This window comes from Microbacterium sp. ARD32 (assembly GCF_031844385.1).
In the GTDB taxonomy this organism is placed as follows: domain Bacteria; phylum Actinomycetota; class Actinomycetes; order Actinomycetales; family Microbacteriaceae; genus Microbacterium.
Genome location: NZ_JAUZVD010000002.1, coordinates 55,962 through 112,194, shown reverse-complemented (window position 1 = coordinate 112,194; position 56,233 = coordinate 55,962). Strand labels below are relative to the sequence as shown.

The 56,233-nt window shown below is 69.8% G+C and carries 53 protein-coding genes (2 of these 53 only partly in view); 34 read left to right on the top strand and 19 right to left on the bottom strand.

What is annotated here, in order from left to right:
* From Q9R19_RS08755 to Q9R19_RS08725, 7 genes are all read left to right on the top strand, one after another.
* Positions 1-354, top strand: partial view of an adenylosuccinate synthase gene (locus tag Q9R19_RS08755; RefSeq protein ID WP_311256005.1) — the final stretch only. 933 nt of this gene lie to the left of the window's left edge; 354 of the gene's 1,287 nt are visible here — the last part of the coding sequence; its start codon lies beyond the left edge, outside the window; the stop codon is at positions 352-354.
* A 61-nt stretch (positions 355-415) separates the two neighbouring features.
* Entirely contained in the window at positions 416-1,516 is a 1,101-nt protein-coding gene (locus tag Q9R19_RS08750; protein ID WP_311256004.1) for a beta-propeller fold lactonase family protein, read from the top strand.
* A 180-nt stretch (positions 1,517-1,696) separates the two neighbouring features.
* Positions 1,697-3,106: an NAD(P)/FAD-dependent oxidoreductase gene (locus Q9R19_RS08745; RefSeq protein WP_311256003.1), complete on the top strand. Its 1,410-nt coding sequence runs from the start codon at positions 1,697-1,699 to the stop codon at positions 3,104-3,106.
* 139 nt (positions 3,107-3,245) lie between these two features.
* The gene (locus tag Q9R19_RS08740) at positions 3,246-4,163 is read left to right on the top strand and encodes an ATP-binding cassette domain-containing protein (RefSeq protein ID WP_311256002.1); all 918 of its coding nucleotides are present in this window, start codon (positions 3,246-3,248) and stop codon (positions 4,161-4,163) included.
* The gene (locus tag Q9R19_RS08735) at positions 4,160-4,894 is read left to right on the top strand and encodes an ABC transporter permease (protein WP_311256001.1); all 735 of its coding nucleotides are present in this window, start codon (positions 4,160-4,162) and stop codon (positions 4,892-4,894) included. The genes Q9R19_RS08740 and Q9R19_RS08735 overlap by 4 nt, the downstream gene beginning before the upstream one ends.
* A complete protein-coding gene (locus tag Q9R19_RS08730) occupies positions 4,891-5,622 on the top strand; it encodes an ABC transporter permease subunit (protein ID WP_311256000.1) in 732 nt (243 codons plus the stop codon). Before Q9R19_RS08735 ends, Q9R19_RS08730 begins: the two co-directional genes overlap by 4 nt.
* 23 nt (positions 5,623-5,645) lie before the next feature.
* Positions 5,646-6,563, top strand: coding sequence for an ABC transporter substrate-binding protein (locus tag Q9R19_RS08725; RefSeq protein WP_311255999.1), 918 nt, complete (start codon positions 5,646-5,648; stop codon positions 6,561-6,563).
* A gap of 132 nt (positions 6,564-6,695) precedes the next feature.
* Here the strand turns inward: Q9R19_RS08725 and Q9R19_RS08720 are convergent, their stop codons facing one another.
* A complete protein-coding gene (locus Q9R19_RS08720) occupies positions 6,696-7,859 on the bottom strand; it encodes an AI-2E family transporter (RefSeq protein ID WP_311255998.1) in 1,164 nt (387 codons plus the stop codon).
* A 115-nt stretch (positions 7,860-7,974) separates the two neighbouring features.
* On the opposite strand from Q9R19_RS08720, the gene Q9R19_RS08715 reads away from it, so the two are divergent.
* The 6 genes from Q9R19_RS08715 (at position 7,975) to Q9R19_RS08690 (ending at position 13,280) form a co-directional block, all read left to right on the top strand.
* On the top strand, positions 7,975-8,271 hold the full coding sequence (locus tag Q9R19_RS08715) for a chorismate mutase (protein ID WP_311255997.1): 297 nt from the start codon (positions 7,975-7,977) through the stop codon (positions 8,269-8,271).
* Between the two features lie 190 nt (positions 8,272-8,461).
* Positions 8,462-9,361 (top strand): SIS domain-containing protein, encoded by a 900-nt coding sequence (locus tag Q9R19_RS08710; protein WP_311255996.1) that lies wholly within the window; start codon positions 8,462-8,464, stop codon positions 9,359-9,361.
* A gap of 8 nt (positions 9,362-9,369) precedes the next feature.
* Entirely contained in the window at positions 9,370-10,356 is a 987-nt protein-coding gene (locus tag Q9R19_RS08705; RefSeq protein WP_311255995.1) for an ROK family protein, read from the top strand.
* Between the two features lie 121 nt (positions 10,357-10,477).
* Complete coding sequence (locus Q9R19_RS08700) at positions 10,478-11,638, top strand: PfkB family carbohydrate kinase (RefSeq protein ID WP_311255994.1); 1,161 nt, start codon at positions 10,478-10,480, stop codon at positions 11,636-11,638.
* Entirely contained in the window at positions 11,635-12,507 is an 873-nt protein-coding gene (locus Q9R19_RS08695; protein ID WP_311255993.1) for a class II fructose-bisphosphate aldolase, read from the top strand. The genes Q9R19_RS08700 and Q9R19_RS08695 overlap by 4 nt, the downstream gene beginning before the upstream one ends.
* The gene (locus Q9R19_RS08690) at positions 12,504-13,280 is read left to right on the top strand and encodes a DeoR/GlpR family DNA-binding transcription regulator (RefSeq protein WP_311255992.1); all 777 of its coding nucleotides are present in this window, start codon (positions 12,504-12,506) and stop codon (positions 13,278-13,280) included. The genes Q9R19_RS08695 and Q9R19_RS08690 overlap by 4 nt, the downstream gene beginning before the upstream one ends.
* Positions 13,281-13,497: 217 nt before the next feature.
* On the opposite strand, the gene Q9R19_RS08685 is transcribed toward Q9R19_RS08690, so the two are convergent.
* Complete coding sequence (locus Q9R19_RS08685) at positions 13,498-13,998, bottom strand: Lrp/AsnC family transcriptional regulator (RefSeq protein ID WP_311255991.1); 501 nt, start codon at positions 13,996-13,998, stop codon at positions 13,498-13,500.
* Between the two features lie 155 nt (positions 13,999-14,153).
* On the opposite strand from Q9R19_RS08685, the gene Q9R19_RS08680 reads away from it, so the two are divergent.
* The gene (locus Q9R19_RS08680) at positions 14,154-15,377 is read left to right on the top strand and encodes an FAD-binding oxidoreductase (RefSeq protein ID WP_311255990.1); all 1,224 of its coding nucleotides are present in this window, start codon (positions 14,154-14,156) and stop codon (positions 15,375-15,377) included.
* A 158-nt stretch (positions 15,378-15,535) separates the two neighbouring features.
* Here the strand turns inward: Q9R19_RS08680 and Q9R19_RS08675 are convergent, their stop codons facing one another.
* The 5 genes from Q9R19_RS08675 to Q9R19_RS08655 all read right to left on the bottom strand — a co-directional run bounded on the left by Q9R19_RS08675 (position 15,536) and on the right by Q9R19_RS08655 (position 19,616).
* On the bottom strand, positions 15,536-16,804 hold the full coding sequence (locus Q9R19_RS08675) for an RNA polymerase sigma factor (RefSeq protein WP_396653469.1): 1,269 nt from the start codon (positions 16,802-16,804) through the stop codon (positions 15,536-15,538).
* Positions 16,768-17,091 carry a YciI family protein gene (locus tag Q9R19_RS08670; RefSeq protein WP_311255988.1) on the bottom strand — a complete coding sequence of 108 codons (324 nt, stop codon included), beginning with the start codon at positions 17,089-17,091 and terminating at the stop codon, positions 16,768-16,770. The genes Q9R19_RS08675 and Q9R19_RS08670 overlap by 37 nt, the downstream gene beginning before the upstream one ends.
* 20 nt (positions 17,092-17,111) lie before the next feature.
* On the bottom strand, positions 17,112-17,474 hold the full coding sequence (locus Q9R19_RS08665) for a nuclear transport factor 2 family protein (RefSeq protein ID WP_311255987.1): 363 nt from the start codon (positions 17,472-17,474) through the stop codon (positions 17,112-17,114).
* Positions 17,475-17,486: 12 nt separating this feature from the next.
* A complete protein-coding gene (locus Q9R19_RS08660) occupies positions 17,487-18,098 on the bottom strand; it encodes a dihydrofolate reductase family protein (protein WP_311255986.1) in 612 nt (203 codons plus the stop codon).
* A 174-nt stretch (positions 18,099-18,272) separates the two neighbouring features.
* The gene (locus Q9R19_RS08655) at positions 18,273-19,616 is read right to left on the bottom strand and encodes an MFS transporter (RefSeq protein WP_311255985.1); all 1,344 of its coding nucleotides are present in this window, start codon (positions 19,614-19,616) and stop codon (positions 18,273-18,275) included.
* Positions 19,617-19,689: 73 nt separating this feature from the next.
* Between Q9R19_RS08655 and Q9R19_RS08650 the strand changes: the two genes are divergently transcribed.
* On the top strand, positions 19,690-20,250 hold the full coding sequence (locus Q9R19_RS08650) for a helix-turn-helix domain-containing protein (protein WP_311255984.1): 561 nt from the start codon (positions 19,690-19,692) through the stop codon (positions 20,248-20,250).
* A 290-nt stretch (positions 20,251-20,540) separates the two neighbouring features.
* Here Q9R19_RS08650 and Q9R19_RS08645 read toward each other — a convergent pair whose 3' ends face one another.
* Entirely contained in the window at positions 20,541-21,845 is a 1,305-nt protein-coding gene (locus Q9R19_RS08645; RefSeq protein WP_311255983.1) for an MFS transporter, read from the bottom strand.
* Positions 21,846-21,920: 75 nt separating this feature from the next.
* On the opposite strand from Q9R19_RS08645, the gene Q9R19_RS08640 reads away from it, so the two are divergent.
* Positions 21,921-22,535, top strand: coding sequence for a winged helix-turn-helix domain-containing protein (locus Q9R19_RS08640; protein ID WP_311255982.1), 615 nt, complete (start codon positions 21,921-21,923; stop codon positions 22,533-22,535).
* A gap of 103 nt (positions 22,536-22,638) precedes the next feature.
* Here Q9R19_RS08640 and Q9R19_RS08635 read toward each other — a convergent pair whose 3' ends face one another.
* From Q9R19_RS08635 to Q9R19_RS08625, 3 genes are read right to left on the bottom strand one after another with little or no spacing between them, the layout of a single operon-like run.
* Complete coding sequence (locus tag Q9R19_RS08635) at positions 22,639-23,433, bottom strand: ABC transporter permease subunit (RefSeq protein WP_311255981.1); 795 nt, start codon at positions 23,431-23,433, stop codon at positions 22,639-22,641.
* Between the two features lie 5 nt (positions 23,434-23,438).
* On the bottom strand, positions 23,439-24,383 hold the full coding sequence (locus tag Q9R19_RS08630; protein ID WP_311255980.1) for an ABC transporter ATP-binding protein: 945 nt from the start codon (positions 24,381-24,383) through the stop codon (positions 23,439-23,441).
* Positions 24,380-25,060 (bottom strand): TetR/AcrR family transcriptional regulator, encoded by a 681-nt coding sequence (locus Q9R19_RS08625; protein WP_311255979.1) that lies wholly within the window; start codon positions 25,058-25,060, stop codon positions 24,380-24,382. The genes Q9R19_RS08630 and Q9R19_RS08625 overlap by 4 nt, the downstream gene beginning before the upstream one ends.
* 67 nt (positions 25,061-25,127) lie before the next feature.
* Between Q9R19_RS08625 and Q9R19_RS08620 the strand changes: the two genes are divergently transcribed.
* From Q9R19_RS08620 to Q9R19_RS08600, 5 genes are all read left to right on the top strand, one after another.
* The gene (locus tag Q9R19_RS08620; RefSeq protein ID WP_311255978.1) at positions 25,128-26,363 is read left to right on the top strand and encodes a methyltransferase; all 1,236 of its coding nucleotides are present in this window, start codon (positions 25,128-25,130) and stop codon (positions 26,361-26,363) included.
* A gap of 384 nt (positions 26,364-26,747) precedes the next feature.
* Complete coding sequence (locus Q9R19_RS08615) at positions 26,748-28,115, top strand: glycine betaine/L-proline ABC transporter ATP-binding protein (protein ID WP_311255977.1); 1,368 nt, start codon at positions 26,748-26,750, stop codon at positions 28,113-28,115.
* Complete coding sequence (locus tag Q9R19_RS08610) at positions 28,115-29,074, top strand: proline/glycine betaine ABC transporter permease (RefSeq protein WP_311255976.1); 960 nt, start codon at positions 28,115-28,117, stop codon at positions 29,072-29,074. Before Q9R19_RS08615 ends, Q9R19_RS08610 begins: the two co-directional genes overlap by 1 nt.
* 79 nt (positions 29,075-29,153) lie before the next feature.
* On the top strand, positions 29,154-30,062 hold the full coding sequence (locus tag Q9R19_RS08605) for a glycine betaine ABC transporter substrate-binding protein (protein WP_311255975.1): 909 nt from the start codon (positions 29,154-29,156) through the stop codon (positions 30,060-30,062).
* A 165-nt stretch (positions 30,063-30,227) separates the two neighbouring features.
* Complete coding sequence (locus Q9R19_RS08600) at positions 30,228-31,754, top strand: lipase maturation factor family protein (RefSeq protein WP_311255974.1); 1,527 nt, start codon at positions 30,228-30,230, stop codon at positions 31,752-31,754.
* A 76-nt stretch (positions 31,755-31,830) separates the two neighbouring features.
* Here Q9R19_RS08600 and Q9R19_RS08595 read toward each other — a convergent pair whose 3' ends face one another.
* Both Q9R19_RS08595 and Q9R19_RS08590 read right to left on the bottom strand, forming a co-directional pair.
* Positions 31,831-32,763, bottom strand: coding sequence for a Gfo/Idh/MocA family oxidoreductase (locus Q9R19_RS08595; protein WP_311255973.1), 933 nt, complete (start codon positions 32,761-32,763; stop codon positions 31,831-31,833).
* A gap of 58 nt (positions 32,764-32,821) precedes the next feature.
* A complete protein-coding gene (locus Q9R19_RS08590; protein ID WP_311255972.1) occupies positions 32,822-33,637 on the bottom strand; it encodes a hypothetical protein in 816 nt (271 codons plus the stop codon).
* Between the two features lie 141 nt (positions 33,638-33,778).
* On the opposite strand from Q9R19_RS08590, the gene Q9R19_RS08585 reads away from it, so the two are divergent.
* From Q9R19_RS08585 to Q9R19_RS08565, 5 genes are all read left to right on the top strand, one after another.
* The gene (locus Q9R19_RS08585) at positions 33,779-35,983 is read left to right on the top strand and encodes an MMPL family transporter (RefSeq protein WP_311255971.1); all 2,205 of its coding nucleotides are present in this window, start codon (positions 33,779-33,781) and stop codon (positions 35,981-35,983) included.
* Positions 35,949-37,277, top strand: coding sequence for a sensor histidine kinase (locus Q9R19_RS08580; RefSeq protein WP_311255970.1), 1,329 nt, complete (start codon positions 35,949-35,951; stop codon positions 37,275-37,277). Before Q9R19_RS08585 ends, Q9R19_RS08580 begins: the two co-directional genes overlap by 35 nt.
* On the top strand, positions 37,274-37,891 hold the full coding sequence (locus Q9R19_RS08575) for a response regulator transcription factor (protein ID WP_311255969.1): 618 nt from the start codon (positions 37,274-37,276) through the stop codon (positions 37,889-37,891). The genes Q9R19_RS08580 and Q9R19_RS08575 overlap by 4 nt, the downstream gene beginning before the upstream one ends.
* Before the next feature lie 29 nt (positions 37,892-37,920).
* On the top strand, positions 37,921-39,561 hold the full coding sequence (locus Q9R19_RS08570; protein ID WP_311255968.1) for an MFS transporter: 1,641 nt from the start codon (positions 37,921-37,923) through the stop codon (positions 39,559-39,561).
* Positions 39,562-39,751: 190 nt separating this feature from the next.
* Positions 39,752-40,681, top strand: coding sequence for a helix-turn-helix domain-containing protein (locus tag Q9R19_RS08565; RefSeq protein ID WP_311255967.1), 930 nt, complete (start codon positions 39,752-39,754; stop codon positions 40,679-40,681).
* Between the two features lie 127 nt (positions 40,682-40,808).
* Here the strand turns inward: Q9R19_RS08565 and Q9R19_RS08560 are convergent, their stop codons facing one another.
* The 3 genes from Q9R19_RS08560 to Q9R19_RS08550 are packed head-to-tail and all read right to left on the bottom strand — an operon-like array spanning position 40,809 to position 44,077.
* Positions 40,809-41,429, bottom strand: coding sequence for an NAD(P)-binding domain-containing protein (locus Q9R19_RS08560; protein WP_311255966.1), 621 nt, complete (start codon positions 41,427-41,429; stop codon positions 40,809-40,811).
* Positions 41,426-42,643, bottom strand: coding sequence for an FAD-dependent monooxygenase (locus Q9R19_RS08555; RefSeq protein ID WP_311255965.1), 1,218 nt, complete (start codon positions 42,641-42,643; stop codon positions 41,426-41,428). The genes Q9R19_RS08560 and Q9R19_RS08555 overlap by 4 nt, the downstream gene beginning before the upstream one ends.
* 42 nt (positions 42,644-42,685) lie before the next feature.
* A complete protein-coding gene (locus Q9R19_RS08550; protein WP_311255964.1) occupies positions 42,686-44,077 on the bottom strand; it encodes an MFS transporter in 1,392 nt (463 codons plus the stop codon).
* Positions 44,078-44,231: 154 nt separating this feature from the next.
* Between Q9R19_RS08550 and Q9R19_RS08545 the strand changes: the two genes are divergently transcribed.
* A complete protein-coding gene (locus Q9R19_RS08545; protein ID WP_311255963.1) occupies positions 44,232-45,239 on the top strand; it encodes a LysR family transcriptional regulator in 1,008 nt (335 codons plus the stop codon).
* A gap of 7 nt (positions 45,240-45,246) precedes the next feature.
* On the opposite strand, the gene Q9R19_RS08540 is transcribed toward Q9R19_RS08545, so the two are convergent.
* The 3 genes from Q9R19_RS08540 to Q9R19_RS08530 form a co-directional block, all read right to left on the bottom strand.
* Positions 45,247-45,951, bottom strand: coding sequence for an SGNH/GDSL hydrolase family protein (locus Q9R19_RS08540; RefSeq protein WP_311255962.1), 705 nt, complete (start codon positions 45,949-45,951; stop codon positions 45,247-45,249).
* Between the two features lie 129 nt (positions 45,952-46,080).
* Complete coding sequence (locus Q9R19_RS08535; RefSeq protein WP_311255961.1) at positions 46,081-47,739, bottom strand: hypothetical protein; 1,659 nt, start codon at positions 47,737-47,739, stop codon at positions 46,081-46,083.
* Positions 47,740-47,852: 113 nt separating this feature from the next.
* Positions 47,853-49,010 (bottom strand): enolase C-terminal domain-like protein, encoded by a 1,158-nt coding sequence (locus tag Q9R19_RS08530; RefSeq protein WP_311255960.1) that lies wholly within the window; start codon positions 49,008-49,010, stop codon positions 47,853-47,855.
* A gap of 162 nt (positions 49,011-49,172) precedes the next feature.
* Here Q9R19_RS08530 and Q9R19_RS08525 point away from each other — a divergent pair, with 162 nt between their 5' ends.
* The 7 genes in view from Q9R19_RS08525 to Q9R19_RS08495 are tightly spaced (at most 39 nt apart) and all read left to right on the top strand, a layout consistent with a single transcriptional unit that may run on beyond the window.
* Positions 49,173-50,252 (top strand): GntR family transcriptional regulator, encoded by a 1,080-nt coding sequence (locus tag Q9R19_RS08525; protein WP_311255959.1) that lies wholly within the window; start codon positions 49,173-49,175, stop codon positions 50,250-50,252.
* A gap of 39 nt (positions 50,253-50,291) precedes the next feature.
* Positions 50,292-51,608, top strand: a complete 1,317-nt coding sequence (locus Q9R19_RS08520; RefSeq protein WP_311255958.1) for a sugar ABC transporter substrate-binding protein — start codon at positions 50,292-50,294, stop codon at positions 51,606-51,608.
* 3 nt (positions 51,609-51,611) lie between these two features.
* Positions 51,612-52,565 (top strand): sugar ABC transporter permease, encoded by a 954-nt coding sequence (locus tag Q9R19_RS08515; RefSeq protein ID WP_311255957.1) that lies wholly within the window; start codon positions 51,612-51,614, stop codon positions 52,563-52,565.
* Complete coding sequence (locus Q9R19_RS08510) at positions 52,558-53,427, top strand: carbohydrate ABC transporter permease (protein WP_311255956.1); 870 nt, start codon at positions 52,558-52,560, stop codon at positions 53,425-53,427. Before Q9R19_RS08515 ends, Q9R19_RS08510 begins: the two co-directional genes overlap by 8 nt.
* Before the next feature lie 30 nt (positions 53,428-53,457).
* Positions 53,458-54,462: a Gfo/Idh/MocA family oxidoreductase gene (locus Q9R19_RS08505; protein WP_311255955.1), complete on the top strand. Its 1,005-nt coding sequence runs from the start codon at positions 53,458-53,460 to the stop codon at positions 54,460-54,462.
* Complete coding sequence (locus Q9R19_RS08500; RefSeq protein ID WP_311255954.1) at positions 54,459-55,241, top strand: TIM barrel protein; 783 nt, start codon at positions 54,459-54,461, stop codon at positions 55,239-55,241. Before Q9R19_RS08505 ends, Q9R19_RS08500 begins: the two co-directional genes overlap by 4 nt.
* Positions 55,238-56,233, top strand: partial view of a family 20 glycosylhydrolase gene (locus tag Q9R19_RS08495; protein ID WP_311255953.1) — the 5' portion only. The gene runs 351 nt beyond the window's last position; 996 of the gene's 1,347 nt are visible here — the first part of the coding sequence; the start codon lies at positions 55,238-55,240; its stop codon lies beyond the right edge, outside the window. Before Q9R19_RS08500 ends, Q9R19_RS08495 begins: the two co-directional genes overlap by 4 nt.

The following is a 56,233-nucleotide window of genomic DNA, read 5'->3' as shown; positions in this document are numbered from 1 at the left end:
CCCATCACCCGCTACGCGACCCGGGTGAACGGCATCACCGACCTGGTGCTCACCAAGCTCGACGTGCTCACGGGGCTGGAGCAGATCCCGGTGTGCGTGGCGTACGACGTCGACGGCGTGCGCTTCGACGACGTGCCGGTCAACCAGACCGACTTCCACCACGCCAAGCCCATCTACGAGTACTTCCCCGGCTGGACCGAGGACATCTCGACCGCGCGCACGTTCGAGGACCTGCCGCAGACCGCGCAGGACTACGTGCTCACCCTGGAGCGGATGAGCAACACCCGCATCTCGGTGATCGGCGTCGGCCCCGAGCGCGAGCAGGTCATCGTCCGCCACGATCTGGTCGACTGACCCGCACGCGCCCCGAGGCGGGCATCGGCGCGGTCAGGCGGGTATTCGTGGAGGGAGCAGCATGACGCGGTTCTGGGTCGGCGGGTACGGCGACGACATGGAGGGGGATGCCGAGGGCATCGGCTTCCTCTCGGTGGATGACGGGGCGGGGCCCTCCTCGCTGCGCTATCGCGGCACGGCGGCCGCCGTGGCATCGCCGTCGTGGCTGGTGCGGCATCCGACCCTCGACGTCGTCTACGCGGCGCTGGAGGGCGAAGGGGCCGTGCAGGCATTCGCGCGGTCGGGCGAGACGGCATTGCGGCCGCTCGGGCCGGCCGTCGATGCCGGGAGGTACGTCTGCCACCTGGCGGTCTCGCGGGACGGGCGGATGCTGATCGCCAGCTGCTACGGCGACGGACGCGTCATCCGGTACGGACTGGGCGACGACGGCGCCATCGTGCCGGGCGGGCCCGACAAGGCGGCGGCTCTTCGCGCCGCGCTGTTCGGCGAACCGGATGTTCGCGACACTCTCGATTCGCATCCGGCGAAAGACCCGTATCCGACGCCGTTCGGCGAGCAGCCGCGGGTCTCGCACGCGCATGCCGCGACGTTCCTGCCGGACGGGCGCATCGCCACCACCGACCTGGGCTTCGACCTGGTGCGGATCTGGCGACCCTCCGGTGCCGGTCTGGCTCCCGACCACGAGGTCGTGCTGCCGCGCGGCACCGGCCCCAGGCACATGGTGCTGCACCCCAGCGGACACCTGCACGTGGTCACCGAGTACTCCTGCGAGGTGTTCACCCTGGCATCCGCCCGCGACGGCCGGTGGGGACTGGTATCCGCGACCACCGCTTCGCCGATCGCGCGCGTGGGTTTCGACTTCCCCGCCGAACTGGCCGTCTCGCGGGATGGCGGCACGCTCTACACCGCGCTGCGCGGCAGCAGCACGATCTCGGCGCTGCGCGTGAAGGGCGGCGGCGAATCCGTCGAGCCGTTCGCGCTCGCCGACTCGGGTGTGGACTGGCCGCGCCACCACCTCGTGCACGAGGGAGTGCTGCTGGTGGCCGGACAGCGCTCGAGCACGATCAGCGCGATCGACCTCGATGAGCGCACCGGCGCTCCGCGCGAGGAGCGGCACACTACACCCGCCCCCACGCCGACGGCGATTCTGCCCGCGCGCTGAATCAGCGGCACCCGCTCGCGCGCCGGCGAGATGCAGAACGTCGGTTCCGGCGCCCTCGCGCCGACGTTTTCCATCTGGCCCGGGCTGTGGTGGATGGAAAGCGCGGGTTCCGGGGCCCTCGCGCCGACGTTTTCCATCTGGCCCGGTGACACGGGACGGATGCCGCGCAAGACTGGATGCATGAGCGACGAATACGACCTGATCGTGCTGGGCGGCGGGCCGGTCGGCGAGAACGTGGCCGACAGAGCCGTGCAGAGCGGGCTGACCGCCGTGATCGTGGAGAGCGAGCTGGTCGGCGGCGAGTGCTCGTACTGGGCGTGCATGCCCTCGAAGGCACTGCTGCGGCCGGCTCAGGCGCTGCGTGCCGCGCAGCACGTGAAGGGCGTCACCGGCGGCGAGCTGCTGCCCGCGGACGTGCTCGCCCGGCGTGATTCGTTCACCTCGCACTGGTCCGATGGCGGCCAGGTCGACTGGCTGCGCGGTGCCGGGATCGATCTGGTGCGCGGGCACGGCCGCCTCAGCGGCGACCGCGAGGTGACCGTCACCACCGACGACGGCGAGCGGATGCTGCGCGCCCGCCAGGCGGTCGCGATCGCCACCGGCTCGGATGCCGTCATCCCCGGCATCCCTGGTCTGGCCGACGCCGCGCCCTGGACGAGCCGCGAGGCGACCTCGGCCGAGCACGTGCCGGAGTCGCTCGCGATCATCGGCGGCGGGGTGGTGGGCGTCGAGATGGCCACCGCCTATGCGGGCCTGGGGTCGGCGGTGACGCTGATCTCCCGAAGCGGGCTCCTGGGCGGTATGGAGCCGTTCGCCGGCGAACGCGTCGCCGATGGCCTGCGCGGCCTGGGGGTGGACGTGCGCCTGAACACGCCGACGACGGCCGTGCGCCGGGATGGTGAGCAGGTGGTGCTCACCGTCGGCGACGGGGAGCGGATCACGGCATCCGAGGTGCTGGTCGCCACCGGGCGCAGACCTCGCAGCGGCGATATCGGACTCGACACGGTCGGCCTGGAGCCCGGGAAGCCGATCGAGGTGGATGACACCCTGCGCGTGCCCGGCGTCGACTGGCTGTACGCGGTCGGCGACGTGAACGACCGCGCGCCCCTCACGCACCAGGGCAAGTACCAGGCGCGCGCGGCGGGCGACGTGATCGCGGCGCGCTCGCGCGACGAGGTGATCGCCGACCAGCCGTGGGGCCGGCACGTCGCCACGGCCGACCATGCCGCCGTGCCCCAGGTGGTGTTCTCCGAGCCGGAGGTGGCATCGGTCGGTCTCACAGCGGATGCCGCGCGTGCGGCCGGTCACGAGGTCGAGGTGGTCGACCACGACCTCGGCGCAGTCGCCGGAGCGAGCCTGCATGCGGACGGGTACGCCGGTCGGGCGCGCATGGTCGTGGATGCCGAGCGCGAGGTGCTGCTGGGCGTCACCTTCGTCGGTGCGGATGTCGCCGAGATGCTGCAGGCGGCGACCATCGCCGTCGTCGGCGAGGTGCCGATCAGCCGGCTGTGGCACGCGGTGCCGGCCTACCCGACCATGAGCGAGATCTGGCTGCGGCTGCTGGAGCGGTACGGACGGCAATCCGCTTGACCCGCTGCTCCGAAAAGCCAGTGGAACCGCCCGCAGCGTCGGAGGGTTCCCCTACGCTCTAAGAGACGCCAGGAGGTACGTGCATGAGAGCTGTACTCGCAGGAACACCGTCCACCGCGACCCAAGGGGCCGCGAATCGATGATCGAATTCACCTCGGTATCGAAGCGGTTCCCCGACGGGACCCTCGCGGTCGACGATTTCAGCCTGGTGCTGCCATCGCGAAAGACCACGGTCTTCGTCGGGTCGTCCGGATGCGGGAAGACCACCCTGCTGCGGATGATCAACCGCATGGTCGAGCCGACCGGCGGAACGATCGCGATCGACGACGAGAGCGTGCACGACCGCGACCCCGTGCAGTTGCGCCGCAGCATCGGCTACGTCATGCAGAACTCCGGGCTGATGCCGCACTTCACCGTGCTCGACAACGTCGCCACCGTGCTGCGGCTGAACGGCGCCGGCCGCGCCGAGGCGCATGGCCGGGCGCGGGAGCTGCTGAGCACGGTGGGACTGGATGCCGAGCTCGCCGACCGCTATCCGGGCCAGCTGTCCGGCGGCCAGCAGCAGCGCGTCGGCGTGGCCCGCGGACTCGCCGCCGACCCGAACATCCTGCTGATGGACGAGCCCTTCGGCGCGGTCGATCCGATCGTGCGGGCCGATCTGCAGCAGGAGCTCATCCGCCTGCAGCACGAGCTCGACAAGACCGTGGTGTTCGTCACGCACGACATCGACGAGGCGTTCCTGCTCGGCGATCAGGTGGTGATCCTCGACAAGGGCGCGCGGGTCGTGCAGGTGGGCAGCCCCAGCGAGATCATCGAGAACCCGGCGGACGCCTTCGTCGAGGCGTTCATCGGCGCCGAGCGGGGTCGGCGCGCGCTGTCGCTCAAGCAGACCGCTCGCGGCACGGTGGTGGTCGACTCGGAGGGGCGCACGCAGGGCGTGCTCCGTGAAGCCGATCCTGCCTCGGAGGCCGACGGCTCGCTGAGCCCGGCGCCTGTACTGAGCGAGCGCCGGCGAGTCGAAGTGAAGCGCGCCCATCCCGCGGAGGACTCCGCGTGACCTGGGTCGGCGACAACCTGGAGCTCATCCTCACGCTCACGCTGACGCACCTGCGGCAGAGCGCGATCCCGATCGTGCTCGGCCTGATCCTCTCCGTGCCGCTGGGCTGGGTGGCCTGGCGATACCGCCTGGTGCGCGGTCCGGTCATCGTGCTCACCGGCCTGCTGTACACGATCCCCTCGCTGGCGCTGCTGATCCTGCTGCCTTCGATCCTCGGGATCTCCACCACCAGCGAGCCGAATCTCGTGGTGGCGCTGACCATCTACGCGATCGCGATCCTCGTGCGCGCGGTGGCCGACGGTCTCGACTCGGTCGACCCCGACGTGCGGCAGGCCGCGACGGCGATGGGCTACGCCGCGCCGCGTCGCTTCTTCGCCGTCGAGCTCCCCCTGGCGGGGCCGGTCATCCTGGCGGGGCTGCGGGTGGCGGCGGTCAGCACGATCGCGCTGGCCACCGTCGGCATCCTGGTGGGCGCGCCCGAGAATCTGGGCTACCTGTTCACCAACGGCCTGCAGCGTCGCATCATCGCCGAGGTGCTGGCGGGCGTGGTCGCGGTGGTCGTGATCGCACTGATCATCGACGGGCTGCTGGTGCTGCTGGGGCGGATGCTGATGCCGTGGACCCGCCCTTCGCCTCGCCTCGCGCGCTCAGCATCCGGGCGTGGCTCGGGCGACGCGTCGCTGAGCGTGTCGAAGCGTCGCCCCCGCGCATCCACGAGGGCCGCCGCATGAACCTCTTCGCCGATGCGATCGCCTGGCTGCTGGATCCGGCGCAGTGGCAGGGGCAGTACGCGCTGCCGGCGCTGCTGGGCCAGCATCTGATGTACACGGCGGTCTCGATGGTGGTCGCCGCCGTCATCGCGCTGCCCGCCGGCTGGCTGATCGGTCACACCGGAAAGGGCCGGGAGATCGCTGTGGCCATCTCCGGTGCTGCGCGCGCCGTGCCCTCGTTCGGACTGCTGGTGCTGCTGGTGCTGCTGCTGGGCGTGCTGCGCACACCGCTGGCCGCCGTGGTCACCTTCGTGCTGCTGGCGATACCCTCGCTGCTCGCCGGTGCGTACACCGGGTTCGAGGCCATCGACCGCCGCACCGTCGACGCGGCGCGCGCGGTGGGCATGACCGAATGGCAGATCTTCACCAAGGTCGAGCTGCCGTTGGGCATGCCGCTGCTGGTCGGAGGCATCCGCTCCGCCGTCCTGCAGGTGATCGCCACGGTAACGATCGGCGCCTACGTGAACCTCGGGGGGCTCGGCTGGCCGATCATCCAGGGCATCCCGCTGCGTCGCATCGACCAGGTGCTCGCCGGGGCGCTTCTGGTCGCCGTGCTCGCCCTCGCGGTCGATCTGCTGCTGGCTCTGCTGCAACGGGTCGTCGTGCCCACCGGCATCCGCTCCTCGCAACCCACTTCCGCCCGCGCCGAGCGACGGGCCACCCGGCGCTCGGCATCCGTCGCCGTATGAACCACTCCAGAGAGAGGCACATCATGATCACCGCACGCACCTCCCGACTCGCCGCCGTCACCGGCGTCGCGCTCGCCGCGACGCTGGCTCTCGCCGGATGCGGCAGCAGCAACCCGCTCGACGAGCCCTCCGGCGACTCCGGCGACAAGGGCGGCGACACGATCGTCGTCGGCTCGCAGGCGTACTACTCCAACGAGATCATCGCCGAGATCTACGCCGAGGCGCTCGAGAACGCCGGGTTCACGGTCGAGCGCAAGTTCAACGTCGGTCAGCGCGACGCCTACATGCCCGACGTGGAGTCCGGCCGGATCAGCCTGTTCCCGGAGTACACCGGCAACCTGCTCGAGTACCTCGACCAGGACGCCACCGCCACCAGCCCCGACGATGTCTACGCCGCGCTGCAGAAGGCGCTGCCCGACGGCCTGCAGGCGCTCGACTACGCCGAGGCGAGCGACCAGGACACCTACACCGTGACCAAGGAGTTCGCGCAGCAGAACGGACTCGAGTCGATCGCCGACCTGTCGAAGCTGAGCACGAAGCCCGTGCTCGGCGGTGCGCCCGAGCTCGAGCAGCGTCCCTACGGGCCGACAGGCGCCAAGGAGATCTACGGCGTCGACCTGGGCTTCTCGGCGACAGCGCAGAGCACGCTCGAGTCGCTGCTGGCCGGTCAGGTGCAGGTCGCGGACATCTACACAGCCGACCCCGCGTTCCAGACCGAGGACATCGTGGCACTCAAGGACCCGGAGAACATGATCCTCGCCTCGAACGTCGTGCCCATCGCATCCAGTGACATCGCCGACGAGATCGCGAAGGTGATCGACCCGGTCAGCAAGGCGCTGAGCGCCGACGATCTGGTCGCCATGAACGTGAAGTCCACGGTGGACCAGGCCTCGGCCGAGGACATCGCCGCCGACTGGCTCAAGGAGAAGGGGCTCGACTGAGCCGCGTGATCGCCGTGCACAGGTGTCAGCCGAGATCACGGATGTCAGCCCAAAAGGCCGATCTCGTCCGACATCTGTGATCCGAGCCGACATCCGTGCACGCGCGCCTGAACGACGCGGTGCGCAGGACGCTCAGACCCGGGCGTCCTGGCGGGGCAGCCACACCTGGTTGATGATGATGAGGATGGATGCCGTGACCGGCACGGCCACCAGCGCGCCGAGCAGTCCGAGCAGGGTGCCGCCGGCCAGCGCGCCGATCACCACCAGCGGGCCCGGCACCGAGACGGCCTTGTTCATCACGCGCGGGGTGAGGAAGTACGCTTCCAGCTGCATGTAGACCAGGTAGATCACCGCGAACAGCAGGGCGTGCAGCGGGTCGGCGAACAGCGCGATCACCGACCCGATCGCCCAGAACAGCACCGAGCCGACCAGCGGGATCAGCGTGATCAGGAACGCCACGGTCGCCATCAACGGCGGGAACGGCAGGCCGAGCGCCAGATAGAGCACGAGCGTGACGATCGCGTTCGCGAAGGCCAGGATCACCATGCCCTGCACGTAGCCGCCCACCGAATCGGTGATCTGGTCGGTGATGCCGCGGGCGCCGGCGCGGTCGCGGGCGGGGGCGAAGCGCAGCAGTGCGGTCTTGATCGAGGGCAGGCCGGCGAGGAAGTACAGCGTCAGCACCAGCACCACGATGAACCCCGAGATGCCGGTGGCGATCGAGCTGCCCACCTGCAGTGCACCGCCGCCGATCACCTGCCACGTCTTCCCGTCGGTCAGGAAGCTCTGGGCGTCGGCGACGAGCTGCTCGAACTGGTCGCCGAACTGCTTCTCCAGGAACGCGTAGACGTCGCTGTGCATGAAGTCGGTGATCAGGTCGGGCACCGACTTCACGAACGACGTGATCTGCTCCACGACCACCGGCACGATCATCAGCAGCACCAGCGCCAGCACGACCACCAGCCCCAGGATCACCGCCAGCACGCTCAGCCCGCGGGACAGTCCGCGTCGCTCCAGGAACCGCACGGCCGGGTCCAGGCCGAGGGCGGCGAACATCGCGAAGGCGATGTAGATCAGCACCGTCGACAGGTTCGTCAGGGTGATCGCCAGCAGGACCGCGACCAGACCGCCCATCGTCATCAGGAAACCGAACACGAAGGGGCGGTCGATGCGGGTCCAGAACGAGCGGCTCGGCGTGGGGGGTTCGATCACACGGGTCGCAGCGGGGCTCGTGACGCCCTCGACTGTCTCGACTCTCTCGATGCCCTCGGCGGGCACGGACTCTTCGGAGCTCATGCGCTCACTCTAAGCGCGCGGATGCGTTTCGAATCGCTTGACCTGCTCGATTCCGGCGCCGGATACCGCCATTCGGGCGATTCGAATCCGGCGCGGCCGCTATCCTCGAAGGATCATGTCCGACGACGAAGCCCGTGCCGAGCTGCTGCGCCTGCGCGCCAGCATCGACAACATCGACGCCGCACTCATCTTCATGCTCGCCGAGCGCTTCCGCGCCACGCAGCAGGTCGGTCATCTGAAGGCTGACCATCGGATGCCGGCATCCGATCCCGGCCGCGAGGAGCAGCAGGTCGCCCGGCTGCGCGCGCTCGCCGAAGAGGCCCACCTCGATCCGGAGTTCGCCGAGAAGTGGTTCAACTTCGTCGTCGCCGAGGTCATCCGTCACCACACCGAGGCCGCGGAAGGGCGCTGAACGCGGCACCACGGCATCCGGATTCGCAGGAGATCGCACGGAATGCCGGATGCTGATCAGCATCTGCCCCTGTGTTTCGAGAGTTCTCCTGCGCTTCGCGCTCGAGCGCCTCGACAACCCTGCCGCCGGATGCCATAATGTGATTGATACATACGTAGATCAATCATAAACTTGCATCCGGGAGTCGGACATGACCAACGCCACCGGCGCGCACATGCGCGCGGAACTCACCTCGCAGCCCGAGACCTGGGCTCGCGCGGCAGACATGCGCGTCGAGCAGGCGCTGCTGCCGGCATCCGGCGCGCGCATCGCCGTCGTCGGCTGCGGCACCTCCTGGTTCATGGCGCAGTCCTACGCCGCGCTGCGCGAGTCGTCCGGCCACGGCGAGACCGACGCGTTCACGGCATCCGAGTTCCCGTTCGGCCGCGACTACGACGCGATCGTCGCGCTGACCCGCTCCGGAACCACCACCGAGGTGCTCGAGCTGACCGAGCGCGTGAAGGGCACCATCCCGGTGATCGCCGTGCTCGGCGACGACACCTCGCCGCTGTCCGACCTGGCCGACGCCGTCGTCGCGATGCCGTTCGCCGACGAGCAGTCCGTGGTGCAGACCCGCTTCGCCACCACCGCGCTCGCGCTGTTCCGGGCCTCGCTCGGAGAGTCGCTGGATGCCGCGATCGCCGACGCGCAGCAGGTGCTCGACGGCCAGGCATCCGACGACCCGGCTCTCATCGATGCCGAGCAGTACAGCTTCCTCGGCATGGGATGGACTTTCGGTCTCGCGCACGAGGCCGCGCTGAAGCTGCGCGAATCGTCGCAGTCGTGGACCGAGTCGTACAGCTCGATGGAGTACCGTCACGGTCCGATCGCGATCGCCGCGCCGGGCCGCGTCACGTGGCAGTTCGGCGCCGCGCCCGAGGGCCTGCAGTCGCAGGTCGAGGCGACCGGGGCGCGCTTCGTGCAGCATTCGATCGACCCGCTGGCAGAGCTGGTGCGCGTGCACCGGGTGGCGCTCGACCGCGCCGTCGCGAAGGGGCTCGACCCGGATCAGCCCCGCAACCTGACCCGGTCCGTCATCCTGGACGACTGAGGCCCGACATGGCCGAGCACGACCGCATTCCCGACGTCGTCGCCGATGCCTCCGGCGAGCGACTGACCCGCGCGGCGACCATCGGCGCGGGTGCACCCGTGCTGGCCTTCGACGTGGGCGGCACCGACATCAAGTCGGCCCTGTTCGATGCCTCCGGTGCAGCGGTCGGCCTGCGGCGCACGCCCACTCCGGTGAGCGCCGCCGACCCGGCCGGCGCCCTGATCGATCGGCTCGCCGAACTGGCCGACGAGCTGCGGGAGCAGCATCCGCAGATCGTGCCCGAGGCGGTCGGCCTGGTCGTGCCCGGCATCGTCGACGACGACCGCGGCGTGGCCGTGTTCAGCAGCAATCTCGGCTGGCGCGATGCGCCGCTGCGGGACCTCGCCGCGGAGCGCTTCGGCCTGCCCGTCGCGTTCGGCCACGACGTGCGTTCGGCCAGCTGGGCGGAACGCGTGCTGGGCGGTGCACGCGACTACGCCGACGCCGTCGTGCTCATCATCGGCACGGGCATCGCCGGTGCGCTGCTGATCGGCGGGCGCCCGCACACTGCCGGAGGGTACGCGGGCGAGATCGGCCACGCGCCCATCGGGGAGTGGCCGTGCACGTGCGGGGCCCGCGGATGCCTGGAGGCAAGAGCGTCGGCCGGTGCGATCTCGCGCCGGTACACCGAGGCCACGGGCGTGCAGGTGGACGGTGCGCGCGAGGTGATCGCGCGCGCGGCCTCCGGCGACGGGACCGCGGCTCGCATCTGGGACGAGGCGCTGGACGCGCTGACCCTGTCGATCGCGCAGCTGACGGCGGTGATCGCGCCGCAGGCGGTGGTCATCGGCGGCGGGCTGTCCCGTGCCGGCGGCGCCCTGTTCGACGAGCTGCGCGCAAGACTGTCCGACCGGCTGAGCTTCCATCGCATCCCGGTGCTGGTGCCCGCAGAGCTGTCCGGCAACGCCGGCATCCTCGGCTCGGCGCTGCGCGCCCGCGAGGCGGTGCGGCGATGAACGTGAGGCTTCAGGGCACGGATGCACGACCCGGGAACAGCTGCACGGCCGGATCGCCGGTTGCGTCGTGCATCCGTTCCCACGTCGTGCAGGTGCACCGCGGACGCCCGGCGGTGACGTCATGATCGTCACCGTCACTCCGAATCCGGCCCTCGACCTGACCTGGCACGTCGCAGCCCTGCAGGTGGGCGGCACCCATCGAGCGGATGCCGGGCAGGCTCGCGCCGGCGGCAAGGGCCTGAACGTGGCCCGAGTCGCGCACGCGCAGGGTGCCGCCGCGCTCGCGGTCACGACGTCGGGCGGAGCGACCGGTGCCGAGTTCGCCGCAGAGCTCGCAGCCGCGGGAGTGCCGCACACCCTGGTGCCCGTCGCGGCAGGCACGCGCCGCAGCATCGCACTGGTCGACGAGGCGCTCGGCGACACGACCATCGTGAACGAGTACGGCACAGCGCCGTCCGCTCATGAGTGGACGGCGCTGACGGATGCCGTGACGGCGGTGCTCGCCGGGGAAAGGCGTGACGTTCTGGGGGCCGACACGCCAGATGTCGGACCGATTCGTGGGAACCGTCCGTCTTCTGGCGTGTCGGCCCCCGAAGTGTCACGAGGTGGTGCGGATGCGGATGCTGTGGGCGCGGCGCCCGCCGACGTGCTCGTGATCTCGGGCAGCCTTCCGCCGGGAACCCCGAACGAGCTGCTGCCTTCGCTGATCCGGCTCGGACGCGACGCCGGCGCCACCGTGATCGTCGACACCTCGGGGCCCGCGCTGCTCGTGGCGGCCGATGCCGGAGCATCCGTGCTCAAGCCCAACCAGCAGGAGCTGAAGGACGCCACCGGCCTGGAGGACCCGATCGACGGCGCGCGCGAGCTGCTGCGCCGCGGCGCGGAGCTGGTGCTGCTGTCGCTGGGGGCCGAGGGGATGCTGGCCGTGTCCGCGGGTTGGGAAACGCATCGGGATGCCGCCGCGCAGAGCCCGGCTCTCAGCATCCTGCATGCGCGACTGGACGCTCCGCTGGCCGGCAACCCGACCGGCGCGGGGGACGCCGCGGTGGCGGCCTGCGCGGTGCTGATGGATGCCGGCATCCGCGACCCCGAGCAGATCCTGCGCCGCGCGACCGCCTGGTCGGCCGCCGCCGTGCTCATGCCGCTCGCCGGCGAGATCCACCCCTCGTGGCCCGACCTCGAGCACGCGCTGACCGTCACCTCTCGCCCTGTCGCCTCCCGCCCCGTCACCTCCCGCCCCGTCACGGGCCAGGAGCCGGCCGACCCGAAGGAGTCCCGATGACCCTCGTCTCCGCTCGTGATCTGATGCGCGCCTCCGCTGCCGCCGGCACCGGGCTCGGCGCCTTCAACGTGGTGCACCTCGAGACCGCCGAGGCGCTGGTCGCGGCGTCCGAACGGGCGCAGCTGCCGGTGATCCTGCAGATCTCGCAGAACTGCGCCGACTATCACGGCGGGCTCGAGCCGATCGGGTGGGCGACGCTCGCCATCGCGCGCCGGTCGACGACGCCCGTGGCCGTGCACCTGGATCACGCCGAACGGCCGGAGCTGGTCGACGAGGCGATCGAGCTCGGATTCGGCTCGGTCATGTACGACGGCGGTCGGCTCGACTATGAGACCAACGTGTACACGACCGCCGACATCACGGCGCGCGCGCACGCGGCCGGCGTCTACGTCGAGGCCGAGCTCGGCGAGGTCGGCGGCAAGGACGGCGCCCACGCCCCCGGTGTGCGCACCGACCCGGACGAGGCGCACGCCTTCGTCGAGGCGACCGGCGTGGACTCGCTCGCCGTGGCGGTGGGATCCTCGCACGCGATGCTCGACCGCTCGGCATCCCTCGACCTCGAGCTGATCGGCCGGCTGCGCGCCGCGCTGCGCGGGATGAGTCGGCAGGGCGGCGACGTGCCGCTGGTGCTGCACGGATCATCCGGCGTCGCCGACGACGTGATCGTGCGCGCGGTGCAGGCGGGCATGACCAAGATCAACGTCTCCACGCACCTGAACGGCTTCTTCACGCGGGCGGTGCGCGAGACGCTGGCCGCCGACGAGAAGCTCGTCGACTCGCGCAAGTACGTCGCCCCCGGTCGGGAGGCCGTGGCGCAGGAGGCGGCGCGGATGCTGCGCCTGTTCGCCCTCGCGGACGCGGCGTCATGAACCGCGCCGCCCGCATGACCGCCATCCTCGATCTGCTGGCCGAGCAGGGCGAGGTGTCAGTCGAGGAGCTCGTCGACCGCTTCGGTGCGTCCGCCGCCACCACCCGGCGCGATCTCGACAGCCTCGCGGAACGGCGCCTGCTCACCCGCACGCACGGCGGAGCGGTCGCGCAGTCGGTGGCCTACGACCTGCCGATCCGGTACCGCAGCCACCTGGGCACGGGGGCGAAGGAGCGGATCGCCGCGCTGGCGGCATCCCTGGTCTCGCCCGGCGACGTCGTGGGCCTGTCCGGCGGCACGACGACCACGGCCATCGCGGCAGCGCTCGCCGCGCGCGACGACCTGGGTGCAGACGGCGTGACCGTCGTGACCAACGCAGTGAACATCGCCGCCCAGCTCGCGATGCGTCCCGAGTTCAAGGTCGTCGTCACCGGCGGCGTGATCCACGCGCGCAGCTTCGAGCTGGTCGGACCGTTCGTGCAGCAGCTGCTGGCGGGCATCCGTCTGGACATCGCCTTCATCGGCGTGAACGGGCTGTCGGCGGACGACGGAGCGACCACGCACGACGAGGCCGAGGCCGCGGTGAACCGTCTGATGGCCGAGCGCGCGGCGCGTGCCGTGGTCGTCGCCGACGCCGCCAAGCTCGGTCGCGCGGCGTTCGCGCATGTCGGCGGGCCGGAGCTGTTCCCGCTGGTGCTCACGGATGCCGCGGTCGCCGAGCCGCAGCGCAGCGCACTGGCGTATGCCGGCTTCGAGGTCCGCGTCGCCCACTGACGCCCCGCAACACGGGCTCCGGCCCTCCGGGGCTCTGGGCTCTTCGCGGTCCGGGCTCTTCGCGGGTCCCACTTGGCGGGCTCAAGGTGCGTGAGGTGGTCATTCCGGCCCCGCGACACGCCCGGGCGTGCGTCTGCGCTCCTCGCGGGTCCCACTTGGCGGGCTCAAGGTGCGTGAGGTGGCCATCTCGGACCCGCGACACGCCCGGCATCCCCAGCTACAGCACGCGCGACCCGGCGGCGTGCGCGAAGATCAGGCTCGTCGACGTGGACGCGACCTCGGGGCGCAGGCTGAGGGTGTCCGAGACGAGCTCGCGCAGGGCCGCGGCATCCGGCACCGCCACGTGCACCAGGAAATCGCGGTCGCCGGCGAGGAAGTACACCCGCTGCGTGGCCGACAGCCCCTCGATGTACGCCTGGAAGCGACGCAGGTCGCCGCGGGCGTGCGCGTGCAGCCGGATGGTGATCAGCGCCTCCAGGTGCAGGCCGATCGCGGCGGGCGAGATCTCGGCGTGGAAGCCGACGATCACGCCGTTCGCCTGCAGTGCCCGCACGCGCTTGAGGCAGGTCGATTCGGCGATCCCCGCCCGTGCGGCGAGCTCGGTGTTCGAGAGGCGCCCGTTGCGGCTGAGCTCGGAGATGATGGTGCGGTCCACGGCATCCAGCCCGGCCTCCTCCATCGCCGCGCGGCGGGTGGTCGAAGAATCGGATGCCGACATGCGCACTTCCTCCCTTGGATCGCAGAATCTGCGAGTGATCGGCCAATTCTATGCAGAATCCGTCGAATCCTGCCCTCTGAACGCGTGAGATCCGCATAATCGGGGGAGAGCGCGGCTTCGTCGCGCCCGACTCCACCGTGGTTCAGGAGGACGCAATGACGCGCACGATCGTCGTAGGGGCCGGAATGGTCGGCCTCGCCACTGCATGGCACCTGCAGGAGCGCGGCGTCGAGGTGACGGTCATCGACCGCGTCGGCGTCGCGGCCGGCTCGTCGTGGGGCAACGCGGGCTGGCTGACTCCGGGCAAGACCATCCCGCTCGCCGACACCGGGCTGTGGACCTACGGGCCGAAGGCCCTGCTCGACCCGGATGCCGCCTTGCACGTGCCCTTCCGGGTGGATGCCGGCTTGTGGTCGTTCCTGGCGCGCTTCGCCGCGCACGGCACGAACCGGGCGTGGGACCGCACCATGGCATCCCTGACCCCCATCGACAAGATGGCGCTGGGGGCCTTCGACGAGCTGCTCGACGGCGGAGTGCAGTCGTGGACCCGCGAGGGGCCGTTCGTGATCGGGTTCAAGAAGGAGTCCGATTCGAAGGGATTCCTGCACGAGGTGGAGGGCGTGATCCGACACGGGCAGGACGTGCCGTTCGAGCGTCTGGAGAACCCGCGTGAGCTCGCGCCGGTGCTCTCGGATGCCGTGACCCACGTCTACCGGCTGGACGGCCAGCGCTTCTTCGAGCCGGCGCCCTTCGTCGAGGCGCTCGGCAGGGCGGTCGTGGAGCGCGGCGCTGAGCTGATCACCGGACTCGAGGTCACCGACGTGTCCTCGACGCGCCGCCCCGTCGTGACTCTCTCGAACGGCGAGCGCATGGAGGCAGACTCCGTCGTGATCGCGACCGGGGCATGGATGCCGAAGCTCGCCCGCAGGCTCGGCGTGCGCACCCGCGTGCAGGCCGGCCGTGGCTACTCCTTCACGGTGGCCACGGCGCAGCCGCAGGAGCACCCGGTGTACTTCCCGTTCCAGCGCATCGCGTGCACCCCGTATCAGGGGCGCTTCCGCATCGCCGGGACCATGGAGTTCCGCTCGCCCGACGAGCCGTTCCAGCCCCGCCGCATCCAGGCGATCATCGCGCAGGCACGCGAGCTGTTCCAGGGGATCGACCTCGACGACCGCCAGGACGAGTGGATGGGTTCGCGCCCGGTCACTCCCGACGGCCTGCCGCTGGTCGGCGCGACACAGGCGCCGAACGTGTACGTGGCCGGCGGTCACGGCATGTGGGGGATCGTGCTGGGCCCCGCCACCGGCAAGCTGCTGGCCGAGCAGATCACCACCGGTGTGATCCACCCGGCGATCGAGCCCTTCGACCCGCTGCGCTGAGTCGCTCGGGCCCTGCGGAGCGGATGCTGGGATGGAAAGCGCGGGTTCCGGGGCCGTCGCACCGACGTTTTCCATCCCGGTCCTGGGCGGCAGGATGGAAAGCGCTGGCCGGCGGCCCGCTTCACCGACGTTTTCCATCCAGCGGCTGCGGGCTCCGCTCACGCCAGCCGGTCGCGGCGGCGCGCCAGAGTCGCGGCTTCGGCCGTGTTGCCCGCGAGCTCGATGGCACGGTCGTACGCGGCGCGGGCATTCTGGCCGCGCCCCAGTCGTCGCAGCAGATCGGCGCGCGTGGCATGAAAGGAGTGATAGCCGCTCAACGCCCCCTCGAGCCGGTCGACGATCGCGAGCGCGACCTCCGGGCCGTCCAGTTCGGCGACGGCGATGGCGCGGTTGAGGGCGACGATGGGCGACGAGTCGATGCGCGCGAGCTGATCGTAGAGCGCAAGGATCTGCGACCAGTCGGTGTCGCCCGTCTCTCGGGCGGTCGTGTGCACCGCGCCGATCGCTGCGAGGATCTGGTACCGACCGGGAACTTCGCCGTCAGCCGCGGCGGCCAGGCGCTCGCGCACCAGCACGTGCCCCTCGGCGATGAGCGTGCGGTCCCACAGCTCTCGGTTCTGCTCGTCGAGGGGGATCAGCTCGCCATCATCGGAGATCCGGGCGGGGCGTCGTGCGTCGCTCAGAAGCATCAGTGCCAGCAGGCCGGTGACCTCGCCGTCGTCAGGGATGAGGCCGTGGATCAGACGCGCGAGCCGGATCGCCTCGGCCGTCAGCTCAGCGCGCACCGGGTCGGTGCCCGCGCCGGTCGCGAGGTAGCCCTCGTTGAAGACCAGGAACAGCACAGTGAGCACACCGGAGACTCGATCGGGAAGGTCCGCCGCCGAAGGCATCCGGTACGGGATGCCGGATGCTTTGATCTTCGCTTTGGCGCGGGTGATCCGCTGCCCGACTGTGTTCTCCGAGGTGAGGAATGCGCGGGCGATCTCGGCTGTCGTCAGACCGCCGACCATGCGCAGCGTCAGCGCCACGCGGCTCTCCATCGCCAGCGCGGGATGGCAGCAGGTGAAGATCAGCCGCAGACGGTCGTCGTCTATCGCGCCGACGGATTCGGATGGTGTGGGATCGAACATCGCCTGGGCCTCCCGGTGCTTTCCGTCACGCTGGTTCTCGCGCCGAATCCGGTCGATGCCCTTGCGACTCGCCGTGGTCATCAGCCAGGCCCCCGGATTGGGTGGCACGCCGTCTGACGGCCATCGGGCCACCGCCGCCGCGAAGGCCTCGGCAGCGGCATCCTCGGCGACATCGAGACTGCCGAAGCGCCTGGTCAGACCGGCCACCACCCGGGCCCACTCGCCCCGGTAGGCCGCGGCGATCGCATCCTCGACACCATTCACGCGAACGGCCGCACCTCGACCTTCCGATCGCATATCCTCGAGGCCTCCGCGGCGAGCGCGAGCGCCGCATCCAGGTCGGCGGCCTCCCACACCCACACGCCCGCGAGGTACTCCTTCGACTCCACGAACGGTCCGTCGCTGAACACCGGCCGCGCACCCCGGTTGTCGATCACGGTTGCGGAATCCGGGTCCGCCAGGCCGCCGGCGAACACCCAGTGGCCGTCTGCGATGAGGCGCTCGTTGAACGCGCTGATCGCCGGCCGCCTGTCCTGGCTGCCTGGATCGCTCCTGTTGTCGATCACGGAAACGAGATACTGCATTCCAGGTCCTCTCCTCGGTTTCAGGCTTTCAGATATCCTCGCGCCTCGACGATGCGCCCGTCGCGCACCCGGATCAGGTTCACACCACGCACCCAGTCGTCCGTCCCCGGCCCCCAGCGGAGGATCCAGGGCGCCACGGCGAGTTCGCCGACGATCTCCGCTGGTTCGGGCGAGAAGCTCAGATCGGGGTCGCCCGCCAATCCCGCCCAGCGTGCGAGGCTGGCGCGACCGCCCTCATGACGTGCTCCGGCGGGTGCCGGGCTGGTGTCCTCGATGACGCAGTCGTCGGAGATCAGGTCTTCCAAGAGCGCCGGGTCGTGCAGGCGGAAAGCCTGGTTGTAGCGGTTGATGACTTCGTGGATGGTGCGGGGTGTCTGGTTCATCGCGACGGCTCCTCAAAAGGTGGCATATGCGGGACGGCCGGCAGGCCGATAGGTCTGGATCATGACTCCCTTGGAGTCCGAGCGCGATTCGATCAGCTCCATCGCGATGTCGGGGCCGGAGGCGGCGAAGAGGCGGGCCCCCTGTCCCAGCACGACGGGAATGATGAGGAGCTCCATCTCGTCGACGAGGCCCTCCTGCAGCATCCACTGGATGAGCCTGCTGCTGCCGTGCACCTGCAGTTCGCCGTCGCCGTTCGTCTTCAGCTCGGTGATGGCGGCGCGCAGATCCTGCCCGAGCACTGCCGTGTTCGCCCATTCCGGCCGGGTCAGCGTTGTGGATGCCACGTGCTTGGGCTTCGAGTTCAAGGCAACGCCGATGGGGTGCCGCTTCAGGTCGTCCATGGTGCCCCAGAACTCGTGCAGGATGTCGTAGGTGCGGCGCCCGAACAGGAAGGCGTCCGCCCGCTGGAACGTCTCCGTGATGTGATCGCGGGTCGAGTCATCACCGGCTCCCCTCGCCCATCCGCCGCGTTCGAACCCGCCTGCGCGGTCTTCGGGGGTCGGACCGCCATTGCCCTGCGTCACCCCGTCCAGAGTGATCTGCGTGATCGTCTTGAGCTTCATGTGCGCTGTTCTCCTCGGTCTCGGCTCCCGCTTCGGGAACCATTCACCAACTCAACGAACAGGGCGGCCCGGATCCGACACCGAACGCGAGAATCCCTCCGACCGGATCGTCGACCTGCCGCAGCCCTGCATTGCGATGCCGCTTCCGTTCTCATGTCTGCCCCTGCGCAGGAGTCAAGCGCCGCTGCCGGAACCGTTCACCACGGCCGGCTCGCGCTCCTCGAATCGCGTCGCGTGATCGGCCCAGTCCGCCTCGACCGGCAGCGCTCGCAGCGCGGGAGTGCCGAAAGCGAGCATGACCGTGGCCACGCAGCATCCGGCCGCGATCGCGAACGTCGCAGGTGCGCCGAGTCGCGACAGCCCGACCCCGGCGATCAGCGGCGCCAGCGGCATCGCCCCGCTCACGATCACCGTCATCGCGCTGCGCACGCGCCCGACCAGCTCGGTGGGGATGGCCACCATCGCGTAGCCGAGCAGGCCGGCGTTGAGCGCCGGGGTCAGCACGAGGGCGATCGCGGGTGCGGCGATCATCACCGGGACGGCATCCGTGAACGGCAGGATGCCGACGGCGACCGTCGCCAGCGAGAGGGAGCACACCGAGATCACGCCCGAACGCACCCGGGTCACCAGCGGCGTCGCGATCAGCGCCCCCAGCAGCGTGGCCGCACCGATCGCGGAGCCGAGCAGTCCGATGACCGCAGGTGACTCGCCGCGCTGCTGCAGTGTGTAGATGATCGCCGTCGTCGCGGTGCTGAATCCGAGATTGATCAGCGTCATCACGAACAGGATCGGCCGCAGGTCCCTGCGGCGCATCAGCCAGGTCACGCCCGCGCGCAGCTCGGCGAGGGCGTTCGGCCTGGCGACGGTGGGATCGTCGGTGGCGCCGTCCGCGCCGGATGCCTGTGCCTCGGGGGTGCCAGATGCCGTGGCATCCGCCTTCTGCATCCGGCCCAGCAGCATCGCCGAGGCGGCCTCCACCAGCGAGCTCACCAGCATCCCCACGCCGATCAGCCATCCGCCCATCGCCAGCAGCACGCCGCCCAGCGGCGTCGCGCCGAGCCGCAGGATCGCGTCGCGCGCCTGGTTGGCCGCCTGCGCGCGCCCCAGTGCGCCGGGCGCGACGATGTCCTTCAGGATCGACTCCCCCGCCATGCCGAACAGGCCGAACTGCGCGCACAGCACGATCTCGATCCCGAGCAGTACCGCGAAGCTCAGCGCGTCGGTGACGACCAGCGCGGTGAATCCGGCCGCCAGCGCCACCGAGATCGACGCGCCCAGCACCATGAGCCTGGCCCGATCGTGCCGGTCGGCGAGCACGCCGCCGTACAGCGAGGTCGCCAGCAGTACGGCCGTGCCGATCGCGCCGATGACGCCCGCCTGCGTGGGCTCTCCGGTGACCGCGAGAGCGAGCAGCGGCAGGGCGAAGGTGGCCAGCCCTCCGGCCAGTTCCTTGGCGGTGTCGCTGATCAGCCAGACGACGTAGCGGGAGTTCGACCACAGTCGAGAGGAGCGTGTCATGTCGGCCACGCTAGTTCAGCAACAGTCATTGCGCAACAACAAGTGCGCAATGACCCGTGTGTATCATGGGGGCATGGTCGACGACCCGAAGCCGGGGGATCCGGCATCCGCCATGTCACTCGCGATGCTGCGGGCCCTCGCGCATCCGACTCGTCGCCGCATCCTGCGACAGCTGCCCACGCGCGACTTCGCCCGAGCGGCAGATCTCGCCGCCGACCTCGACCTGCCGGCGAACCAGGTGAGCTTCCACCTGCGCGTGCTCGGCGAGGCGGGCCTGATCCGCGAGGCGCCGCAGCACGCGCGGGATCGCCGCGACCGCGTGTGGGAGGCGATCCCGGGCACCATGAGCATCGGCAGCACGGGCGATCCCGCGCTGGATGACGCGATCGCGCAGGGGATCGATGACGAGCACCTCGACCTGATGCGGCGCGTGAACGCCCACGACAAGCAGCATCCCGGCGAGGCGCACAGCACTTTCATGCTGATGAACGCCCGTCTCACCGAGGCCGAGTTCCGCGATCTCGTGCACGATCTCCGCACGCGCATCGAGGAGCTGACGTTCGCGCACCGAGCGGATGACGAGGGCGTGCGCTTCTGGCAGGTGCACCTGCTCGCCGGCGACGACACGATCTGAGCCGCGGCGGTCCTTCCCGCGCGTTCGAGGGCCCGCTCTGCGCCCTCCGTGCGCTTTCCATCCGCCGCACCCCGCACCAGATGGAAAACGTCGGCGCGAGCGCCGCGGAACCGACGTTCTGCATCTCGCCGGCGCGCGAGCGGTCGGTCGGGTGGCGGGTTCAGGATGCCGCGGGCTCTGTGCCCCTCGCGTTCGCGGGTCCCGTTCTGCGCCCTCGGCGCGGGTGAGCCCGCAATGCGGGACCCGCGAACGCCGGGGCGAGCTGGCGGTGCGCTCGCGCCCCGGCGCCCCTACCTCGCGTCGATCAGCTCGTCGCCGCGCGCCTCGAACCGCTTCGCGTGCTCCGCCCAGCCCGCCTCGGCGGGGAGCGAGCGCAGCGGACGGTTCGTGAGTGCGATCAGGGTGGCGACCGAGCACAGCGCCACGCCGAGCAGCAGCGTTCCCGTGCGGCCGAACAGCGACAGACCGAACCCGGCGATCAGCGGTGCGAGCGGCATCGCGCCCATGCCGAGCACGGCCGAGGCACTGGTCGCCCGCCCCATCATCCGCGACGGGATCGCCACCATCGAGTAGCCCCCGAGGCCCGCGTTGAGCGGAGCGAGCAGCAGCCCGGGAACGGCCATCACCAGCACGATCCCCCAGGGCTCGCGCGTGAAGATCGTGGCCACGGAGCCCAGTGTGAGAGCCGCCACGCCGACGATCATCAGCACGCCGGCGCCGATCCGGCTCACCAGCGTCGTCGCCAGGAGTGCGCCGACGAGCATCGCGATGCCCAGGCCGGCGCTGATCCACCCGATCACCGCGGGTGAGTGGCCGTCCTGCTGCAGCGAGTAGACGATCGTCGTCATGACGGTGTTGATGCCCAGATTGATGACCGTCGAGATGATCAGTGCGCCGCGCAGGTCGCGTCGCGAGAACAGCCACGCGAATCCGTCGCGGATCTCGCGCAGCGCGTTGCGCTCGACGACGGGCAGAGCGGATGCCGCAGAGCCGGACGCTGCCTCGGCATCCGCTCGCTCCGCCCCGCGCAACCGCGGGATCAGCGCGGCGGAGACCGCTGACACCAGGTGGCAGACGGTCATGACCGCGCCCACCAGCCACCCGCCGACCACGAGCAGGGCGCCGCCGATCGGTCCTCCGGCCAGCTGCAGCGCGGCATCCCGCGCCTGGTTCGCGGCCTGCGCGCGGCCCATCGTGCCGGCCGAGACGAGATCCTTCAGCGCGGCTTCGCCCGCGGCGTCGAAGAGGCCGCTGCGAATCGCCAGCAGCACTTCGAGCACGAGCAGCGTCGCGAAGGTGAGGGCGTTGCCGATGGCCAGGGCGGTGAACGCCGCCGAGAGCACCACTCCGATCGCAGCGCCGGCCACCATGAGCGTGATGCGGCGGTGCCGGTCAGCGAGGACTCCGCCGAACATCCGCAGGCTCACGGACACCGCCATGCCGACGCCGCCGATGATGCCGGCCTGAGCCGGGTCGTCCGTGACGAAGAGCGCGATCAGCGGCACCGCGAAGCTGAACAGCGTGCTCGCCAGGCCCTTGCTGGTGTCGCTGACGAGCCACGAGCCGTACTGCAGATTGCGCCAGAGCGAGGTCATGACGATCAATCTAAGCGCGCGACAAAACTTGCGCAAGTTAATTCGCGCAAATTCTATCGCGGGTATCATATGGGGATGACTCCGGATGCTGATGAGGGCACGGCCGAACGGCGCGAGAGCACCCACCCCCGGGGAACGGTGATGACCTCGGCGATGCTGAAGGCCGTGGCGAATCCACTGCGCCGGCGCATCACCAACGTGCTCAACCGACTCGACCACGCCCGCGCCGTCGACCTGGCGGCCGAGCTCGGCGTGGCGGCGAACAACATCAGCTTCCACCTGCGCGTACTCGCCGACGCCGGGCTCATCGAGGAAGCGCCCGAGTTCGCGCGTGACCGGCGCGACCGGGTGTGGAAGGTGTCGCGCATCCCGGCGCTGGAGGTCGGCAACCCCGAGCATCCGGTGGAGGACGAGATCGCCGGCGCCGCGTTCACCCAGCTGATCGTCGACGAGCACCAGGATCTCGTCCGCCGGCTGATCGCGTGGGCGCCGAACTATCTGCAGGGTCGCGAGGACGTGATGCGCGGCACATTCCAGCAGCGCCACATCCGGCTGACACGCGAGGAGTTCGAGCGGGTCATGGGGCGGGTGAACGAGGTGTTCGCCGAGGCGGACGAGGCGCACGACAAGGATGGGCCGGAGTCGCTGTACTGGCAGGTGGATGTCATCGCCGCTGACGAGACCATCTGATCTCAGGCTCGTCTTCGCCTCGCGGGTCCCGAATCGCGGGCTCCCGCGCCCCCGAGGCAACGAGCTGGGACCCGCGAACAGAGGTGCATGCCCGGCGGTGTCTTCAGCCCCGCAGGTCGCGGCTTCGCAGGGCGAGAGCGGATGCCGCGGCCAGGACCAGCGCGATGGCCCAGGTGAGCACGAGGCCACCGACGTCGATGCCCTCGGCGAGCGGGGACTGCCGGAAGACCCAGGCGTACGGCGACAGTGCGTTCAGCCACTCCAGGTCGTCGGACTGCTTGGCGAGCGCCTGCAGGATGTACCCGAGCACCGCGATGCCCGCGCCGACGCCGGTCGCCCAGATCTTCCGGCCCGTCACGGCACCCGCGAACAGCGCGGCACCGGCGGTGAGGAAGGAGACCCCGACGAGCCCGGCGCTCGCGCCGACGATCCGCATAGGCTCCAGGTCGAGCTCGGCGGGGCCGTTCAGCATCCAGACCACCAGCGCAGCGAACAGGCCCAGCCAGACCAGCCGCACGAGCACCGACAGCGCGGTCTCCAGGGCGTACTGACTGCGCCCGATGCCGTGCGCGAGGTCGATCTCGGCGCGTCCGCTCTCTTCGGCAGCGGCCAGCGACGACCCCCAGAGCACGGCCGCGATCGTCAGCAGCAGAAAGCCCATCAGCCCGTAGAACGTCGCCTCGGTGTAGCCGGCGCCGCTGGTTATCTGGTTGTAGCCGAGCGTATCGACCAGCTGCTTCGGCATCGAGTCGAGCAGCTGCTTCATCTGCTCGCTCGCGCCGATGCTGGGGTACAGGGGCAGGTACAGCAGCAGAACCGCGGCGACGCCGATGGTCCAGCCGAGAAGGCTGCGCCAGGATTCACGGATGCTGCGCCGGAACACCGGCAGGATGCTCACCACGCTCACTCTCCCGTCCGCCGCGATGTGTCGCCGTACAGGCGCAGCACGGACTCCTCGAGGTCGGGCTCCTCGACGGTCAGCTCGCGCACGTCGTACTGCGCGAGCGCCTTCACGAAGGGGTCGATCGAACCCTCGATCGTCGCCGACAGTGCGACCGATTCGTCGGCCTGCGGGCCGGCCTGCAGCTCTTCGACACCGGGAATCCGCTCGAACGCGTCGCGCACCTGCGCAGCGCCGGCACCACCCGCATCCGCTCCTTCGAGGGATGCCCGCACCCGTCGCACGGATCCGAGTCGCAGTGACGCGACGTCTCCCTGGGCGACGATGCGGCCGCTCGCGAGCACCGCCACCTCGTCGGCGGCCTGCTGGATCTCGCTGAGCACGTGCGAGCTGAGCAGCACGGTCTGCCCGGCATCCCGCGCCTCGCGCACCATCGTGAGGAACTCGCGCTGCACGAGCGGGTCGAGGCCGCTGGTGGGTTCGTCCAGGATGAGCAGCTCCGGGCGGTGCATGAACGCCTGGATCAGCCCGAGCTTCTGCTTGTTCCCCTTGGAGAGGCTGCGCACGGGGCGCGACAGGTCCGCGCCGAGGCGTTCGGCCAGCTCTGCGACGTACCCGTGGGCGACCGGGGTCGAGACGCCGGCGTAGAAGGTCAGCATCCGCGCTCCGGTGACGCGTCCTTCCAGCCGCAGCTCGCCGGGTACGTAGCCGATGCGGCGGCGCAGGCGCGCCCCGCCGTGGCGCGGATCCTCGCCGAGCACGCGCACCTGCCCCGAGGTCGGCCGGATGATGTCGACGAGGGTGCGCAGGGTGGTGGTCTTGCCCGCGCCGTTCGGCCCGATCAGCCCGTACACCGAGCCAGGCTGCACCTGCAGGTCGAGGCCGTGCAGCGCGGTGCGGCGCCCGTAGCGCTTGTGCAGCCCGGCGATGTCGATGACGGTGCTCATTGCGTCCCTTCTTCGGTGCGCGGTTCGACGGGTGGTTCGGTGCCCGGGGCGTCGGCCGCCATGGCCTGGCGCGCACCCTCCAGGAACCGGGTGTCGGCGTAGATGCCGTGAGTCAGCAGCTCGAGCATGGGGAGCGTGGTCCGCAGCATCCCGGCGGGGCTGAGCTGGTCCTGTCCGAGCACCCGGGCGACCTGCGCGCGCATGACCACCGGTGCGAGCCCGATCAGGGCGACCAGCAGCGAGGTCATCTCGGGGTCGCTCATCTCGTGCAGCACGCCCGCCGCGCGCTGGTCGTCGAGCGAGGCGCGAGTGCCTCGCACGATCTCGTCGAAGAGCCGGTCGGCCGAGGGCGAGCTGTCGCCGAGCATGCGGCCGAGGTAGTCGATGTAGGGTCCGTGGCGGTCGAGGTCGTGCAGGGCGGTGCGGATGCGGTCGGCGGTGGGCCCCTGGATCAGGTCGTTGCCGTCGTCGGTGAAGACCGAGACGACGTGGTCGTCGCAGGCCTCGCGCAGTGCGCGCTTGTCACCGAAGTGGTGCACGATCAGCGCCGGGCTGACTCCGGCGTCGGCTGCGATGGTGCGCATGCTCGCCGCGTCGAACCCGTCGCGTGCGAACGCGCGGATCGCGGATTCGCGGATGCGGGCACGGGCCGTGAGGTCGTCGGATGCTGAACGCATGTACAGCACATTAAACAAGCGTTCAGCCCGTGTCAAGGGGTGCTGTGCCGCCGGATACAGTGAGCGGATGGCCGCGTTCGACTTCAGCGCTCTGCGCCGGTTCCCCGACGTGGAGGCGCCGAACCTGCAGGCCTGGGATGCCACCGATGAACTGCTCGTGCGGTGGGCGCTCGACTCGGGCGTCGCGGGCGACGAGATCGCCGTGATCGGCGACGAGTACGGCGCCATCACGCTGGCGCTCAGGGATGCTGGGATGCACGGCATCCAAGTGCATCAGGACCTCGTGACCGGACGGCGGGCACTGGCGCTGAACGCCCTGCGTGTGGCCGCAGCGTCGGAAAACGCAGACGAGACGCGCGCGGCGCGGCGTGTCGGGGCCGAACACGCCGACGCCGACGCAGAACATCCGGAGTCTTCGACGTTCACGTCCCACGAGCTCGACGAGTCGCTGCTCGCCGGTGCGCGCCTGGTGCTGCTGCAGCTGCCCAAGGCGCTCGCCGAACTGGAGGAGATCGCCGACGCGGTCGCCAGGTGGGCGTCGCCCGAGGTCGTGCTGGTCGCCGGAGGTCGCGTCAAGCACATGACGCTCGCGCAGAACGAGGTGCTGGCCCGCAGCTTCGGAGTCGTGCAGCCGCAGCGCGCCGAGCGCAAGTCGCGCCTGATCCTGGTATCCGATCCCCTGCCGGTGCCGTCGCATCCTCCATTCCCGGTGCGCGCACAGCATGACGGCCTCACGCTCTGCGCGTTCGGCGGTGTGTTCGCTGGCGCGAGGCTCGACATCGGAACGCGGGTGCTGCGGGATGCCCTGCCGCAGCTGGCGCTCGCTTCGGACGAGCGACAGGCTCAGCGACCCGGGCCGGGCGAGGCTCTCAGCGTTGTGGACCTGGGATGCGGCACGGGTGCGCTCGCCGCGGCGTTCGCGCTGCAGCATCCGGATGCTGTGGTCACCGCCACCGACCGCTCAGCGGCGGCGATCCGCTCGGCGCGGGCGACGATGGCCGCCAACGGTCTGGACGGTCGCGTGCGCGTCACGCTCGACGATGCCGGCTCGGAACTGCCGGATGCCTCGGCCGACCTGGTGCTGCTGAATCCGCCGTTCCACCTGGGTGCGAGCGTGCACGAGGGCGCCGGGAGGCGTCTGATCCAGGCCGCTGCACGGCTGCTGCGACCCGGCGGGGAGGTGTGGACCGTGTTCAACTCCCACCTCGACCACCGACGTGCGCTGAGCCGCGACGTGGGTCCCACCGAGCAGGTCGCCCGCACCTCGAAATTCACCGTCACGCGCAGCATCCGCCGGGGCTGAGCGCGCCCGTTCGAATCGCTCAAGTTGCTGCATTTCGGGCTTCGGAACAGCAACTCAAGCGATTCGAAAGCAAATGGCGGCACGCCCTTAACCCCCGGTGAGACTACGAAACGATAACAAGGATTTGCCACCCGATCAGCCATTCGTTAGCGTAGAAAGGTGGTCCAGTCACCACAACACCAGTCCGCGACCGCGTCCTTCTTTCGACCCGAGCTGTAACGAAGAGACGCGGACGTACGGTCGATGTTCCATCGCGGGAGATCCGATATCCCCCGTCCGCGCCGCCGCAGCACCACTTGTCGAAACGGCCGGGATCATCACCCGGACGTTACCGAAGCCGGCTCGCCGATACCCTGACGACAGGGCGGGCCGCGCAGGGGAAACGTGTCCGAGATCGCTCTTGAAGCGCACCATCTGTACAAGGTCTTCGGTCGCAGTCCGCAGCAGGCGGTCAAGCGACTGAAGGCCGGCGAGACCCGAACCGACGTGCTCGACGCCGGCACCGCCGCCGTGATCGACGCGAGCTTCACCGTGAACCGCGGTGAGATCTTCGTGATCATGGGGCTGTCCGGATCCGGCAAGTCCACCATCATCCGCATGCTCAACGGGCTGCACGAGATCACCGACGGCGAGGTGATCATCGGCGGCGACGACATCGCCAAGGCGCAGCCGGCTGCGCTGCGCGAGATCCGCCGCGAGCGCATCTCGATGGTGTTCCAGCACTTCGCGCTGCTGCCGCACCGCACGGTGGCGGCGAACGTCGCCTACCCTCTTGAGCTGAAGGGCATCGCGAAGACCGAGCGCCTGAAGAAGGCCGAGGAGATCCTCTCGCTCGTGGGCCTGGAGGGCTGGGGCGACAAGCTGCCCAGCGAGCTCTCCGGCGGCATGCAGCAGCGCGTCGGCATCGCCCGCGCGCTCGCCGCCGACACCGACATCCTGCTCATGGACGAGGCGTTCAGCGCGCTGGACCCGCTGATCCGTCGCGAGATGCAGGAGCAGCTGGTCGAACTGCAGGCCAAGCTGCAGAAGACCATCGTGTTCATCACGCACGACCTCAACGAGGCCATGTTCCTGGGCGACCGCATCGCCGTCATGCGCGATGGCCGCATCGTGCAGATCGGCACACCCGAGGACATCCTCACCGACCCCGCCAACGACTACGTCGAGCAGTTCGTGCAGGACGTCGACCGCGCTCGCGTGCTGACCGCCTCCAACGTCATGGAGCGCCCGCGCCCGGTCGTGGCCGACACCGCCGGCCCGCGCACGGCGCTGCGCCAGATGCGCGACGCCTACATGTCGGCGACCTACGTCGTCGGCCGCGATCGCAAGCTGATCGGCATCGTCACCGACCGGGATGCCGTCAAGCTGGTCCGCAAGGGCGAGACCTCGCTGTCGTCGATCCTCAAGCCCGTGCCGCAGGCCGTGGACGAGGACGAGGTGCTGATGAACCTGTTCATCCCGTCCGTCGAGTCGCCGCTGCCGCTCGCCGTGACCGACGCCGAGGGCCGCCTGACCGGCGTCATCCCGCGCGTCACCCTGCTCGCCGCGCTCGGCCCCGGCCCGGGCGCCACCGGCGAGCTGACCATTCCCATCCAGCCGATGCCGGCGACCATGATCGACGAGGTTCTCGCCGAAGCGCAGGATGCTGTCGACTCCGCGGCATCCGCTTCCACCGGCGTCACCGCGCCCGGTGCAACCAACTCTGCAACGCCCTCCCGGGGCGGCACTGACGACACCGGGGAGGTGCACTGATGGAAGGATTCCGCGTCCCGATCGGAGACTGGGTCGACGTCGTAGTCGATTGGCTGCGCGACAACGTGAAGTGGCTGTTCGACTTCATCTCGACCGTCGTCGGCTTTCTCGTCGACAGCCTCTCCGACATCCTGACCACCCTCCCTGCGCCGGTCATGATCGTGCTGTTCGCGCTCGTCGCGTGGTTGGTGCGTTCGTGGCAGCTGGCCGTCGGCACGGCTCTGATGCTCACACTCGTCGTCGCGATGGATCAGTGGGAGCAGAGCATGCAGACGCTCGCGCTCGTGCTCATCGCCACCATCGTGACCGTGCTGATCTCGGTGCCATTGGGCATCTGGGCGGCGCGCAACGACTCCGTCAGCGCTACCCTCAAGCCGGCGCTCGACCTCATGCAGACGATGCCATCGCTGGTGTATCTGATTCCCGCGATGGTGTTCTTCGGCGCCGGCTTCGTCCCCGGTGTGATCGCCACGGTGATCTTCTCGATGCCTCCCGGAGTGCGGCTGACCGAACTGGGCATCCGCGGCGTCGACGGTGAGACCGTGGAGGCCGGGCACGCGTTCGGCGCGACGCCCTCTCAGATCCTCAGGGGCATCCAGCTGCCACTGGCGATGCCGACGATCATGGCCGGCATCAACCAGGTCATCATGCTCGCGCTGTCGATGGCTGTCATCGCCGGAATGGCCGGCGCTGACGGACTCGGCAAGGAGGTCGCCCTGGCGCTCGGGTCGATCGACATCCCGCGTGGCGTCGAAGCCGGCCTCGGCGTCGTGTTCATCGCGGTCTTCCTCGACCGGGTCACGGCCGCGATGGGCAACCCGTCCGGATTCACCTCGTCGCTGCTCGGGATGCTGGCGCAGCGCCGCAGCAAGCAGCGGCGGGCGCTCGCCGATGCCCAGGCCCAGGTGGAGGCTGCCGCCCTGCGGGAAGCCGAGCCGGTGAAGGTGCCCGGTTCCTGACGACACCACCCGCTCACGGCGTACCCGCCAACTGAACTCATACGAAACACAGCAGAAGCACCATACGGAAGGAAGCACGATGAAGAAGAGGCACCTGACAGGCATCATCGCGATGGGCGCGATCTCCGCCCTCGCACTGGCGGGATGCGCCAGCGACACCGCCGAGCCCGGCGACGGCGGAAGCGCGAGCGACGAGAAGGGCACGATCACCCTCGGGTTCCTGCCCACCTGGACTGACGGCCTCAGCATGGCCTACCTGGCGCAGGACCAGCTCGAGAAGCTCGGTTACAAGGTCGATCTGGAAGAGATGACCGACGCCGGCCCGCTGTTCACCGGCGTCGCCAACGGTGACTTCGACGTGTACCCCTCCGCCTGGCCGCAGGTCACGCACGCGGACTACATGAAGAAGTACGCCGACGATCTCGAGGACCTGGGCGCCTACTATGACGGTGCCGTGCTCACGATCGCGGTTCCGACCTACATGAAGGACATCAACTCGATCGAGGACCTCAAGGGGCAGGGCGACCGCTTCGACGGCAAGATCACCGGCATCGAGCCGGGTGCGGGCCTGACCAAGGCGACCCAGAAGATGATCCCGGAGTACGGCCTGGATGGCGAGTACGAGCTCCAGACCTCGTCGACGGCCGGCATGCTGGCCACCCTCGACACGGCCTACGCTGCGAAGGAAGACGTCGTCGTGACGCTGTGGCGTCCGTTCTGGGCGTACAACGACTGGGACATGAAGGACCTCGAGGACCCGAAGGGTGCGATGGGCGAGCCCGAGACGCTCAACTTCATCGCGCACAAGGGCACCACCGAGGAGTTCCCCGAGGCCGCTGAGCTGTTCTCGAAGATCAAGCTCGACGATGACCAGTACGGCTCGCTCGAGGGCCTCGTCACCAGCGACGAGTACAAGAACAAGCCCGCCGACGCCGTCGACAAGTGGATCGAGGAGAACGGCGACCAGTTCGACTGGCTGGTGAAGTAACACCTCCTCCTCTCGGGCATCCACGTCCGCCGAAACCCCTCCTGATCGTCGAAACCCCTCCGGGGATACGTCGTTCAGGAGGGGTTTCGGTACTGCTGAGGGGTCTCGGCGGGGCGACTGTCAAGGCCCGGTGCGGCGGGGAGGAGCGGGGCGTAGCCTGGGCGCATGGACGGGTTCGCGGCCATCGACTTCGGGTTCGCGCGCGAGGTCGTGCAGCGCGGGATCGCCGCGCTGTACCTGATCGCATTCCTCTCGACGCTGAACCAGTTCCGCCCGCTGCTCGGCGAGCGCGGGCTGCTCCCCGCACCGGAGCTGCTGTCGTGGGCTTCGTCGTCGAAGGCGAGAAGCCGGATGCTGCGCCCGACGCTGTTCGCGCGCATCCGCTACACCGACCGACGCCTGGCCGCCCTGTGCTGGGCGGGCATGGTGATCGCGGTGCTGCTGGTGATCGGCATCCCGCAATTCGGCCCGCCCTGGGTGCCGATGATCGCGTTCCTGCTGCTCTGGCTGGGGTACATGTCGGTGGTGAGCATCGGCCAGACGTTCTACGGGTTCGGCTGGGAGATGCTGCTGCTCGAGGCGGGATTCCTCGCAGCATTCCTCGGCTCGCGGGATCAGCCGCCGCCCACCGTGGTGATCGTGCTGCTGTGGTGGCTGGTGTTCCGGCTGGAGTTCGGCGCCGGCATGATCAAGTTCCGCGGCGGCCGGGAGTGGCGCGACCTGACCGCGCTGACCTATCACCACGAGACGCAGCCGATGCCCGGGCCGCTCAGCCGGCAGGCGCATCTGCTGCCGAGGTGGTTCCACAAGGGCGAGGTTCTGGGCAACCACTTTGCCCAGCTCGTGGTGCCGTTCTTCCTGTTCGCGCCGCTTCTCTCTCTCGGGGCGCCCGTACTTCGACAGACTCAGGGCCCCACCGCTTGGGTCGCTGAGCTCGTCGAAGCGTTGCAGCTGGTCGGCACGGTCGCCGCGGTGATCGTGATCCTCACGCAGCTCTGGCTGATCGCCACCGGCAACTTCGCCTGGCTCAACTGGGCGACGGTCGTGCTGGCGTTCTCGGCGGTGTCCTGGCCGGATGGTCGGTCCCTGCCGTGGGTCGCTGCGCCCGTCGAGGCGTCGCAGAGCATCGAACCGATCGATCCGTACTGGATCGTCATCACGTCGGCCATCGGCATCCTCTACCTGGTCATCTCCTGGCCCGCGCTGCGCAACCTGTTCGCGCGTCGTCAGCTGATGAACGCGAGCTTCAACCGCTGGCAGCTCGCCAACGCGTACGGAGCCTTCGGCACGGTCACGAAGCAGCGCATCGAATTCGTGATCGAGGGCACGACGGATGCCGATCCGGATGCCGCCGACTGGCGCGAGTACGAGTTCAAGGGCAAGCCGGGGGAGGTGCGCCGCATCCCGCGGCAGTTCGCCCCGTACCATCTGCGCCTGGACTGGCTGATGTGGTTTCTGCCGCTGGGACGCTCGCTGGAGGACTGGTTCGCGATGCTCCTGGTGCGGCTGCTGGAGGCGGACGAGCCGACGCTGCGGATGCTGCGCCGCGACCCGTTCGCCGGGGAACGGCCCCGGTGGGTGCGGGTGGTGGCGTACCGCTACCGGTTCACCACGCACGCCGAGAAGCGGGCATCCGGCGACGTCTGGACCCGCGAGCGGCAGGGACTGGTGGTGCGTCCGCTCGGCGGGTGAGGGACTCCACGCGGATACGGATGCCCCCCGCGGGCCTGACCGCGCGCCGTCGGCCCCGATCCGCAACGCCCTTCCGTCAGAGCCGCACGGGCCGCCCCGCCTCGAGCGACGCGTAGGCGGCATCCACCAGCACCACCGCCGCGACGCCGTCGGCGGGCGTGACGCGCGCCTCGCGGCCGGTGCGGATCGCGTGCAGGAAGTCGGCCAGCTGCTCCCGGTACGGGTCGGCGGCGGATGCCGGGGGCAGGGACCCCTCGGCGGCGCCGCCCACCTCGTCGGTGTCCACCGACAGCTCGCCGGCCGACCCGACCACCGAGGCGCTCGAGTGGAACGCCGCGCCCGGCTCCGCCCAGTCCGCGCGCACGTGGCTGATCGCGCCGCCGGTGTGCGTGAGCGTGACGTGCGCCGAGACGGGCGGCTCGTCGGCGGTCGGCGGGTCCTGCGTGGCCGAGACCTCGGCGACGGGACCGGCCAGCCACAGGGCCTGATCGAGGTCGTGGATCATCAGATCGCGGATGATGCCGCCGCCGGCATCCGGCGAGAAGAACCAGGCGGATGCCGGGGCGGCGACTGTGCGCCGGAACGTCAGCTCCAGCAGGGTGCCGACGCCGCCGATCTCCTCGTGCACCTGCTGATAGCCGGCGAAGTACCGCACGACGTGCGCGGGGAAGAGGCGCACGCCCGCCGTGGCGGCGGCATCGGCCATCGCCTGTGCATCGACGGCGGTGACGGCCAGCGGCTTCTCGCACACCACGTGACGTCGCTGCGCGAACGCCGCCAGAGCGATGTCCAGGTGCGACGAGGTGGGGCTGACGATGTCGACGATCCCGCTTCCGGCGATCAGTTCGTCGAGCGTGTCGACGATGCGGATGCCGTAGCGCTCGCCCAGGGCATCCGCTCCGGTGCGGCGCAGGATGGCGACCTCGGCGCCCAGCGCCAGCCACCCCTCGATGTGCGGCGGGGCGATGCCGCCCGCACCGACGATCCCGACCTGCGGTGTGTCGTCCATACGGCCGAGCCTACGTCGGACACCGCTCGCCCGACAGCCGACCTGATTCGTCTCGGCGTCAGACGGCAGGGTCGTCGCGCTTCAGCGGCATCCGCTCGGGCTCCGGCGCGGGGGTCGGTGGGGCGTCGCCTCCGGGGGTCAGTTCGCCGGCGACCTGCTTCTCGAGCACGTCGACCGCGTCGTCGGAGAGCACGATCAGCCCGTCCAGCTCGTCGCGCACGCGCTTGTAGGCGACCTGGCGCTCGGACTGCGTGGCCGACTCGTCGAGGGCGACCTTCAGCATGTGCTGGGCGCGGTCGAGCCGCTTGCGCTCATCGGCGGTGAACCCGGAATCGCGGATGCGGCGGGCATCGCGCTCTGCGACCTCGAACGCCACCGCGTAGTTGCCGACCGCGTCGAGGTACTCGCTCACCCGCTGCTCGTCGACCTTGGCGTCGGCAGATGCCGGGCGCAGGGCGTCGGCGGTCTTCTTGGCGCGCAGGAACGCGGCCGTCAGCGGCTGTCGGCCATCGCTCATGGCCGGGTAGGCGATGAGCTTGGCGACGTCGAGCTCGTAGTCCAGCCAACGTGCGGTGATCTCGTCGTGCTCCTTGAACAGGCGCTCGAGCAGCTCGCTCGGGGCGACGGATGCCGGCTGTGCGGCCGGCTGGGCGCCGACGCGCCTCCCGGATGCAGCGGAGATGCCGCGGGCCTGCAGCTCGGCGGTCTTGAGCTCGCTCTTCAGGCGCAGCGTCTCCAGGCGGCGCTCGTGACGCTCGCGGGACGCGATCTGCCAGCGACGGCCGATTCCCCCGGCGACACCCATGATGGGGAAGATCAGCCACCAGAGGTCGCCGACGTTTCCCCAGAAGCCGCTCCAGAACGTGGGATCCATGATGCTCCCAGCCTAATCTCGTGCGGGGAGATCCGCTGTGACGGATGTCATGATCGCGCCCGCGGGTCATCCTTTCGGTGGAGACGGAGTTCACCCTCGCTCGCGATGCCATGAAACCCGCGCGCTGGTGGGCTTGATGTCATGGCAGAAGAACTCCGCACCGGGCGATCCCGGCATCCGCTCTCCGACCGCCTCACCTCGCGCCGCGGCGCGTGGATCTGGATGGGCGCCGTGCTGCTGGTGATGTTCGTCCTGTTCGGGGCGTTCGGATCGGCCAAGGCCCCCGCTGGAAACGCGCAGGCGCCCGCGGCAGCCGAATCCGTCCGCGTGACCGCGCTGCTGGACACGTTCCCGAACGCCGACCGCCAGTCGGTGCTGGTCGTCGCCTCCCGCGACGACGGCGCGGCGCTGACGGATGCCCAGGCCGGCGAGCTCACGGAGCTGCTACCCGTGCTCGACGAGCACGCCGACGCCGACTCGACCGGGCCGCTGATCAGCGAGGACGGGAAGGCGGCCGTGCTGGTCACCCCGATCCGGGTGGGCGAGACCAACACCGACACCGCGGCGGTGATCTCGCAGGTGCGCGCCGCCCTGGCCGACCACGAGCCCGACGGGATGACCCTGCAGGTGACGGGCGGCCCGGCGTTCGGCGCCGACGTCGCCTCGTCGTTCGAGGGAGCCGACTTCACCCTGCTCCTGGTCACGATCCTGATCGTCGCGGTGCTGCTGATCATCACCTACCGGTCGCCGGTGCTGTGGCTGATCCCGCTGGTGGTCGTCGCGCTCGCCGACGGTCTGGCCGGGCGTCTCACTGCCGCGGCCGGGTCGCTGTGGAACCTGCAGTTCGACTCGGGCATCATCAGCGTGCTGGTGTTCGGCGCCGGCACCAACTACGCGCTGCTGCTGATCTCCCGCTACCGCGAGGAGCTGCACACCACCGCCGATCACCGCAGGGCGCTGAGCGCCGCCTGGCGCGGCACCGCACCCGCGATCCTCGCCTCCAACGTCACGGTGGTGCTCGCGCTGCTCACTCTCGTGCTGGCCGTGATCCCGGGCACGCACGGCCTGGGCGTCTCGTCGGCGATCGGGCTGCTGGTGGCGCTGGGTGCGGTGCTGTTCCTGCTGCCGCCGGTGCTGGTGGTGTGCGGGCGCAAGGCGTTCTGGCCGTTCGTGCCGCGCCCCGGCGAGGCGCCGCGGCAGGGACGCGCCTGGCGGCGCGTGGCATCCGGTGTGGTGCGACGACCGCTGGCGAGCCTGGTGGCGGGCGTCGCGCTGCTCGCCGTGATGGTGACGGGGCTGATCGGCACCTCGGTGGGGCTCGATCAGCTGGAGAAGTTCCGCGTGCAGTCCGAATCCGCGACCGGGCTCGAGGTGCTCTCGCAGCACTTCCCCCCTGGCGAGGCGCAGCCGATCCTGATCGTGGCCGACAGCGACCAGGCGGACGCCGTGGTCGAGGCCGCCGCACAGGTGGAGGGCGTGGTGCGCGCGCATCCCGCGGGCACCACCGAGGATGACGGCCTGACCAAGATCATGGTCACCAGCGACTATGCGCCCAGCACGGAGCAGAGCCTGAACCAGATCACCGAGCTCCGTGACGCCGTGCACGCCGTGCCGGGGGCGGACGCCGTGGTCGGCGGCGCCGTGGCGACCGACCTGGACGCGCGGGCGGGTAATCAGCAGGACCTGCTGAAGATCGCGCCGCTCGTGCTGGGGGTCAGCTTCCTGGTGCTGCTGGTGCTGCTGCGCTCGGTGGTCGCACCCGTGCTGCTGCTGATCGTGAACCTGGCAAGCGCCCTGGCCGCGATCGGCGCGGGCGCGTGGCTGAGCCGAGTGCTGTTCGATCAGCAGGCGCTGGATCTGCAGGTGCCGCTGCTGGCGTTCCTGTTCCTGGTGGCGCTCGGCATCGACTACACGATCTTCCTGGTGCATCGCGCTCGCTCCGAGGCGGCGGTCCACGGCACCAGGCCGGGCATGGTCGAGGCGATCGCCCACACCGGCGGCGTGATCACGAGCGCGGGTATCGTGCTGGCGGCCGTGTTCGCCGCCCTCGGGGTGCTGCCGCTGGTCACCCTCGGGCAGCTGGGCCTGATCGTGGGGGTCGGCGTGATCGTCGACACCCTGGTGGTGCGCACGGTGATCGTGCCGGCGATCTTCGCCCTGGTGGGCGACCGGATCTGGTGGCCGGGGCGACCGCGCACGCGCGCCGTCGGCATCCTGGCATCCGACCCGGCAGCGCCGGAAGCCGACCGGGCCGCGGGGATCGCCACGACAGAGCCTGCCGAACCGCAGCGACGGCAGGGAGAATCGGAGCATGAACGTCGTGAAGACTCCGCTGCCTCGCGCTGAACGGGCATCCGCGCACGGCAGCGGGCGTGCGGCGCGGACGGCCGGTGCCGTCGGGTCCGTGCATGGCGGAACGGTCGTGCGCGCGATGGAGGTCGGCCAGCACCTCATGGCGCTGGCGCTCACCGTGATCGGGGTGATCCGGGCGATCGCGGCGGGCACGCCGATCGCCGCGGCGGTGCTGGCCGGGGTGGCGATCCTGGCCGTGCACGCGGTCGGAGCGCTGCTGCCCTCGCGCTCGCGCCCACCCGCGGTGTGGTGGCTGGTCGCACTCACCGCCGTCTGGGCGGGCGCCGTCGCGGTCTCGCCCGAGTTCATCTGGGTGGCGTTTCTGCTGTGGCTGCTCGCCGGCCACCTGCTGCCGCTGCCGTGGGGTCTGCTGTTCTCGGCGCTGGTGCTGGCCGTGGTGATCGTCGCGCCGATCCTGCACCACGGCGTCACCAGCTACGCGAACGTGTTCGGCCCGCTGATCGGCGGCGTGTTCGCGTTCGGGGTCTCGCGCGGCTACCTGCAGCTGCTGAAGGATGCCGCCGAGCGCGAGCGCCTGGTCGAATCGCTCACCCGCGCGCAGCACGAGATGGCCGAGCTGCAGGACGAGCTCGCTCTCGCACAGCGCGAGTCGGGTGCGGTGGCCGAGCGCACCCGCATCTCCCGCGACATCCACGACACGGTGGCGCAGGCGCTGTCGTCGATCCGTCTGCTGGCGCACGCCGGCGCGGATCGCAGTACGGATGCCGAGGCCGCGCGCGCCCTGTCGCAGGTGGAGGCTCTCGCCGGAGACAGCCTGGCCGACGTGCGACGAATCGTCGCCGCCCTCGCCCCCGCCGAGCTGGAGGACGGCGTGCTGGCCGCTGCCCTGCGGCGCATGCTGGATCGCGCGCACGACGAGGCCGGCCTGCAGGTGGAGCTGCACGTCGACGAGTCGCTGCCGCAGCTGCCCACCGCGGTGGAGGTGGCGCTGTTGCGAACGGCGCAGTCGGCACTGGCCAACGTGCGCCTGCACGCCGCGGCGCGCCGGGTGGTGATGAGCCTGATCGACGACGAGCACGTCGTGCGGCTGGACATCATCGACGACGGCGCGGGGTTCGACCTCGCCGGCTGGGAGGCGGATGCCGGTGCTGCCGCGTCCAGCTACGGCCTGCGCTTCATGCGGGCGCGACTGCGCGAGCTGGGAGGCGGGCTCGACATCGAGAGCGCCTCCGGTGAGGGGACAGCGATCTCGGTGCAGCTGCCGATCGCGCCGGATGCGACACCACCGGACGCGACATCACTGGCATCCGAGGAGGAGACGCGATGACTGTCACCGTACTGCTGGTCGATGACCATCCGGTCGTGCGCAGCGGACTGCGTGCCGTGCTCGAGACCGACGACGTGCATGTCGTGGGCGAGGCCGCCACCGGCGAGGAGGCGCTCGCGCTGGCAGGACACCTGCATCCCGACGTCGTGCTGTGCGATCTGCGACTGGGAGAGGGGATCGACGGCATCCGCACCACCGCGGCGCTGCGCGCACTGGATCCCGCACCCGCCGTGCTGATCCTGACCACCTTCGACCGGGATGCCGAGATCCGCGGCGCGATCGAGGCGGGAGCCGCCGGCTACCTGCTGAAGGACGTCGATCCGGAGCGGATCCTCGATGGCATCCGCCGGGCCGCCGCCGGAGGAATGGTGCTGGCACCCGACCTGGCCGCGCGGCTGCTGGAGGGCTTGCGCAGCCCGCTGCCCAAGCTGACCGGCCGCGAGACCGAGGTGCTGCGGCTGCTGGCGACGGGAGCTGCGAACCGTGAGATCGCGCGCACCCTGTTCGTGACCGAGGCGACGGTCAAGAGCCACCTCGCCCACATCTTCACCAAACTCGACGTCGACAGCCGCTCGCGTGCAATCCACGTGGCGCGCGAGGCCGGACTCATCTGACGACGACTCATCTGACCAGGAGGCACTCCGTGACCACATCGCCGGCGGCATCGGCATCCGCGACAGACGTCGAGAGCGCACCCGCTCGCAGGGACTGGCTGGGTCTGGCCGTGCTGTCGATCGGGCTCGGGCTGATCGTGCTGGACGGCACGATCGTCGGCGTCGCGCTGCCGGCCATCATCGGGGATCTGGGCCTGGATCTCACCGACGCGCAGTGGGTGAACAGTCTGTATGCAGTGCTGCTGGCGGCGCTGCTGCTCTCGACCGGCAGCCTGGCCGACCGCTGGGGTCGCAAGCGGGTGTTCGTCGCGGGCCTGCTCGTGTTCATGGGCGGCAGCCTGATGGCCGCGATGTCGGACACCGCGGGCCTGCTGATCGGGGCGCGCGCGGTGCAGGCGGTGGGCGCGGCGTTCATCATGCCGTCGACGCTGTCGACCGTGAACGCGGTGTTCCGCGGCCGGTATCGGGCGGCGGCGTTCGGCGTGTGGGGTGCGGTGATCTCGGGTGCGGCGGCGATCGGACCGCTCGCCGGCGGCGCGCTGACGCAATGGGCGTCGTGGCACTGGATCTTCCTGGTGAACCTGCCGCTGGGCGCGCTCGTGCTGACTGCCGGGCTGCTCACCGTGCGCGAGACGCGCGGGCCGAAGACGCGACCCGGAGTGGACGTGGACGGCGCGCTGCTGAGCGCGATCGGCTTCGGCGCACTGGTGTTCGCGGTGATCGAGGGGCCCGACCTGGGCTGGTGGGAGCCGGCCGGTGAGCTGGTCGTGTTCGGCTGGACCTGGCCGGAGGATGCCGCGATCTCGGCCGTACCGGTGTGCTTCGCGATCGCGGCCGCGGCGCTGGTGCTGTTCGTGGTGTGGGAGCGGCACCGCGAGAAGGTGCAGCGGCAGGCGCTGCTGGATCTGGGGCTGTTCTCGCTGTCGACGTTCTCGTGGGGCAACCTGACCGCCGGAATGGTGGCGATCGGAGAGTTCGCGCTGCTGTTCGTGCTGCCGCTGTACCTGGTCAACGCGCTCGGGCTCGACGTGATGGGCGCCGGCCTGGTGCTCGCGGGCATGGCGCTCGGCGCGTTCGTGTCGGGTGCCGCCGCACGGCACCTGGCCGCGCGACTCGGGGCGCCCGGCGTCGTGGTGCTGGGACTCGCGCTCGAAGTCGCGGGCGCCCTGGCGCTGACGCTGATCGTGCAGGGCGGCACGCCCGGATGGGTCATCGTGATCCCCCTCGTCTTCTACGGACTCGGTCTGGGGCTGGCATCCGCTCAGCTGACCGGCACCGTGTTGCGCGACGTGCCGGTCGCGATCTCGGGTCAGGGGTCGGCGACGCAGAGCACCGTGCGTCAGGTGGGCTCCGCGCTGGGGACGGCGTTCGCCGGGGCCGCGCTGTCGGTCGCCCTGGCGGTCACCCTGCCCGCCGCGCTCAGCGCTGCGGGCGTCTCCGGCGCGGATCGGCTCGCGGATTCCACCCGGGTGACGGCCGGGACGACCATCGCTCAGCTGCGCGCGCAGGGCGTGCACTCGCCGCTCGGCGAGCACACGCAGGCGGCGGTGGATGCCCTGGCATCCGGATTCGCGGATGCCACGCGCTGGTCGCTGCTGCTGGCCGTCGTGTTCCTGGTGCTGGGACTCGTCGGCGCGCTGCTGCTGCGGAGAAGCTCGCGGGAGGGGTGATTCCCGGGTCGCAATGGATGCCGCTGCGTTCCCGTATCCGATTTCCGGGTCGCAATGGGTGCCGCTGATCTCGCGTTTCGGCGGCATCCATTGCGACCTGGACGGCGAGCCGGTGGAGACATGTGCAGGAGGATGCAGGTGAGCAAGCCCGATCAAGCGAGCGGCTCGGCCCGAAGGAGATGATTCCTGCATGGACTCGTCACACGACACGTTCGGCGCCTTCGTCGAAGAGCTGGCTTCGGCCATGCGCGACGATGAGGTGTCGGCGCTCACCGGCGACGAGCTCGCGGCACGGGTGGGGTTCTCCCGATTCCACTTCGATCGGGTGATCCGCTCGGCCGCGGGCGAGCCTCCGGCGGCGTTCCGCAGGCGCATCCTGCTCGAGCGCGCGGCGTTCAGGATCCTGACCACGGATGCCTCCCTGCTCGACGTCGCGATCGACGCCGGGTACGGCTCGCACGAGGCGTTCACCCGCGCGTTCGCACGGGCGTTCGGGGCGCCGCCCGCCGAATGGCGGCAGCATCCGGGGCAGATCCGCATCCCCGCGGCGAACGACGTCCATTTCCATCCACCGGGGAGCATCCGGCTCCCTTCGAGAGGAGCAGTGAGTGACATGAACCTTCTGACACGCATGGTCGAGCACCACATCTGGCTGACCGGAGAGATGATCCGGGTGGCGCAGCAGCTCGAGCCGGACGCCCTCGAGAAGCCCATCGAGATCGACGTCGACGACGACCCTCAGACCATCCGGTCGCTGCTGGCGCGGCTGACCGGGCAGCTGGCGATGTGGAACGCCGTGATGGCCGGGCGCGACTACGACATCGACAAGGAGGCGGATCAGTCCCTCGGAGAGCTGCGGGGCGTGCTCGAGGTCGAGGGCCCCGCGTTCCTGGCGCACGTGCGCGAGGTCACCGCTGAGGACCGCCTGGACGAGACCTTCGTCGACGCGAGCGGCGAGCCGGTCGAGATGATCTCGTACGGCGGCAACATCGCGCACATCCTGACCTTCGCCGCCTACCGGCGCACGCTGGTGTGCCTCGCCCTCGCCGCGCACGGCCACGACGAGCTCGGCTGGGGCGATCCGAGGCACTGGGTGATCGAGCCGGAGGGCGTGCGCTGAGCAGCATCCGCCGGGCCTTCGCCGCCCCAGCCTGCATCGCCGGTCGGAGAGGAGAACTCCGCGTCGGGAGGAGGATCCCGCCTCGGGACTCCTCCCGAGCGTGAGATCTCCTCCCGAACGCGTGCGCTCACTCGAGCAGGGTGAAGCCCGACTCGTAGCGCGTGCGGCCGAGCGCCGCCATGATGATCTGCAGGAAGCCCATCGCCTCGAGCTCGCGGGCGCGGGTGAGCGGGCCCACGTCGACGGCGCGCATGCCGGCGCCCTCGATCAGCGCGGCGACGCTCATCTTGGCATCCGCGTAGTCCCCGGCGTACAGCACGGTGGTGCGGGTCGTGCCGTTGGTGCCGCTGACCAGGGTGTCGCCGAGGTTGACGTTGAACGCCTTCACCACGGCGGCGCCCTCGGGCAGCAGCTTGGCCAGCTCGGCCGCGGTGGACGAGTCGGCGGGCGAGCGCAGCCGGTCGTAGGTGGAGAAGTCGATCGGGTTGCTGATGTCGATCACGACCTTCTCGCTGAGCTGGTCGCGGTAGTGCTCCAGGATGCCCTCGTACGCCCCGTACGGGACGGCGAGCACCACGAGGTCGCCGGTGAGCTCGTCGCCCATGACGCCGTACTCCAGTCCGGGACGCGCGGCGGACGTGCTCGTCGCGCTGCGCTTGATGATCTGGATGCCGGCGCCGGCTCGGGTGGCGACCTCGGCGATCGCCCCGCTCATCTTTCCGCTGCCGATGATGCTGATCGAAGTCATGCGACCTGGACCTTCCTGAATCGATCGAGTGCCTGCTCGGCGACCTTGTGCGCGTCGTAGTCGAACACCGCGCCGCGGCGGAAGTCGCGGCCGACGCGGATGTCGGCGTCGCGCTTGCGCAGGTTCTGGAACTCGTACTGCGCATCGAACATGGCGCCGGCACGGCGCGAGCCGTTCTGCAGGATCGCCGTGCGCTGCATGCGGACCGCCGTGTAGCGCCGGAACGCCTCCGGGATGTCGGCGACCGTGTCGGCCGCGGCGAGGAAGGTGGCCAGGGCCATACTGTCCTCGATCGCCTGACTGACGCCCTGACCCTGGTGCGGCAGCATCGTGTGCGCGGCATCGCCGAGCAGCGTGACGGGTCCGCGCGACCAGTTGGTGAGTGGCTCGTGGTCGAACAGCCCCCACCAGAAGGTCTTGTCGATCAGGCTGATGAAGTGCTGCAGCCGCGGGTCCCATCCGTCGCCCGAGAACTCGGCGGCGAGCTCGCCGACCTCCGCCGGGCCCGACCAGGCCCCGTGGAGCGGCCTGTCGCTCGGGACGCCCGCGACGAAGTTGAACAGCCTGCGCTGCTGCAGCGGGTAGGCCATGAAATGGCGGCTGTCGCCCATCCACACCTGGCTGATCATGGGCCAGTCCGCCGGCAGGCGGGAGGCATCCATGACCCCGCGGTAGACGAGATAGCCCGAGTAGACGGGTTCCGGATGCTGGCCCACCGCGCCCCGCACGACCGAGTGGATGCCGTCGGCGCCGACGACGGCGTCGAACACGTCCTCCGCGCCGTTCTCGAACTCCACCCGCACGCCCGAGGCGACCGTCTGCACCGACTTCAGGCGGTGACCCAGACGGATCGATTCGGGCGCGACGTCCTGCGCCAGTGCGTCGATGAGGTCGGGCCGGTACATCCCGATGTTCTGGTACTGCCGGGCGGTGTCCTCCCAGGCGGCGTCGGTGACCAGGTTGCCCATGGCGTCCAGATACACGCCGTGCCCGTCGGGGACGGCTCCGGCTTCACGGATCCGCTCGAGCACGCCGAGCCGGTCGAGCACCCGGGCGGCGTTCGGGGCGACGGTGACCCCCGCCCCGACCTCGCCCAGGCGGCTCGCCTGCTCGAACACCGTCACCTGCACTCCGGCGATCCTCGTGAGGGCGATGGCGGCCGTGAGGCCGCCCATCCCTCCGCCGATGATCGCGATCCTGGTGCTGCTGTCCACCACTTCTTCTCCTTGACTGACGTGCGCGAAGGACGCGCGAACCTACCGCGTCCCCGCGAACTCGCCCGCAGCCCGACCCGCGGGTGCGGCCGGCGCGAAGACTGTGGCCCCGGCCGCCTGCTCCGCCTCGTTGTCCGGGCCGAGAGCGATGCCACGGCGGTCGCGCAGGCAGAGCGTGGCACCGGCTCCCAGCAGGGTGGCGAGCAGCAGGTACGCGGAGACCGCGGCAGTGGTGCCGGTGTTGTTCAGCAGCATCTGCGCGATCATCGGCGCGAACGCGCCGCCCAGCACCGCGCCGACGGCGTACGTGATCGAGACGCCCGAGAAGCGGATGGATGCCGGGAAGATCTCGGCGTACCAGGCTGCCAGCGGGCCGTACGTGAGGCCGAGGCCGGTGGAGATCAACAGCAGCGCGACATAGAGGCCCGGGAGTGCGCCGGCGTCGACCAGCCAGAACACCGGGAAGACGATGGCCGCCTGCAGGGCGAAGCCGATCAGGAACGTGCTGCGCCGGCCGATGGCATCCGCAAGGTAGCCGGCCAGCAGCGTGGAGAAGAACCACACGACCGCGGCGAACACGGCGGCGAGCAGCACCGAGGTGGTTTCCAGGTGGCCCACGCTGATCGCGTAGCTGTTCAGGAAGCCTCCGGTGGTCATGTAGCCGAGGGTGCCGTTGCCGACGAACACGAGCGCGGCGAGGATCACCAGGTGCCAGTGGCGCCTGAACAGCGTCACGACCGGAAGGCCCGCCTGCTTGCCGCGCTCGGCGATCTCCGCGAACACCGGGCTCTCCTCGACCGCGCGACGGATCACGATGCCGACGACGATCAGCACGACGCTGAGCAGGAACGGCACACGCCAGCCCCACTGCAGGAAGGCCTCACCGGGGGAGATCACGCCGGTCATCAGCGCGGTCATGCCCGAGGCGAGCAGGAAGCCGAGCGGCACGCCCAGCTGTGGCCAGGAGCCGGCCCGGCCGCGCCGGTTCGCGGGGGCGTGCTCGACGGCCATCAGCACCGCGCCGCCCCACTCGCCGCCGGCCGAGAGGCCCTGCAGGATGCGGAGCAGGAGCAGCAGGATCGGTGCGGCGATGCCGATCTGCGAGTAGGTGGGCAGCACGCCGATGAGCGTGGTGGCCCCGCCCATCAGCAGGAGCGTGAGCACGAGCATCGCCCGGCGCCCGATCAGGTCGCCGAAGTGCCCGGCCAGGAACGCGCCGAGGGGGCGGAACAGGAAGGAGATGCCGACCGTGGCGAAGGACATCAGCAGCGCGAGCTCCTTGCCCGCGGGCTGGAAGAAGAGCTGCGCGAAGACGATCCCCGCGCTCGTGGCGTAGATGAAGAAGTCGTACCACTCGATGGTGGTGCCGATGATCGTGGCGAACGCGATTCGGCGCTGCGAGGTGCGGCTGCCCGCGGCAGTGGAAGAGGTCATCGTTGTCCCTGACGTCATTGTTCTGCCCCCTCCGGGTGAAGGGGTGGGATGCTGTTTCCTCCCTATCGTGCGATCTCCCTCACTGCGTGTAAATCACAGTTATTCGCGGATATAGTTCGATCTGACTGAAGAAACGATCGAGGACGGGGACGTCATGGCCGATGTGAGCCTGCGGCAGCTGGAGCTCTTCGCCGCCCTGCCGAACTTCCCGACGCTCAGCGCCGCCGCCGCTCATCTGCACATCTCGGAGTCGGCGCTGTCGCAGGCGGTCACGAGCCTGGAGAGCTCCGTGGGCGAGCAGCTGTGCGTGCGGCGCAAGGCGCGAGGGCTCACGCTGACACCCACGGGTCAGGACTTCGCGAAGCAGGCCCGCCGGATCGTCGCCGACACGCAGGAGCTCATCCTGGGCGTCGGTCGCGAGCAGCAGCTGCGCGGACCGGTACGGCTCGGATGCTACTCCAGCTTCGCCGTGAACGTGGTGCCGGAGCTGCTCGAGGGGTTTCCCAAGCGGCATCCGGGCGTGACCATCGAGATCATGGTGGGCACGAACGAGGAGCTGCTCTCCGCACTGGAGGCGGGGCGGCTGGACGTCGCTCTCGTGTACGACGTGTCGCTTCCCACCGGGTACCGGCGGCGCAGGATCTATGCGACCGAGCTGGAGGCGCACCTGCCGGCGGGGCATCCGCTGACCGCCCGCGAGACCGTCGACCTGGCCGACCTCGCCGACGAGCCCTACATCCTGTACGACGCGACGCCCGGCATCCGCAACGTCACCGACGCGTTCACCGCGCGTGGGCTGGAGCCGAGGATCGAAGCCCGCGTCACGCAGATCATCCTGGTCGAGGCGCTGGTGGGGCGCGGCCTGGGCTACGGGCTGCTGATGTCGCGGCCGAACGCGCTGCCGCGCAGCACCGAGGGGCGTCCGGTCGTGATCCGTCCGTTCGACCCGCCGGTCACGGTCTCACACGTGGTCGGGATCTGGCCGGCCGACATGAACCTCACGCCGCGGGCATCCGCTCTCCTCGATTTCGCGGTGGAGAAGCTCGGCGGCTACGGCCGCGCGGACGTCGAGGGCGCGGCGGGGACGCCCGACGGCGCAGCATCCGACAGTGCAGTATCCGGCAGTGCTGCATCCGACGCGGCCGACGACGTGACGGGCTGACGCGCGCTCAGCGCGCGGCGTGCACCAGCGCGCGCAGGGCGGGCAGCACCCGGTCGCGCTCCGGCAGCGGAGCGAGCTTCAGAGCGCCCGCGACCTCGAGCGCGAGCAGCGCGTGGCCGGCGGCGTTCGGGTGGAACGGGTCGCCCAGCAGACCCCACGGGATGTCGTTCACGTGCCCCGCGCCCATCTCGGCGAAACGCGCGAACTGGTCGATGAGGATCACGTCCTCCGCGGTCGCGACATCGCGGATCGCCTGCGCGAACTCGGTGATCCGGGAGCGCTCCGGCGCGTTGCGCACGTCGATCGCGGGCTGCGTCTGCAGCACCGGGATGGCGCCGAGTGCGCGCACTCGGGCGACGAAGTCGGTGACGGATGCCGCGAACTCGGCCGGTTCGATGGTGCCGAGCGCGCCCGTGGTGGAGCAGTCATTGGTGCCGATCATCAGGGTCACGACGTGCGGGCGCCAGGTGGCCACCCGGCGCTCGAAGTCGTCGAGCAGCTGCACGATCCGCCAGCCGCTGATGGCCGTGTTGATGATGACGTCCTGGATGCGCGACATGTCGCCGCGGATGAGCTCGTGCAGGTGGTCGACGTAGTTGCGGGCCCCGTGCGTGTGGACGAGTCCGTGGGTGATCGAGTCGCCGGTGAGCACCCAGGTCACCGGGGTGTCGCCGTGGAGCAGTGTGCGCAGGCGGGTGGCATCAGCAGTCACGCGTCAATCCTCCCGCACATCGGCGTCGGGCCCCCGCATCCTCGCCCCTGCTGGGCTGCCTCGCCCCTGCCCAGCTTCGTGACTGAGCAGGGGCGAGGTAGCCGAGCGGGGGCGAGGCCGGCTCCGGAATCACCCCTTCGGGATCGTGGATCTGTCGATCGGATACCAGACCGCATCATCGCCCCACTGTGAGGGGAGCGAGACCAGGGAGTCGAAGTGGTGCATCGCCACGCCGGCGAAGGACGGACTGCCGGCGAACGCGGCGTAGACCTTGTCGAGCTCGGTCTCCATCGCCAGCCGGCCCTCTTCCCAGAACGTCACCGTCTCGGGGTCGCCTCCACCGGAGAGGTCCTTCGACTCGACGCCGATCACGACCGAGTTCGGCTTTCCGATCGTGTTCGCGTAGTCGATCTCGTGCCGGGCCTGGGCGATGATGCCGGCCCCGCCATCGGCAGTGTCGCGGTAGTCCATGATCGCGATGTAGTCGGTCAGATCCTGGATGTGGTCGCTGAGCGGCTTGACCTCGCCGTTCCATTCGACCGCCGTGCAGCAGGTCGACGTATCCAGCCAGCGGGGGATCGCCGGTCCGAACAGGAGCGGCTGACCTGAGGCGTCACGGCGCTCGATGAGCTTCTGCAGCACCGTCATCCAGCGCGTCGGCAGTGTCGTGTCCGGCTCCTTCCACTGCGGCAGGATGTAGGGCTCGATGTCGACGTTGACGCCGGTGAATCGGGCATCCGCGTCCACCGCGAGGTTGTAGTCGAGCACCTTCTCCATCTCGGCGACAGCGAAGTGCTGGTACTGCTCGAGCGCACCGAAGTACGGCGGGCGGGTGCCACCGGCGATGGTCGCCTGCACTTGGTAGCCGCGGGCCTTGGCCCAGCGAACAAAGTCGGCGATCCTGGCTCGTGAATCACGCAGCATGTCGAGGCCCTGATAGCGGTCCACGCCCAGGTAGATCGTGCGAATCGCGTCGGAGTCGAAGGTGGCGGTGTCGTCCATCACGGCGCCGAGCTTGTCGCGTTCGGTGCGATCGAACACGGCGGCGTATGAGGCGCGCTCCCAGACCCACAGTGCCCGGTCCTGCTCGACGGCGACAGGCCGTTGCGCCTGCGCTCCACCGAGCGCGACGTATCGAGAACCGGACATGCCGACCATTCCGTGCGCGGTGGTAGCGCGAGCGCGGATGGCGATGAACCCGCCCCGCCACTGCTGCACGTTGATCTTCACGGAGTACAGGCCGGTGCGCGGATTGCGCGCGGCACGACGCCAATGGCTGTCGTTCACTGCCACCTCGACGGATGCTGCCGGGCTCGTGCCCTCGACCTGAACGGTCACTTCGGCATGCTTGCCCGGGACGGCGCCCTCCTGCGGTGAGACGATCGTCACCTCCGGCACCGCGGCCGCGGGGTTGTCGACATCGATCTGCACGAAAGGCGACCAGGTCGTGTAGAGGGTGTTGAGGTCTCGAGCCCGCACAGCGAACTCGACGGTGCCATCCAGCGACGTCAGGTCGACCTGCGTGCTCCAGCTGCCGGCAGCCGCGTCGACGGATGTCGGCAGGATCGTCTGTGCCCCCACGACCAGTTCGATCTCGGATACCCGCTGGTAGCGCCCCGAGACGGTGAGGGTCTCGCCGGACACAGTGCTTCCCGTGGTGGGGGTGTCGATGCTCACCCAGGCGGTCGCATTGTCAGCCGCTGCGGCGGTGGACGGCAGCAGGAACCCCGCGCCCAGCGCGAGTGCTGCGATCGTGGTGGTGAGCCGGCGCCATCGCTGGTCTCTCATCTGGTCCTCTTCCTCTGATCGGTTCCGCGGGCGCGGTTCGGTGCGCCCGCGAAGGTCACCATCGCCTGCGGGTGAGGCGCTGTCAACCGTGCATGCTGATTTCGGAATGAATCTCAGGCGAACGGGTCATACGCCTGCATCCGCACGACGTGCTCATCGACATCGACACCCAGACCAGGGCCCTCCGGTACCGACGCGACGCCGTCCACCACGCGGATCGGCGCACCGGCGACGTAGGACGACTCGACGAATTGACGTCCGTTCAGGTCGACCGCAGTCGTCACGCCGAACGCGGCGAACAGATGCAGCGACGCCGCGAATCCGAGCTCGCTGTCCGTCAGTCCGCTCCCCATGATCGAGAGCCCGGCGTCCTCGGCGAACTGCCCCATGCGCCGGGACAGGTGCAGTCCGGCGCTGCGCTGCGCTTTGAGCACGGCTACGTCGAGTGCGTCCAGCTGCAGGGCGGTGACCAGGTCGCTCGGATGACGCAGGCTCTCGTCCAGCGCGATCGGCACCGGCGACGCGGTGCGCAGACGGCTGAGGGCGGGCAGTGCGTTCGCCGGCAGCGGCTGCTCGAATGCCGAGATGCCGAGGTCGGCCATGTCGCGGGCGAGACGCAGCGCGCCGTCGAGCGTGAAGCCCTGGTTGCCGTCGATCCACAGCTGCGCTTCCGGTGCGTGCTCGCGCGCAGCGCGTACGACGGCGAGATCCGTGGCGGGGGTGCGGATGCCGACCTTCAGCTTGAACGCGTCGTAGCCGGCAGCACGCCCGGCGTCGATGGCATCGGCAGCCTGCTGCGGGGAGTCGGCGTTCACGATCCAGCCGAGGCGGATCCGCTGCGTGCGTCGCTGTCCCCAGAGCATGCCGATCGACACTCCGAGCGCGCGTCCGGTGACGTCGTGCATGGCGAGGTCGATCGCGCCCTTGGCGATGGGGGATCCGATGCTGATGCCGCGGTTGATCGCGCGCTCGAAGCGACGATGCGCGCTGTCCAGGTCCCACACCGGGAGCCCGAGGACGGCGGGTGTCAGGTACCGGTCGATCGTCGTGATGATCGACTCGGTGGTCTCATACGTCCATGCCGGCGTGGGCGTCGCCTCGCCCCAGCCGATGTGATCGCCGGCGGTGAGCTTGACGAGCACGCGCGTCGTCGGCTCTCCGGCTGTGGTCACCGGGCCTCCGGCGATCGAGAACGCGCCCTTCGTCGGCAGGCGCACGGCGAAGGTTTCGATTCGTTCGATGCGCAGGTCCCGAATGCTGTCAGTGTTCATCTGAAGTCTTCCCCTAGTAAGGAATGAATTGGGTTCTTTTGGGCCGCGAAACTCCGCGATTTCGGTAAACATACCCTGACGCGAGATTGACATTCCAGCCATTTCGCGAATATGGTCACCAGCAGTCCACCGAATCGAAGATGTTTTGGATCAGGAAATAGAATGAATTCATTCCCCCGGGAGCGCACGCTGTTCGAAAGCGTCGCCACGAAGCTGCGCACCAGGATCGACGCCGGCGAGTGGGCGTCCGGCGTACGGCTGCCCACGGAGAAGGTCCTGGCCGAGCAGTTCTCCGTCGGGCTGAACACCGTGCGCCGTGCCGTCGAGATCCTGGTCAGCGATGGCCTGGTCGTGCGCCGGCAGGGCTCGGGCACCTACGTCACCCAACGCCCGGAGACGGGTTCGCGCTTCGTCGGGGCGATCGTGCCCTCGACCAGCTACTACTTCCCCACCGTCATCGCCGGGATCGAGCGCGCGACCGGCGCGGCAGGTGTGCGGATGCTCCTCGCATCCAGCGATTATGATCACGACCGCGAACTGGTGCGGATCCGGGAGATGATCGACTCTGGCGTGTCCGGCCTCCTCATCGCACCCACGCTGCACCTCGGCGATGCTGAAGCACAGCTCGACGCGATCCGCGGCCTCGGCGTGCCGACGGTTCTGGTGGAGCGCCGTCCAAGCACGCCCGAGCCGGACGACCGGCTCTCCTACATCGTCACGGACGTCGTCGGCGGCGGCTTCGCCGCCGTGCGGCACCTGGTCGAACAGGGGTGCACGCGCATCGGCTTCATGGGTCGCAGCGACACCGCGACCGCCGATGATGTCTTCGACGGGTTCGAGCGTGCGATCGCCGCGTTCGACGTCCCGAACCTCGCCGATGCCATCATGCGGCGGCCGTCGTGGGGACGCGAGGAGCTCGCGGGCTATGCGGCGATCGCCAAGGAGCAGCGCCTCGACGGCGTGTTCTGCCTAGGAGACCGTGAGGCGACGGCCCTGATCCGCAGACTGCGTGCACAGGACATCAGCGTGCCGGACGATCTTGCCGTCATCTGCTACGACGACGAGGTGGCCGGGCTCGCCGAGGTGCCGCTCACCGCGGTGTCGCCACCGAAGTTCGAGGTCGGCCGCCTCGCCGCGAACACGCTGCTGAGGCTGATCGCCACGCAGGGCGCCGCCGCGGCCGTGCGCACCCGGCTGCTGCCCTCCATCAACGTCCGCGAGTCCAGCCGCTCGCGGCTCTGACCATCACTTCATCCCATCCCCATCTGACAGGAGAAAGCCGTGCCCATCACCCGTACCCGGGGCGTGTACGCCCTCGCCGTCACCGGCGTCGCCATGCTCGCCCTCTCGGGCTGCGCCGCTGGCGCCGCTGACGACGGCAAGACCTCGCTGACCATCGGCTTCTACGCTGCGGCCGGCAGCGAAGCCGACAGCACCATGCGCGCACTCATCGACGAGTTCGCCGAGGCCAACCCCGACATCGACGTCCAGGTCGAAGCTGCGCCCTACGTGGACTTCTTCAAGCGCCTGCGCACGCAGGTCGCCGGAAACAAGGCGCCCGATGTGTGGCTGTCGGATGGCGTGCTCGTGCAGGAGTTCGCCGCGAGGGGCAGTCTGCGCGATCTGTCCGAGTACGCGGACGACCTCGATCCCGCCGACTACATCGGGCTCGATCATCACCGCGATGCCGACGACAAGCTGTGGGCATTCCCGCAGGCGGCGCAGGTGCCGGTGCTCTACTACAACAAGGCGCTGTTCGCCGAGGCCGGGGTGGAGCCGCCCACCGACGACTGGACGTACGACGACCTCGCCGCAGCGGCGCAGAAGCTGACGGTGGACAAGAACGGCGACGGTACGGCGGATGCCTGGGGCTTCCGGGCGTTCTCCCCGGGCTTCACCGAGAGCTGGTGGCCGCAGGTGCGCGCATTCGGCGGGGAGATCGTCAACGAAGACCGCACGAAGGTCACCGTCGACAGTCCCGAGTCGGCTGCCGCGCTGGAGTGGGTGAAGAAGGCGATCGATCCGAAGACCGGCTTCGCTCCCGACGTGGTGACCACCAGCTCGCTGGGAAGCCCGCACGAACTGTTCGCGAATCAGACGGTGGCGATGTCGTTCGGCATCTACGCGCGCGCCCAGGCTGCGCTCGCCGGCAACGTCGACTTCGACGTGGTCCGGATGCCGACCGGCCCCGGCGGGAACCGCGGAGAGGTCTCGATCGTCAACGCCTGGGCCGTCAACGCGAAGTCCAGCGATGCCGAGGCGGATGCCGCATGGAAGTGGATCGAGTTCTTCTCCGGTGAGAAGCCGCAGACCGCGTGGGCTGCGCTGGGCGAGGGCATCCCGATCAACCACGCCGTCGCGAGCTCCGATGCCTTCCTCGGCGCCGACACCGCACCGGCGAACCGTCAGGCGTTCCTCGACGGGATGGAGGATGCCGAGGACATGGGCGAGAACGCCGTGTGGTCGGAGTACACCAACTTCATCGGCGAGAACGTCACCTCGGCCCTGTCGGGGTCGATGGACATCGAGGATGCGCTGGCCGACGCGCAGAAGAAGGCACAGGAATCCATCGACCGCTTCCAGGCCGCTAAGGGCTGATCGATGACCGCGACGATGATCGACCCGGGAGTGGAGGCGCCGGAAGGCGCTCCCGCTCCCGGGCGGGTGGAGAAGAAGACGCGGCGACGCTCGCGCCGGGGAATGGGCTGGGGGCTGCTGTTCGCCTCCCCCTATCTCCTGCACCTGGTCGCGCTGACCGCCTGGCCGCTGCTGGCCTCGCTCGTCTTCGCCTTCACCTCGTACGACATGGTGAACAGCCCGAAGTGGGTCGGGATCGACAACTTCGTCCGCCTGGCGAACGATCCGATGTTCTGGCGGACGCTCGGCAACACCGCCTACTTCGCCGTGCTGTTCGTGCCCCTGCAGACGGGGTTCGCCCTTCTTCTCGGCATCGCTCTGAACCAGAAGCTGAAGGGCATGGCGTTCCTGCGCGGCGCGTATTTCATCCCCGTCATCTCGTCATGGGTGGTCGTCGCCTTCGTCGCGGACGCGATCTTCAACTCCCGCTTCGGCGTCGCCAACCAGGTGCTGCAGTGGCTGGGGCTGCCCAAGCAGGACTGGCTGCAGAACCCCGATCTGGTCATCCCGGTGCTGGTGGTCGTGGCGGTCTGGAAGGGCGTGGGCTACATGGCCGTGCTGTTCCTCGCCGGCCTGCAGGCCATCCCCGAGGAGCAATACGAGGCGGCGCGGCTCGACGGCGCCAATGCGTGGCAGCGGCTGCGTCACATCACCATGCCGTGGATCTCGGGGACCACCTTCCTCGTACTCATCCTCACCATCATCCAGACGCTGCAGTCCTTCGACCAGGTGTTCGTGATGACCGACGGCGGTCCCAACGGAGCGAGCGAGCTCAGTGTGCTCTATCTGTACCGGCAGGGGTTCCAGTACTTCCAGATGGGCTACGCCTCGGCGATCGCCTGGGTGCTGCTGGCGCTGATCATGCTGCTCACCGTCATCCAGTTCCGCCTGCAGAAGAAGTGGGTGCATTATGCCTGACACGCTCGTCAGCATCCGTCCAGCCGGCCATCGCCGGCGGCGCGCAGCACTGCGCAAGCTCCCGGCCTATGTCTTCGTCATCGCCGGTGCGGTCATCATGGTGGTGCCGTTCCTGGCGGCCTTCAGCAACTCGCTGAAGTCGTTCGAGCAGTACATTCAGGTGCCGCCGACGTGGATCCCCGACCCCGTGCAGTGGCAGAACTACGCCGAAGTGTGGGAGAGGGCGCCGTTCGGGCTGTACCTGCTCAACAGCGTCATCGTCTCGGCCGCCGCCGTCGTCGGATGCGTTCTGACGAGTTCGATGGTCGGTCACGCCCTGGCCCGGATGGTGCTGCCGTGGCGCAACCTGCTGCTGACCCTGGCGCTGGGCACGATGATGCTGCCGACCGTCATCACGATCGTGCCGAGCTTCATCCTCTTCAACTCCTTCGGATGGCTCGACACCCTGCTGCCTCTGATCGTGCCGTACTGGCTGGCGACACCGTTCGGCATCTTCCTGATGCGTCAGACCTTCCTCGGGATCCCGAAGGACTTCGAAGAGGCGGCGACCCTGGACGGCGCCAACCCCTGGCAGGTGTTCTGGCGGGTGCACCTGCCGCTGGCCAAACCCGCGGTCGCGACTCTCGCCGTGTTCACCTTCATGGCGACATGGGGCGCGATCCTGGAGCCGACGATCTACCTCACCTCGCCGGAGAACTTCACGCTGCCGATCGGTGTGCAGAGCCTGCGTGGCGAGTTCGCCGGCAACGAGCAGCTCGTCACGGCCGCAGCGCTGATGAGCCTCGTTCCGATCCTCATCGTCTTCCTGCTCGCGCAGCGCTACTTCGTGCGTGGCGCGGCGGGGGCAGGACTCAAGGGCTGACGCCCGTTGAACCAGAAAGGGCAAAATCCCGTGCACTTCGATTCCTTCGCATTCGGCATCATCGGGGCCGGCACCATCGCGAATCTCCACGCCGAGGCGATCCGCGCAGCAGGCCACCGCGTGGCCCGGGTGTGCGACGTGCGGCCGCAAGCGGCAGAGCGTCTGGCGGCCGAGTACGGCGCCACCGCAGCCACAGACCACCGCGCTCTGCTCTCAGACACCACGATCGATGGCGTGATCATCACTGCTCCGCACGCCCTGCACGCACCGTTGGCGCTCGACGCGCTCGCCGCTGGCAAGCACGTCCTGCTGGAGAAGCCGATCGCGACCACTCATGCCGATGCAGTCATGCTCGCGGGTGCGGCTGCGACCGCGTCCGTGACGCTCGCCGTCGGTCACGTGCTGCATTTCGTCCCCAGTCACATTGCCGCACATGATCTGCTGCGGGCCGGTGCGATCGGAGACATCCGCCTGGTGGTCGAGCGACGCGCTTCGAATTACGCCGAAGGCTCGAGGCCGGAGTGGTTCTTCGACCCCGTGGTGGCCGGTGGGGGCATCGTGCTGAATGTCGGCACGCACGCGATCGACCGCATCCAGTGGTTCGCCGACGCGCGCATCCGCCGGGTGAGCGGCGCGGTGAGCGCCCGGCCGGGCAGCGAGGTCGAGACGGATGCCGCCGCGCTCTTCGAGCTGGAGGGTGGCGGGCACGCCTCTCTCACCGTCACCGGGACGGGTCTGGGCTTCGTGGAGCAGATTGCCGTGATCGGCGACCGCGGGGCCCTCACCGTCGATCGCGAAGCCGGAGTGCAGGTGTTCGTCGGTGGCGAGCGCACGGTGCACGTCCCCGTACAGCCGGACGAGATGGCGGCCGCCTTCACCGCGCAGATCCATGACGTCGTCGAGGCGGCGCGCACCGGTCGTGAGCCTCGCGTCGGCGTCGACTACGCCGCAGGCGTACTGGATGCCGCGCTTGCGGTGTACAGCTCGTCCGAGATCGGCGCGAGTGTCACCGTGACATCGGAGGTCGCTGCATGAGCGGCATCCGAGCATTCAGTACGCTGGGTGCACCCAGTGCGTCGATCGATGATCTGGCCCGCATCTCCACGACCACGGGCGTCGGCGTGGTCGAACTGCGCTGCGCAGCCGACGAGCTGCTCACGCCGCAGAGCTCTGTCGCCGATGCCGAAGTCCTCGGTCGTGACCTGCGGTCTGCCGGCGTATCGCCCCTGGTCGTCGCCTCGTACGTCCGCATTGCGCGGGATGACGGCGATCCCGTCGCCGAGGTGGTCGAGCACGTCAGACTCGCTGAAGCCGTCGGGGCGTCGTTCGTGCGGGTGTTCGGCGGAGTCGAGGGTGTCGCCGAATCGCGCGAGGTCGCCGCTGCGCGCCTCGCGGACGCTGCCCGGCGCGTGACGGGAACCGAAGTGACCATAGTGATGGAGACGCATGACGTCTTCCTCACCGGAGCGGCGATCGCTGACATCCTCGCTCGAGCCGACGCACCGGGGACCGGGGCCCTGTGGGATGTGGTGAACCCGTGGCGGGCCGGCGAGTCGCCACGTGCGACCGCGGATGCTCTGGCGCCCTGGCTGAGACATGTGCAGCTGAAGGACGCCGCGAGCCCCACCGAACTCGCTCCGGTTCTGCTGGGAGAGGGGGCCGTGCCCCTGTCTGACGTGCTCGCCGAACTCGATCGCATCGGCTACTCCGGCGCGATCGCGCTGGAGTGGGAGCGGGTCTGGTACCCGGAGGTGGCGCCGGTGCAGGATGCTCTGGTGCCGTTCGGTGCGCTGCTCGACAGTGCAGGCCGATGACCGGCGAGCTCACCGTCCGCGCTGAGGACGATATCTGGAACGGCATCGCGGCCGCGGCGTCGGGTGTTCTCGGCGTCCGACGGTCCCCGGTCGGGACGGTGTGCATCCTGCCCCATGAGCCGGCGCTCGAGGCGGAGGAGTACACCCTCCGGCGGGTCGACGAGGTGATCGAGGTGCGGGCGGGTGCCGCCGCCGGCGCGTTCCGTGCGCTCACTCGCATCCGTGGGGGTGCCGGCGTCGATGGGGAGTGTCACGACGCTCCCGCCTATTCCTGGCGCGGCTTCATGCTGGACGTGGCCCGCTGGTTCGTGCCCGTCGGCGAGCTGCTGGTGCTCATCGACCAGCTCGCTGAGCGGCGATTGAACGTGCTGCATCTGCACCTGACCGATGACCAGGGCTGGCGGATCCCAGTTCCCGGGTGGCCTCGGCTGACAGACGTGGGGGCGTGGCGCGAGGGCACCACGACCCGTCCTGCACCCGTGGAGGGGCAACCAGACCCCCGCTCGGGCGACGAGTGGGGCCATGGTCACCGCCATGACGGCGTGCCCCACGGCGGTCATTACACCCGCGCCGAGCTGGAGCGCGTGGTGGCGTATGCGGCCGAGCGGTTCATCATGATCGTGCCCGAGGTGGACATACCCGGTCACGTGCAGTCCGTGATCGCCGCCTATCCGGAATTGGGCGCGGGCGCGCCGGACATGCCCGTCGCGACGCGTTTCGGTCTCGGGCCGAGTCTGCTCGCGCCGACCCCCGAGGTGGAGCGGTTCATAGCCGACGTGCTCGACGAGGTGTGCGACATCTTCCCCGGCGCGTACGTGCACGTCGGCGGCGACGAGCCGCATCTGGAGACGTGGCGTCGCGACCCGGTGAGCGTGGCTCGTGCGGCTGATCTGGGGCTTCCGGGAACCGACGCGCTGCGCGGCTGGTTCGTCGAGCTCGCCGCGCGCTTCCTGCGCGAGCGCGGACGCACCGCCCTGTACTGGTATGACGGC

Excerpts from the sequence above, each read along its gene's own strand:
- Q9R19_RS08750 (WP_311256004.1), top strand. The coding sequence starts at position 416 with ATGACGCGGTTCTGGGTCGGCGGGTACGGCGACGACATGGAGGGGGAT.
- Q9R19_RS08745 (WP_311256003.1), top strand. The coding sequence starts at position 1,697 with ATGAGCGACGAATACGACCTGATCGTGCTGGGCGGCGGGCCGGTCGGC.
- Q9R19_RS08740 (WP_311256002.1), top strand. The coding sequence starts at position 3,246 with ATGATCGAATTCACCTCGGTATCGAAGCGGTTCCCCGACGGGACCCTC.
- Q9R19_RS08730 (WP_311256000.1), top strand. The coding sequence starts at position 4,891 with ATGAACCTCTTCGCCGATGCGATCGCCTGGCTGCTGGATCCGGCGCAG.
- Q9R19_RS08725 (WP_311255999.1), top strand. The coding sequence starts at position 5,646 with ATGATCACCGCACGCACCTCCCGACTCGCCGCCGTCACCGGCGTCGCG.
- Q9R19_RS08720 (WP_311255998.1), bottom strand. The coding sequence starts at position 7,859 with ATGAGCTCCGAAGAGTCCGTGCCCGCCGAGGGCATCGAGAGAGTCGAG.
- Q9R19_RS08715 (WP_311255997.1), top strand. The coding sequence starts at position 7,975 with ATGTCCGACGACGAAGCCCGTGCCGAGCTGCTGCGCCTGCGCGCCAGC.
- Q9R19_RS08710 (WP_311255996.1), top strand. The coding sequence starts at position 8,462 with ATGACCAACGCCACCGGCGCGCACATGCGCGCGGAACTCACCTCGCAG.
- Q9R19_RS08705 (WP_311255995.1), top strand. The coding sequence starts at position 9,370 with ATGGCCGAGCACGACCGCATTCCCGACGTCGTCGCCGATGCCTCCGGC.
- Q9R19_RS08700 (WP_311255994.1), top strand. The coding sequence starts at position 10,478 with ATGATCGTCACCGTCACTCCGAATCCGGCCCTCGACCTGACCTGGCAC.
- Q9R19_RS08695 (WP_311255993.1), top strand. The coding sequence starts at position 11,635 with ATGACCCTCGTCTCCGCTCGTGATCTGATGCGCGCCTCCGCTGCCGCC.
- Q9R19_RS08690 (WP_311255992.1), top strand. The coding sequence starts at position 12,504 with ATGAACCGCGCCGCCCGCATGACCGCCATCCTCGATCTGCTGGCCGAG.
- Q9R19_RS08685 (WP_311255991.1), bottom strand. The coding sequence starts at position 13,998 with ATGTCGGCATCCGATTCTTCGACCACCCGCCGCGCGGCGATGGAGGAG.
- Q9R19_RS08680 (WP_311255990.1), top strand. The coding sequence starts at position 14,154 with ATGACGCGCACGATCGTCGTAGGGGCCGGAATGGTCGGCCTCGCCACT.
- Q9R19_RS08675 (WP_396653469.1), bottom strand. The coding sequence starts at position 16,804 with ATGCGATCGGAAGGTCGAGGTGCGGCCGTTCGCGTGAATGGTGTCGAG.
- Q9R19_RS08670 (WP_311255988.1), bottom strand. The coding sequence starts at position 17,091 with ATGCAGTATCTCGTTTCCGTGATCGACAACAGGAGCGATCCAGGCAGC.
- Q9R19_RS08665 (WP_311255987.1), bottom strand. The coding sequence starts at position 17,474 with ATGAACCAGACACCCCGCACCATCCACGAAGTCATCAACCGCTACAAC.
- Q9R19_RS08660 (WP_311255986.1), bottom strand. The coding sequence starts at position 18,098 with ATGAAGCTCAAGACGATCACGCAGATCACTCTGGACGGGGTGACGCAG.
- Q9R19_RS08655 (WP_311255985.1), bottom strand. The coding sequence starts at position 19,616 with ATGACACGCTCCTCTCGACTGTGGTCGAACTCCCGCTACGTCGTCTGG.
- Q9R19_RS08650 (WP_311255984.1), top strand. The coding sequence starts at position 19,690 with ATGGTCGACGACCCGAAGCCGGGGGATCCGGCATCCGCCATGTCACTC.
- Q9R19_RS08645 (WP_311255983.1), bottom strand. The coding sequence starts at position 21,845 with ATGACCTCGCTCTGGCGCAATCTGCAGTACGGCTCGTGGCTCGTCAGC.
- Q9R19_RS08640 (WP_311255982.1), top strand. The coding sequence starts at position 21,921 with ATGACTCCGGATGCTGATGAGGGCACGGCCGAACGGCGCGAGAGCACC.
- Q9R19_RS08630 (WP_311255980.1), bottom strand. The coding sequence starts at position 24,383 with ATGAGCACCGTCATCGACATCGCCGGGCTGCACAAGCGCTACGGGCGC.
- Q9R19_RS08625 (WP_311255979.1), bottom strand. The coding sequence starts at position 25,060 with ATGCGTTCAGCATCCGACGACCTCACGGCCCGTGCCCGCATCCGCGAA.
- Q9R19_RS08620 (WP_311255978.1), top strand. The coding sequence starts at position 25,128 with ATGGCCGCGTTCGACTTCAGCGCTCTGCGCCGGTTCCCCGACGTGGAG.
- Q9R19_RS08610 (WP_311255976.1), top strand. The coding sequence starts at position 28,115 with ATGGAAGGATTCCGCGTCCCGATCGGAGACTGGGTCGACGTCGTAGTC.
- Q9R19_RS08605 (WP_311255975.1), top strand. The coding sequence starts at position 29,154 with ATGAAGAAGAGGCACCTGACAGGCATCATCGCGATGGGCGCGATCTCC.
- Q9R19_RS08600 (WP_311255974.1), top strand. The coding sequence starts at position 30,228 with ATGGACGGGTTCGCGGCCATCGACTTCGGGTTCGCGCGCGAGGTCGTG.
- Q9R19_RS08595 (WP_311255973.1), bottom strand. The coding sequence starts at position 32,763 with ATGGACGACACACCGCAGGTCGGGATCGTCGGTGCGGGCGGCATCGCC.
- Q9R19_RS08590 (WP_311255972.1), bottom strand. The coding sequence starts at position 33,637 with ATGGATCCCACGTTCTGGAGCGGCTTCTGGGGAAACGTCGGCGACCTC.
- Q9R19_RS08585 (WP_311255971.1), top strand. The coding sequence starts at position 33,779 with ATGGCAGAAGAACTCCGCACCGGGCGATCCCGGCATCCGCTCTCCGAC.
- Q9R19_RS08580 (WP_311255970.1), top strand. The coding sequence starts at position 35,949 with ATGAACGTCGTGAAGACTCCGCTGCCTCGCGCTGAACGGGCATCCGCG.
- Q9R19_RS08575 (WP_311255969.1), top strand. The coding sequence starts at position 37,274 with ATGACTGTCACCGTACTGCTGGTCGATGACCATCCGGTCGTGCGCAGC.
- Q9R19_RS08565 (WP_311255967.1), top strand. The coding sequence starts at position 39,752 with ATGGACTCGTCACACGACACGTTCGGCGCCTTCGTCGAAGAGCTGGCT.
- Q9R19_RS08560 (WP_311255966.1), bottom strand. The coding sequence starts at position 41,429 with ATGACTTCGATCAGCATCATCGGCAGCGGAAAGATGAGCGGGGCGATC.
- Q9R19_RS08550 (WP_311255964.1), bottom strand. The coding sequence starts at position 44,077 with ATGACCTCTTCCACTGCCGCGGGCAGCCGCACCTCGCAGCGCCGAATC.
- Q9R19_RS08545 (WP_311255963.1), top strand. The coding sequence starts at position 44,232 with ATGGCCGATGTGAGCCTGCGGCAGCTGGAGCTCTTCGCCGCCCTGCCG.
- Q9R19_RS08535 (WP_311255961.1), bottom strand. The coding sequence starts at position 47,739 with ATGAGAGACCAGCGATGGCGCCGGCTCACCACCACGATCGCAGCACTC.
- Q9R19_RS08530 (WP_311255960.1), bottom strand. The coding sequence starts at position 49,010 with ATGAACACTGACAGCATTCGGGACCTGCGCATCGAACGAATCGAAACC.
- Q9R19_RS08525 (WP_311255959.1), top strand. The coding sequence starts at position 49,173 with ATGAATTCATTCCCCCGGGAGCGCACGCTGTTCGAAAGCGTCGCCACG.
- Q9R19_RS08515 (WP_311255957.1), top strand. The coding sequence starts at position 51,612 with ATGACCGCGACGATGATCGACCCGGGAGTGGAGGCGCCGGAAGGCGCT.
- Q9R19_RS08510 (WP_311255956.1), top strand. The coding sequence starts at position 52,558 with ATGCCTGACACGCTCGTCAGCATCCGTCCAGCCGGCCATCGCCGGCGG.
- Q9R19_RS08500 (WP_311255954.1), top strand. The coding sequence starts at position 54,459 with ATGAGCGGCATCCGAGCATTCAGTACGCTGGGTGCACCCAGTGCGTCG.